Source organism: Candidatus Brocadiia bacterium, assembly GCA_041658285.1.
Classification (GTDB): Bacteria; Planctomycetota; MHYJ01; order JACQXL01; family JACQXL01; genus JBBAAP01.
Map to the genome: position 1 here is coordinate 403,699 of JBBAAP010000001.1, position 57,671 is coordinate 461,369.

Consider the following 57,671-nt stretch of genomic DNA (forward strand, 5'->3'; position numbering starts at 1 on the left):
TTCAGATAACCGGATAAATAACAGTGGCATCACTCCGATCAAGGCAATACCCAATCCAATCAAAAGCGTGTACTGGTACGACTGGATTGTTGGAATACCGTTGTTGGCAATAAATCCTTTAATCAGTCCGCCCAGCGTATTACCCAATATCGCGGCGACTGTGCCGATGACCGCAGATATACTAAAAACATATGTCCGCTCTGCAGTCGAAGAATTACATATAATGAACGGCCCAGTAACAATACCGTTTAAAGTGGAAAAAGCCACGGCCACAATGATACATCCGAATAAGGTATTCGGCTGGACGACCAATATCACGCCTATCTGGGCAAATCCGTAAAGAATCTGGGATAGAATCAGCAGTATTTTATGGTTATACCGCCCGGCCAAGTATCCGGCCGGTAAGGCCACTACAGCCGTGGTAATATGGCTCAACGCCAGAACATAACCGATGAACGCCTTATCACGTCCGGCTTCCTGAAGATAGAGGTTAAACAACAACCCAATGAAGGTCATCCCCAACCCGATGAAAAACTGGCTGAGAATCAACAACCGAACATTCCGGCTGAACATCCGAATACGCTCCAGATAATCACTGCCGAAACGATTAATGGTAAAAAATAATTGCTCCATATACGAAACCACAGATACATACCGATTAACTGCGTCTATCTGTGTTCAAACTATCCAACCGCCGCCTAAAACGATATCACCATCATAAAATACCGCTGCCTGGCCCGGGGTTATGGCCAGCTGAGGTTCCTTAAACTTTATCTCGACCTGATTAGGCGCTATAACTTTAATCCGCGCCTCGGCCTGCTTATGCAAGTATCTTATCTTGACCTCAGCTTCAAACGGCTTCTTGTTCTTTGGTTCAGACATAGACACCCAATTGAGCTGACTGGCTAAACATTTATCCGACATCGCATCCTCTTTGTCGCCCAAGACCACCCGATTATACCTGGCGTCAATTTTAGTCACATAAACCGGCTTGCCCAGCGCCACCTTCAACCCACGCCGCTGGCCTATCGTATATAATTGGTAACCCTGATGCCGACCCAGCACTTTACCGGACTTATCAACGATATTACCAGACCAAAGGCTATCGGGAATTCTCTGCCTGAGAAGTGTTTCATAACCCGATGTCGGCACAAAGCAAACATCCTGGCTTTCCGGCTTGTCCTTGACCGGCAAATCAAGCTTATGCGCTATTTTCCTAACCTCGGGCTTGGTCAACTCACCCAGCGGGAACATCACCCGTGACAACTGCACCTGGGTCAGCGCAAACAATACATACGATTGGTCCTTATTTATATCCACTCCCTTACGCAGAACAACTCTTTGCGTCCGCTGTGATGAAATTATTCGCGCATAGTGTCCGGTAGCGATATGCTCGGCTCCAAGTTTGTCGGCGTATTCCATCAGCTTACCGAACTTGAGTAATTGGTTGCACCGAATGCAGGGATTAGGCGTGCGGCCGCGGTCGTATTCATCCACGAAATACCTTATTAATTCCTCAAAATCCTGCTTGAAGTCCAGAATAGAAAACTTGATATCCAGCTTATCGGCCACTTTACGAGCGTCCTGGGCGTCAAAAATACTGCAACAAGCCTTACGCTTGGGCGCCATCTTCTCCAAACAAGTGCCCAGGCTCATGAATAAACCTGTTACATCGTAACCCTGTTCCTTAAGCAGATAAGCGGCCACGCTGGAATCAACTCCTCCACTCATAGCCACAACTACTTTTTTAGACATAATATCTCACCACAAAGTTCACAAAAAGCACAAAGGAAATATGGTATTTTCTTTCTTCGTGACCTTTGTGTCCTTTGTGGTTAAAGCGCTACTTCTTCTCCTCTTTCTTAGGCGGATTATTGATGCGCTCAATAGCCCAGGCTATCTTTCCTTTAACAAAAGGATGAGTCTCAGTTTCTTTCATTTTATACAATCTACTTAATAAGCCGCTTTGAATAGATTTCATTCCGCCATTGCGCATAGTATCAATCCTGGCATACATAAGTTCCCCCGCCGCTTCTACAGCAAACCCTCTCATTGCCCAATCTTTATTAGAAAGTTGATTAGTAAGTTCTTCATTAATAGCTACAATATCATTGATTCTCCCCAGCGCCTCTATGGCGTGGGCCGAGGCCGGGAATTTATTCTGCTTAACTACTTCCAGAAGCGGTTTGACCGACGGCTCGCCTATCTGTATCAGGGATAGCTCGGCCGGGTAACGCACCCAAAAATACGGGTCGTCCAGCAGTTTAACCAGTTCCGTCACGGCCCGGGCATCGCCGATTCTGCCCAGCGCCACAGCAAAGTTCTTCCGCATCCACTCGTTCTCGGAGAAATCCTTGAGCTTGACCACCTCTAACATAGCCGGCACGGCCTTGGGGTCTTTCAATGTTCCCAGCACCCGGCAGACGTTGTTGACGATATCCTTGTTCTGGAGCAACGGAATAATCGCCTCGGTGGCCCGCTGGTCGCCTATCTGCCCCAGTAATGCCATGGCCGTATTGCGCAATGGTTCGTTGGCCGACTTCAGGCAGTTCATCAGAACCGGTACGGCCGCCTTGCCCTGTCCGGTGATAAAATCAGACGCCCACTGGTATGCGTAACTATCGCTGGTTATCAGCTTAGGAATGGCGTAATAGAGTCCGGGCCGGCCCAGTTTCCGGAACCTGTCCCGCGCCACGCTGGATTTGTCCCAGTGCGCGCCCTGCTCCTTGACACATTCCTGCCAAAGCTTGTCCATCTCTTCAGGCGTCAGGGTATTAACCTTGACCTGCTCCTCCACGGCCTTGTAGCCGGGCAGTGATTTAATGTTGCTCAGCCGGTTATCATCCCGAAGCATAGCCGCATTGGCATATCCATTTTGGGCGGCCTGGCTCAGGCAACCCAAAGCCTTGGCCGGATCCATCGGAGCCCAGAATGTGGCTTGTTCATAAATAATTTCCGGCTCAGCCGGGTCTGTAGCGGACAAAACATCAAGTTGCTTTATAACCTCCTGATCACCGTCACCGTATTCGGCGCTCCGGGCCCGGATGGCTGTCAACTCTGCCGTATGTATGTTTGGTAAAACAGGCGGCACCTCTTCAGTGGCTGCTTTTTTATCTTCGGCTGGCTTGATAACCGGCGGAAACTCGCGCCTGGGCCAGTTGGCCAGCAGCGATTCCGGCATCTTTTCCCGCTCCTTCTCAAACACCGGACCGTCTATGCCGGCGCACCAGGAGGTGGCATTGTCAAAGCTCCGGCCGCTGTACCAGGCGCCCGGCGTCATTTGCTTAGGCATAACCGTATCGTATTCGCCCTTGCCCAGATTAAGCAGTATACCAATGCCGCCGCAGTCGCGGTCCGCATAGGAACTGGGTACGCTGTAGCCCTCGAACCGAGCTGAACCGGATTTCTTGAGCAGAAATCCGCAGCCGTTCTGGTTACCGGCCGCCAGGCGGTTCCAGTCCCGACTTGTGTTGAATAAATCCGTGCCGCCGCCGTCTATCAGCCAGGCCGGCGAAAAGTCCCAGCCCACAGCCGGACCTATCTTGTGTCCGTAATACTTGTCATCACCAGTGCGGTCTATCATGCAGGCCGCGGCCAGGTGTATGGCCGCGCCCATGGTGTAGCCGTCGTAGTCGCCGCCCAGGTATTCCTTCTTTTCGGCCGCCTTCTTGGCTTGTTCCTCAGTCAGCTTAGGCGGATTAACACCGGTCTTGTAGGTATCGTTGCCGGCGTCATCCACCAGAATCCCTAATCCGAACCAGTAACTGCCGCCCAGCCCGAACTGATTATCCAAAAAGTATGAATCGTCCCCGGCGTTATCCAGCAGGATCCCGATGCCGCCGGAACAGCCCGGTCTGATGCCGTATCCGAATCCCTGAGACATGGCGATGAACGAACCGCGCGGACGCTGGGGATAGTCCTCGTATCTGCCGCCGGCGTAATAGTTATCATTGCCGGAACGGTCCAGAACCAGCCCGATGCCGGCCGGGCCGCCGAATCCCTGGGCGCCGAAGGTGGCCGAGTATTTATCGTCGCCGGAGTCGTCTATCAGCGCGCCGATGCCGAACGACGCCGCGCCCTGGCAGGTATCCAAGCCTTTATATGTGTCATTGCCTTTGCCGGTCCTGAGCAGAACACCCACGCCTAAGTGGGCCGCGCCCTGGGACCAATCACCTGCTGTAAAAGTATTATTACCATCGCCATCAACCACCAGAATGCCTATGCCGGCCAGAGCGCTGCCCTGGCAGAAGGCAATCCGGTCATTACCCGGTTCCAATTTATCTGATTCATCCTTGGGTTGATTTTCCTTTCCGCCAGAGGCGGATCCGCCTTCGGCGGACATCCGGGCTATGAACCGGTTATTGCCGCCCAGATCTATGCAGACAGCAACGGGCGGTTGGGTCCGTCCGTCCGTGCCTCCAGCCCGACAGGTGTAAAGGTCGTCCCCGCCTAGGTCTATGATAAGCGAGAAATCCGCGTGGTATTCATTCGGGCCTGAACCACCCACAATCACCTCTCCTACTTCAGTATTGGCATAGAATAAGATATTGCCCTTGACCTTAGAGTCATCCAGACTAAACTCTTGGGGCGAAACACCCACTACGGGCTTAATAGATTTAAATTTAGGTATGGTAACATCAACTGCTCCGGCCATAAAAATAGATGCTCCCATAAGATATGTTTGGGAAATAGATTCGTATTCCTGATAGACATCAAAACTATCACCGTGTTCTTGCAAATTCTTCTTACCCTCATCTGACAAATTGGCAAATATCCTCTTAAACTCATCAGAAGTTTTAGACATATAACCTAATAAAGCTGATACCGGAGCTTTGATATCCGCAGGAAGATTCTTAACTTGTTCATATTTATTAGTACCCTTCATCACCATCAAAGAATATGCCTGCTCATCAGTAAGTCGTTGCGCAAATACAGGCACATCAAAATCCATATCAATCTCCTTGACCATACTCGTTACAAAAGTTTCTAACCGCTGATTTGGGCTTGATAACTTCCGTGCCAAATCATCGGTATAGAACGGAACGTCAAGCGGGTTAGCCATCAGGCGGTCTATGGCCTTGAGCCTGTAAGGCATTCCGGGGTCGGTATTCTTTTTATAGAGCAGGTCCTGAGGCGTCATCTTGATGCATCTCAGGGCGTCCCTGAGATACGTCAGCTCCACCGGCCCGAGTATCGGCTCAACCGGCGCTGATTGTTGAATCACTTCCTGCTTAACAGGTTCCCTGGCCTGTTTTTCCTTATCGCAACTGACAAGCATTCCTGCCGCTGTTATCAAACAGCCCGCCCATATAACCAACCTGTATTTCTTCATAAAATCCTCCTATATATAAAAAACACCCGATTCGCGATGCGCGTATCCCCTATCTCGTATCGCTTAGCCGGTAATACTATCATCACCGAACACCAAGTCAAGAGTAATGCATCAATCCATTCACTTTTCTTGATTCCTGAATAATTCAGTGTATAAGAACCTTATATGCCGTATCCGCATGTATTCATCAAACTGACCGACCCGGAGCGAAAAAGGATAAAAGAAGAATTACACCGCCTGGCCATAGCCAGCAAGTTAAGGGAACGACGACGGCTCCAGGTCATATACTTCTCCGACCAGAGCAATACGTATCAGGAAATCCAGGAATTGTTGAAAAAGGTCTCTTACCGTAGTATCAAAAACTGGGTTTCCATATATCGTAAGTCAGGCATAGATGGGTTAATCAAAGGTGCAAAATAGCCGCCGTATATGCCCATTTTACACCTCAGTCATACCCTATTTTGCCCCCTTCAGATGATGTCTTCCGCACAAAACTGCCCAGAACTAGGGTGGTACCCTACCCCTACACCCTCATTAACTGCGGAAGGGGGGAGTAGGTTCCGACCGACGGGGGGATGATGTCCGACACTCCACACCCAAGTTACCGACACTCTACACCCCAATTACCGACAATCTACACCCTGATTACCGACACTTTACCCCCCTGTTGCTAACAATCCACCCCCTAATTACCTACACTCTACCCCCTTGGTTCCAACCGTCTACCCCCTACTTGCCGACACTCTACCCTCTACCGACCAACAGTCCACCCCCTTGTTTCTGACAGTCCACCCCCTGATGTCAAAGACTCTACCCCCGGCAGAATAGGGAAAATGCGATTCGGCCTCTAAAAACCATAAATTTTATTCCCCAGGCGTGCCTTTTTATATCCCCATCTGAACGGACGGGCAGTAAACGGTAGGTTTTCCTCAGAAATGCCCCAAATAAAAAGGGGCGCTCCGGAAAGGGCGCCCCTTAATCAGTTCCTATGCGTTGTGTTTTACTTCTTGGCCATAGCCGGTGCCGGAGCTGGTGCCTGTGGCAGGCTTGGAATTATCCCGTCTATAGTGGTCAGGAGTTCCTTCAACTCGGCTACCGTGGTCTCGCCCATATGTGCGATGCGGAATGACCTATCCTTCAGTTTACCGTAGCCGGCCGATATCATAAAGCCCTTCTTGCCCAGCTCTTCGTTGAGTTTGGCAATATCCACGTTCTTGGTATTCTCGGCCGTGGTCATTGTCACGGATTCGTAACCGGGCTCGGTGAAGAGCTTGAACCCGCTCTTGATGACCCAGGCGCGGCAGGTATCAGCCAGCTGTTTGGTCCGGTCAAAATGGTTGTCCAGCCCTTCCTTGAGAATCTTATCCAGCTGGGCGTTCAACGCGAACATATGCGAGACGGACGGTGTGGTCGGGGTCTGGTTCTTGGAATCGAACTGATCAAATACCAGGAAGTCAAAGTAGTAACCGCGGTTCTTGACCTGCTTGGTGCGTTCCAGCGCCTTTTTGCTTATGGCGCAGACGGCGAATCCCGGCGGCAGGGCGAAACCCTTCTGGGTGCTGGCCAGGCAAACGTCGATACCGCAGGCATCGACCTCTATCTTGGCGCCGGCCATGGAGCTGACCGCATCGACGCAGAAAACCACTTCGGGATACTTCTTGACCACTGCGGCGATTTCCTTTAACGGGTTCATCACGCCGACCGAGGTCTCGTTGTGGGTAATAAATACAGTGTCATACTTGCCGGTGGCCAGTGCTTTATCCACCATATCAGGCTTGATAGCTTTGCCCAGGTCTACCGAGAACTTGTCGGCTTCTTTGCCGTTGGCCACGGAAATTTCAAACCAGCGCTCGCCGAACTCGCCGCAGACGAAATGAGCGGCCCGCTTGTTGACCAGATTCCGGGAGCAAGCTTCCATTATGCCGGTGCCGGACGAGGTCACCAGGTATATCGTGTTCTTGGTATAGAGCAGCTGCTGGAGCTTGCTCTTGATTTCCCCGTGCATGGTCGTGTATTCCTTGGTCCGATGCCCTATCATCGGCGTGCCCATGGCCTTGAGAATGTCCGGATAAACCTCTACCGGTCCGGGTATGAACAGTTTCTTGTGCATATGCACCTCCTATTTTAGTAAGCTGATTGAGCAGATAAAGCTGAGAATCAAATCAGCTTTCAGCTAGAGGCTGACCCGCCCAAGGCGGGAATCCGTTTAATCCACTTACTGCTATTTCGAGTAATTAATCTTACTTATCACTATCCCACTCATCAGCTTGGGATAGAAGTCTGTCGATTTCTGGGGCATCCGTTCGTTCTTGACCGAGACGTTTTCCAGCTCTGATATCTTGGTCGGGTTCAGGATAAAAGCCATCTGGAACTTTCCTTTGTTGGCCAGTTCCACGGCTTCATCGGCAGAGCGGACGTAGTTGACGAATTCGCCTTCGGCTACCCGTTCCTTAGTGATGCCCAGCATCTTCCAGAGCACCAACTGGTGCAGGACATTAACGTCCAGGTGCTTCAGAGCCGGCGAGGATTTCTCCTTAATCATCCGGTCCATAATCTTTTCGTCCTTAAGGGTAAGCATATAATGCTTCTTGACACCCTTGATGGCCAGGCCAAGCGCGTGGGCCGAGAACCCGGTGATGCGCAGGTCTTCCAGAAGCTCCTGTCGGGCGGGCTTCTCATCTTTACCGGACTTAAATGGGTACTCGTTAATCCAGAAGTATTTATCCAACTTCTTGATAAAACCGGCCGGTGAGAAGTTCTTCAGCCCGAATATCATCCGGTGCGTGGGCAGGATGAGCAAGCCTTCGTCCTTCATATTGACGAAGGTCATCATCCGGTTGTCGTAGGACTCGTTACCCCACATAAGTGCGGGACTGCCTGCGGGCTTGCCCGTGCATCTCAGGCCTTTGGCCTTCATCTCGGTACGGTAGTTGAGCGCAGTTTCATAGCGGTGATGGCCATCCGCGATAAAAATATCCTTGGCGGCCATGGCTTTGACTATCTGGTTGACCAGTTTCGGGTCGGTGATTTTCCAAATCTTATGATAGACGCCGTATTCGTCTTTGGCTACCACATCGGCCGCGCGCTTTAAGGCAACCTTGTCCATAACCTTGTTGATGGTCAGAGCCGGGTCGGAATAAAGCATGAATATCTGCCCGGTCGAGCCGTGTACCTGGCGCATGGTGTTCAAACGGTCCATCTTGGGCTTGAGAAGCGTTCTCTCGTGGGCATGCACGCCCTTGCCGAACTCAACCAGTTTGCCCAGTGCGATAAATCCCTTGCGAACTTTGGCCGAAGTGTTGGGCTGACCGTAAGGGATGAATTCCTGGTAATAGGCGTAAATAGCCGGTTTCTTGTCCTGAACCAGCACGCCCTTGCCCAACCAATCCCTGAAGAACTGACCGGCCCGGGTGTACTTATTATTGGCATCATTATCGCCGGCCATATCCTTACCCTTGGTTATCCTGATAAGATTGAACGGATTCTTTTTGTAATAACCGGCCTGCATCTTATCGTCAATCTTATCATAAGGCTGAGTCAGGACGTTGCCGTAATCCTTGACCTTGGCCTTATTGTAAATCACGCCCCGGAACGGAAAAACCTTTGCCATAGTTAACGCCTTTCTATTTACACAGCGCCTTTAGTTCCTTAACAGCCGTTTCTTTATCCTTGGCAATGCTGTAGAACGCCGAAAGTTTGAACATCTTAAAGGTCGCCTTGACATTGGGCTTGGGATAGATAAACACTATCGTCCCCTTGTTTGACTGAAGAATATCAATCACGCTGATAAAAACGCCGATGCCCGGACTGCCGATATAGCTGACGCCGGACAAATCAATTACGAACCTGTAAACATTATCCTTGATTAACTTATTCAGCGCTTCTGATAATTTATCATCCGTAGTGCTGTCCAGGGAACCGCGTAATGTCATCAGGGCGATGTCTTTGTCTACCTTTTCAATATCTATTTCAATATCAAACATACTATTTTTTAGCGTAGGCGATGAGCTTATCAGCCACGGCGTCGCCGACCCGGGCCTGGCCTTCTGATGACGAAGCGCCCAGGTGCGGGGTCAGAACTACCTTATCGCCCAGTCCGCGCAGCGGATTATCCGGAGCCGCCGGTTCTTTTTCGTACACGTCAATGGCCGCGCCGCCGACCTTACCGGACTTGATGGCTTCGGCCAGGTCATTTTCATTAATGATGCCACCCCGGGCGCAGTTAACGATGCGCACACCCTGTTTCATTTTGGCGAATGCGCCGGCGTTGAGCATGTTCTTGCTTTCCGGAGTCATTGGCAGATGCAGCGAAATATAATCGGAATTTTTAAGCACCTCGTCCAGAGATAACATCTTAACGCCCAGTTTAGTGATATAATCCGGCACTGGCTTGAGGTACGGATCGTAAGCAACAATATCCATTCCGAATGCAACCGCCCGCTTGGCCACTTCGTAGCCAATCCGGCCGATACCGATTAATCCAAGAGTCTTCTTGTAGAGCTCGACGCCTTCGAGCGTTTTCTTCTCCCACTTACCCTGCTTCATGGTGCTGTCGGCAATAGCGATCTTGCGAATCAACGATAACATCATGCCGATAGCCAGTTCGGCCACCGAGACTGAGCTTGCCTCGGGCGTATTTTCCACCTTGATGTTGGCTGCCTTGGCCGCTGCGGCATCGATGTTGTCCATCCCCACGCCACCCCGAACCACCAGCTTCAGGTTCTTGCCGCTGTCAATCACGTCCTTGGTCACTTTGGTGGCCGAGCGAACAACTAAAACGTTATAATTGCCGATAATCTTTACCAGTTCCTCCGGCGCAATACCGAACTTGGCATCAACGCTCAGACCGGCGCTCTTCATCTTATCGATTGCCGCCATGTCAATCTTGTCGGTTACTAATACGTTCATATTTTTTTCCTCCTCTTAGATTCCTGTTAGTGGCGCTACAAGCGACACGTTACAGAATCTTAGATCCTACACTTATTTTATTGGTGCGATAAATCGCACTGCTACTTACATAAAATAAGTGCAGGATTATTTTACTTCCTCTATCAATTCATTAATCGGCCGGCGGTTGACCACGTTGGGCGTTTTGGCCGGATAGCCCACCGGGACCATAACCACAGGCCGGAGTGTTTCAGGCAGTTTCAATACTTTGGACGCTTCGGCTTCATCAAAGGCTCCGACCCAAACCGTTCCTAACCCCTCCTCAGTAGCAACAAGCATCAGGTTCTGGACGCTGGCCGCCACATCCTGAGGCGCATAGAGCGTCATACCTCGCTGTTCATAACGCGAGCTGGCTCGGGTCAGGTCGGCGCAACCAACCACGACCAACGGGGCCTGGCCAAGAAACTTCTGGTCATAAGCCGCCCTGACCAGTTCAGCCTTGACCTTGTCATCATACACGAAGAAAAACTTGCGGCTCTGGAGATTACCGGCGCTGGGCGCCCAGATAATCGCCTCAACCAGCTTGTCAATAACTGCTTGCGGAATGGTTGTGTCTTTGAATGACCTGATGCTTCGGCGCTTCTTAATTATTTCCAACACCTTGCTCATAACTCATTTATAAACCGGCGTCCCCTGGCTGTGCGTCATCTTCTGGTAAGCCGTCATTAGTTTCAGGAAATGCTTGCCCGGCTTGCCGTCGCCCACCGAACGTTCATCTATTTCTATAACCGGGATCAGTTCTGCTCCGGTACCGGTCAGGAAACATTCGTCTGACGTATAAATATCATGCACCGTAAACGGGGTCTCAATGGTTTCATAACCCATCTTGGCGGCGATTTCCATAACCGTGGCACGGGTAATGCCTTCAAGTATGCCTAAGTAGGCCGGCGGCGTATAGAGCTTGCCGTTCTTGAGGATAAAGATGTTGTCAGCCGTCGCCTCGGAAACATAGCCTTCATCATTAAGCATGATGGCCTCGTCCGCGCCGTATTTAAAGGTCTCTATCTTGGCCATGATATTATTGAGGTAGTTAAGCGATTTAACCTGTGAATTGACCGTGTCCGGCCGGTTGCGCCGGATAGACGAGGTCATCACTTTCAGGCCTTGCTTGTATTTCTCCGGCGGGTAAAGCGCTATCTTGTCGGCCATAATCAAAATGGTCGGAACCGGGCATTTCCTCGGGTCCAGCCCGAAATCACCCTTACCACGGCTGACCACCAGCCGGATATAGATATCCTTCAACCCGGAACGGTGGCAGGTTTCCACCACCAACTGGCGCATCTTTTCCTGAGGTATGGGTATCTTCAGCAATATTGATCTAGCTGAGAGGTATAACCTTTTGATGTGCTCTTCCAGCTTGAACACCCGCCCGTTATAAACCCTGATGCCTTCAAATATGCCGTCGCCGTAAAGGAACCCGTGATCGTAGACAGAAACAGTCGCCTGGTCACGGTCCGTATAAAATTTCCCGTTAAGATATATGCTGACTCCGGCCATAACTACCCCTCCGTATCTAATTACTTCACTAAATTGCTGGATATCACCAGACGCTGGATTTCAGAAGTGCCTTCGTATATCTCGGTTATCCGCGCATCGCGGTAGAACCGCTCCATCGGGTAATCCTTGGTGTATCCGTAACCGCCGTGTATCTGGATGCCTTTATGGGTAACCATGGTGGCGGTTTCCGAGGCAAACAACTTGGCCATGGCGGCTTCGTTGGAATATCTTTGCTTGGCGTCCTTGAGCGTTGCGGCCCGGTGAGTCAGCAATCGGGCGGCGTCCAGGTTCGTGGCCATATCGGCCAGCATCCACTGGATGGCCTGGAATCCGGCCAGCGGCTGGTTAAACTGCTTGCGTTCTTTGGCGTATTTGATTGATGCCTCCAACGCGGCCCGGGCGATGCCCAGCGCCTGCGAGGCTATTCCGATGCGTCCGCCGTCCAGGGTCTGCAGCGCAATCCTGAACCCCTGCCCCAGCTGGCCCAGCAGGTTGGCTTCGGGTATCCGGCAGTCCTCAAAAACCAACTCGGTGGTGGATGAGGCGTTGATGCCCAGTTTTTCCTCCTGTTTGCCCACCTTGAATCCGGGCGTGCCTTTCTCGACTACGAACGCGCTGATGCCTTTGTGCCCCTGCGACCTATCGGTCATGGCGGTGATTACGGCTATATCAGCCTGGCCGCCGTTGGTGATGAAGTTCTTGGTACCGTTGATAACCCAGTTCTGGCCGTCCTTGACGGCATTGGTCTTGATGTTGGCCGCATCCGAACCGGCTGACGGCTCGGTCATGCCCAGGCATCCGATTTTCTGCCCGCTGGCCAGCGGTTTCAGGAAACGCATCTTCTGGTCTTCGGTGCCGTTATTGTATATCGGATCGCAGCAAAGAGATGTATGGGCCGAAACTATGACCGCCGTCGAGGCGCAGGCCACGGCCAGCTCTTCAATCACCAATGAATATGTAAGGTAATCCATCCCGGCGCCGCCGTATTGTTCCGGGAAAGGAATGCCCATAAAACCCAGTTCGGCAAGTCGCTTGATAAGTTCGGCGGGAAAACGATGCGTCCGGTCAAGTTCTGCGGCAATCGGCTTGACCTCATTTTCGGCAAATTCACGAGCAACCTTTTGTACCATCAGCTGCTCTTCTTTTAACCGCAAGTCCATGATAGAAGCCTCGTATTCGGTCTCTGTGTGCTAAACCACGATTCCGAGTCGGAACCGGAACAGCATTCATACCAAGACGTGATAAGGCTGTCAAGAAAATGAGATTATGAACGACTATTTATTATCCGGCTGTTTAGGCGCGGGATTTTGGGGCTGTTCGGGCGGCGCGCCGGCTACGGACCTAATTCGGTCCATCACCGCGGCGTTGAGGTAGAATATCACCGGCTCATTATCGAGCATGCTATAGTAGTTGCCGTTGTCGGCCTTTTTGCCTATCTTGAGCACGCTCTGGGCCGCTGATTTGTCGTCCTTTTCATATTCCATCGTTATAACCGCGCTGGGTTTATCCAACCCGAACGGTGATAAAGAATCCGAGTGGTCAGCCGCGAAGTCAGCCGCGGCTAAATAACAAATCTCGTTCCTCAGACCGTTGATAGCCTCGGGGTTTCCCACCTTGCCCACGCCCGACGCCGTCATCACCGACCATTCCTGGAGCTTTTCCTGGACGTAAACCAGCTTGGCCTTGCCGGATTCCTCTATGACCAGGTTTTTGACCCTGTCCGGCTGGATATTTATCAGGTTCCGCTTGCGCAGGTTGATAGACCCTCTCTTTAGATATTCATATATGGCCTTGTCCGCCCCGGCTATCCTGGATTCGCCGTCATGTTTCAGGTAAACGTATTTCGGGCTGGAGCCCAATCCCAACCGCACCGTCGACTCGCCTAAATCGTCTTTATAAGTCAATACCAGCCCGCGGAACTGTTCAGCCTGGGCAAATAACAACGCCGGCTCGGTTCCGGGCTGGTCGATAAACGTTTCAATATTGACTTCGTTGAGCTTCTCCACGAAATCCTTGACTGCGTCCGGATTGAACTCGGCCTTGGGCTGGATGAACTTCCATTGATCCTTGTCCTTTTCGGCGTCGAAGATGACATTAGCGCCTTGCTTCAGTACGAACTTGGATACCTTCTCGTTGTTCATCTCAAAGACCTTGTGGTTGCGCAGTTCGGTGGAATTAGCCATCAGCCGGTTGCCCAGGGTCGTTTCGATGGTAAACACCGTCGGCACGCTCTGGCGCATGCCGTAGAACTTAGTCGTATCGGTGGTATGCTTCTTGCCGATGAGCAGGACCTCGGAGTTTGCCGGCAACTTGTCGCTTTTGGAATTGGGGCTGGAAACCGTCATCATCAACTCCGGCGGCATCAGGCCGTACCTGGGAAAATCAGTAACGTTGTCTTCCTCGAACGAGGATATCCTGATGTCATTAATAGCATTAATGATGTCCTGAACCTTGGTCTTGTCGCAACGGTCCGCCACCGGCTTGACCAGATTCCAGCTGTCGCCTGACTTGGCTATTTCTATCTCGCCTCCGTCTGCGTACTTAAACTGAATCCTGTCAATCTGATAAGCGTCGGCGTCGAATATCTTCTTATAACGGAAATCGAATAATGACTTATTGAGCTTTTCGTAGAAGGACTTGGCTATCAGCATAATATCGCTCTGTTTTTTTCCGGAGGGCTCATCCAATAATACCAATTGTATGTAAGTCCCCAGGTCCATTGGCGCTTCTTTGCCAATGTTAAACTGGCAGCGTTTGTCCTTGATGGTGAATGTGGCCATCATCCGCGGCTTGTCCAGCCCGTATTCGGCGTAATTGGTCGAAGTGATGACCGCCTTCTTCTCCAACTCGGGAATATCCTTGGTAATGTCATCAATGATAGTATGGTCGGCCCGGGTGCTGACCGGCTGGCTCATCTGCCAGTAATCGACCTCTTTCTTGATGCAGATAATCGGTTCCTTGGAGCCGTCTTTGTTTATCTCTATCTTGGAAACATCCTTGGGATTGATGGTCAGAATCTTCTTTTCCATCCGGGTAAACTCGTCCGTGGTCGGCAGTTTCCGTTCAAAGAAGTAAAGATAAGCCCCCAGAATTACGGCCAGGATAAGCATTATGACGGTAGTCTTTTTGTTCATATTTTATTCTCCGATATCTTTATCTTGATGTTCTTCAGCTCCGCCTCATTACCCACATAAATATGCCCAGGGCGGCGCCGAGCAGGGGCAGTATCACCACGCTGAACCAGAACAGGAAACTAGCCCGTCCTGAGGTCATTTCTATCTTGGTGCTTTCTGCCTTTTTGGGCTCGATGGAAATCATCACTTCGTTGCCCAGCATCCAGCGGAGCGAATTCATGAAGATGTCTATCTTGCCCATATAAAGCGGGCTGTCGCCCGAGATGAACTTATTCTTAAGGTGATCCGAATCGCCAATGACCACCAGCCGGGTTTCCTTCTTGGCCGACTGTTCCACCGCCGCCTGGCCGGCCACTTCTCTGGTGATGGCCACGGCCACGCTGACCGGGCCTTTACGATCGATATCCTTGTCGAACTTGGGCGCTTTGCGCTTGGACAGGCCTTCCAAATCCATCTCTACCCAGGAGTTCGGTCCTGTCTTGACCAGTTCTATTCCGCCGGCCGCGCCGGATTCCAACTCCACCGGACGTGTCATGATAAATACGCCGGCATCCTGGTCACCCATCCGACTGGTGACCGTATGGTTTCCAAAGGTGTTGGCTATGATACAGGACGGTTCCTTCATTCCGCCGAACAATAGCACGCATTGATCGGTGTCGAATATTACGCCATCCCCCAACTTAACGCCCCATTCCTTGAGCACTCCATCAAGCCCGCTGTCCATCACCGGGTCGAGCAGGACAATAGCCCGGCCGCCCTTTTGAAGATAGCTGTTAAACATCTGCTGCTCGGCCGCCGTGAACCGTTCCTGCGGCGAAGCGATTACCAGCAAGTCGCAATCAGCCGGCACCTCGGTTTTATCCAGCAGTTTTAACGCCTTGGTATCTATATTTTCCCTCTTGATATGGGCGTTAATGGTTGCGAAGTTCTCCGGATAAGGGTTGTCGATGTCCGGTTCCTTGTGGCCGGTAGTGAAATAAACCGTCGGCCGGCGAGATTGGGTCACGCTCAATATCGCCGCGGTGATTGACTCTTCGCCCTTAAAGGTCTTTATCCGCCCAGGTTCGCCGTAAGGACTGGACTGTTCCCGCTCGTAGGTCTCTGTCACGTTTATGTTCTTCTGCCGGTCGCCGCACCGGAATATCATATCGTTAGGCGTCAGGGTCTCCATCTTGAGCTTCTGCTTCATTATCTCGACCATCTCAGGACTCTGGGCCGGCTTTAGCTCCTCGAGTATGAAGTTCTTGCCGCCGTAAATCTTGTATTCCTCGAAAAGGTCGGCTATCTTGGCCTGAATCTCGCCGGTGTCCCGGTCCGATACGAAGAAGAATGTATACAGCGTCACCGGCTCCTTGAGGTTCCGGAGAATGTTCTTGGTCTTGTCCGAAAGCGAATAATTCTGCTTGAAGGTCAAATCAAACCGGACATAATGGCGCGATGACCACCAGTTAACCCCAAATAATATCGCCGTGGCGATGATAACCATCACCACCACATTCAACGCCGTCCAGACCCGCTGTTTCCTGCCCCAGCCCTGGTCGCTACCGGACGTCGGTGTCATTCCTGTTGTTGTCGCTTGTTTCTCTTCCATTTTATTTACTTCCGTTTATCTCCACCGCCGCGCTTCCAGCATACGCACGGTCAGGAACATAAAAAATACTATCGAACTCAGGCAATAAACCAGGTCGCGACTGTCTATCAGCCCCTTCCTGAACGATTCATAATGGTCAAAAAACCCGATATACTGGAAAATCTCCTTCCAAGGAGATGAAACCGAACTACCTAGCCAACCGAAAACCCAGACCACCAGCAGTATCACGAAAGTTATCACCGCCGCGATAATCTGGTTGGAGGTGAACGACGACACGAACAACCCGATGGCCAGGAATATCCCGGTCAGGCAGAATAGCCCGGCGTAACCGGCAATCAGCGCTCCACCGTCCGGGTTACCCCATTTGTACAGCAGAACCACGTAGCCCATCGTAGGCAGGTTCAGAAATATGAAAAATAGCAGCGCCGACAGGTATTTGGAAACCACCACCTGGGTCTCGGTCACCGGCACGGTCATCAACATCTCCAGCGTACCCGAACGCTTTTCTTCGGCCAGCAAGCGCATGGTTATCATCGGCGAGAAAAACAGCGATATGAACCCAACCGTCTCCAGCACATAGCGCAGCGAATTGGCGTCGCTGATGTCGCGGGTTATCAGCCAGAAGAAATAACCCGAAAAGAACAGGAACGCGCAGATGACCACGTAGGCCAGCGGCGAGTAAAAATACAGGGCCAGTTCTTTCTTTACCAACGTTAGGATGTTGCGCATATCAATTCTGCTCCCGTGCCGTTATTCGAACAAACAGCTCTTCCAGTGTTTCCTGTTTCCGGCCCAGCTCGCGTATCACCCACTTATGCTCGGCCGCAGTTTTGTAAACCAGTTCCCGGATGTCCTGCCCGCCGGCGCTGATGGCCACCAGGTTCCAGCCGTCCACCTCGTTGGCCTCGACCGCGGTCACGCCCGGAATCTGCCTGAGCGCGCTTTCAACATCAAGCTTCGGCCCTTTTATCTCGGCCAACACCTTACCCCGGCCGGCCGCATCGCGCACCAGGTTGCTTAATGTATCCGAAGCCGCTATCTTGCCCTTATTTATTATTACCACCCGGTTGCATATCATCTCCACCTCGGGCAGTATGTGCGTTGAAATGATGATTGTCCGTTCCTGTCCCAGCTCCTTTATCAGGTCACGCACCTGGCGTATCTGGTTCGGGTCCAGCCCGATAGTCGGCTCGTCCAGAATTAATATCGGCGGATTGTGTATAATCGCGTCGGCCATGCCCACCCGCTGGCGGTAGCCCTTGGACAGGTGACCGATAATTTTTGTCTCCACGTCCTTTATCCGGCATTTATCCATAACCTGCTCAAGACGTTGGGTCCGCTCCCTGGCCGGCACGCCCTTTAGCCTGGCCCGGAACTCCAGATATTCGCCCACCCGCAGTTCCGGATAGAACGGCACGCTTTCTGGCAGGTAACCAATACAGGCACGGCTCTTGAGTGAATCACGCACCACATCGTGCCCGAAAATGGTCACCCGGCCCGATGTCGGCGGAATGAATGAAGTGATTACCCGCATGGTCGTGGTCTTGCCCGCGCCGTTCGGTCCCAGAAAACCCAGGATGTCGCCCTTCTCCACCGCTAACGAAATCCCGTCCACCGCGGCGAATCCGGCAAAATGCTTACTCAGGTTTTCTATTGATATCATACTTGCTTATTCGACTCCGAAACTAAAATATCAAGCCGGTTTTATAACAAATTTGACAACCCTGTCAAGTATTTGAACATTTTCACTCACATCGTTTATATCCAACGCGTGATTTTGTTCGGTTTTTTATTGACAGCCCTGCTCTTTCGGTTATGATGCAGGAATAAATCATCTAGGAGGTATTTATGGCCTTGACCGGACTGGATATCTACAAACTTCTGCCCCGGACCAATTGCAAAGAATGCGGCGTACCCACCTGCCTGGCATTTGCCATGGCGCTGGCCGGCAAGAAAACATCGCTGGACAAATGCCCGCACGTCTCGGAACAGGCCAAGGCCGCCCTGGACAGCGCCGCGGCTCCGCCTATCCAGCTGGTCACCATCGGCGCCGGCGACCGCAAGCTGGAAATAGGCAACGAAACCGTCCTCTTCCGGCACGAACAGACATTTTATCATCCGACCGGTATCGCCGTGGAAATCGCCGATAACCAGCCGGCCGCCGAAATAGCCAATCAGGCCAAACATATCCAGTCCATGGAGTTTGACCGGGTCGGTAAAAAAGTCCGCATCGACCTGATTGCCCTGCGCGATAAATCCAATAATCCCGACACCTTCGCCCAGGCCGCCAAAGCCGCTTCCGGAGCCTCAACCCTTCCCCTGGTCCTTATCAGCACTAATCCCCAGGTTATGGAAGCCGCCGCCAAGATTACCGCTTCAGGACGACCCCTGCTTTACGGCGCCAACTCCCAAAACTGGCAGGCCATGGCCGACCTCGCCAAGAAATATAATTGCCCGCTCGGGCTCAGCGCCAACGGGCTGGACGAACTGGCCGACCTGACCGCCAAAATCTCCGCCGCCGGAATCAAAGAGCTGGTCATCAATCCCGGCTCAACCGATATCAAACGCCTCCTCAGCGACCTGACCCAGATACGCCGGCTGGCCATCAAGAAAAGCCTGCGCGCGCTGGGCTACCCGGTCATCGTCGCCGCGCCCGACAACTCCGGCGCCCACGAGGAATCGCTCTTCGCCGCCACCTTCATCGCCAAATATGCCGGCATCGTCATCCTTAAAAACCAAAACCTCTGGCAGATGCTCCCGCTCGTCACCATCCGCCAGAATCTTTACACCGACCCGCAGAAGCCCATCCAGATAGAATCCAAGATTTATACCGTCGGGGCCGTCACCGACGCCTCGCCGATCATAGTCACCACCAATTTCTCCCTTACATATTATACCGTCGAGCCCGAAATCGAGGCCAGCAAAGTGCCCACTTACATATTAGTCGTCAATACCGAAGGTATGTCGGTGCTGACCGCCTATTCGGCCGATAAATTCAACGAGAAAATTATCGCCAAAGCCGTCAATGACAGCCAGGTGGCCCAAAGAGTCAAACACAAGAAACTCATCATCCCCGGCTACGTGTCGGTGCTCAGCGGTAAGCTCGAAGCCGAATCCGGATGGCAGGTCATGGTCGGCCCGCGCGAGGCGTCCGAAATACCGTCGTACCTCAAGAACGTTTGGAAATAAATTACGGCATAAGCCGGTTTATAAATATATGCTCCAGGTAATTATTTCTGACATCCATTCCAACGCCGAGGCCTTCGCCGCCGTGCTCAACCACATCAAAACCACTCACGGCAACCAGATCAACCAAATCGTCTCGCTAGGCGATATGGTCGGCTACGGACCCAACCCGGTCGAATGCATCATCATGGCCATGGACAATAAAATCGTCAACCTCTACGGCAACCACGAACTAGCCCTCTTCAAGGATAAACTCAACTTCAACCCCGTAGCCGCCCGGGCCATCACCTGGACCAGGGAAACCGTCAACCGGGCCGCCGACCACCCCAAGGTCAAGCGCTTCTTCGAAACACTCCAATACGAATACCGCTTCACCCTGCCCAACAGCGATTTTAATATCATCTGCGCCCACGGCTCGCCCCGCGGCGTGGTCGACGAATACGTCATCAAAAAAGACGACCTCTTCGGACTAACCGACAGCGCCAAGCAGGCCCTCCGCGAAAACTTCGAGACCGTCGACGACATCGGATTCCTCGGGCATACGCATATACCCTATGTCTGCACCAACGATTTCTACCTGATACATCCCGAATGGCAGCAATACGAAGCCTATCCGCTCCTGGCCGGCACCAAGACCATCGTCAACGCCGGCTCGGTCGGCCAGCCGCGCGACCACGACCCGCGCGCCTGCTACGTCACCTTCGACGGACAGAACGTCACCCATTACCGGGTCGATTATCCCATTGACCAGACCGTCATCAAAATCAAGGCCATCCCGGAGCTGGACAAAGCCCTGTGGATGCGCCTGCTCAAGGGCACCTAAAAATCAACAGCCCTGCAATAAACAGGCTGCCGGAAACGTTATATATAATACAAGGAGAAACAACCTATGAAACGATATTTTTACGTCATCATCGCTTTGTTTACGATTTCATTACTGACCCTGGCCGCGGCCAGGCAGAAAACGCCGGCCAAACAGCCGGCTCCGGCTAAACAACCAGCCGCTCCGGCACAACAGGCCCCGGCCAAGCAAGCCGCCCCGGCTAAGCAGGCCGCTCCGACTAAAACGCCGCCCAAAACTACCACTATCGACCCGCTCCTGACCAATAAAAAACTCCAGGACACACCATCCGAGGAGGTCGAACTCAACTGGCAGGCCACCGCACTGCCCACAGCACTCTACGCCGCCCGAACCCAGAAAAAAGCCATTTACGTATATTTCTACTTCGACAACAAAGAAGACTTCCCCACCAACTACGACGAAACCCTCAAGACCTATTCCGAAGACCGGGCCGTCTTCGCCAAGGTCTTCGTCAAGACCGACAGCAAAGGAAAAATCCTCGACCCCGACCTGGCTGACTTCTTCGCCAAGAACAAGCTGGCCAATGACACCACCCAGGCCATCATCGACTGCTACGGCAACTACCTGGCGCCAGTCCAATCGGTAGCCGCCAATAAAGTCACCGCCGCCATCGATTCCGGCGACAAGAAAATCGCCGACATCGAAAGCGACCTGGACAGCCGCTATGGAAAGGCCCAAAAACTGGAATCAACCAAAGACAAAAAACTAACCGACATCATCAAGGCCTACCAGCAAATAGCCACGGACAAATACCAGGGCTACCCGGCCGTAGAAAATGCCCAGAATAAAATCAAGGAAATAAACAAATCAGGGCTGGAAGAGCATAACCGGCTGGTCAAGGAATACCTCGGCCTGGCTGAAGACGACCGCGACGCCAAAGAACTCACCGCCAAGCTCGAAGAACTCCAGAAAACCTACAAAGGCCTGGCCTGCGAAACAATCATCAAAGAGAACCTGTCCACACTAAAGAAAGGCGGCTTACCGGTCCTGCCCAAAGAGCCCGAACCCGAACCGACCAAGGCCGCGGAGCAACCCGCCAAAGACGCTACCGAAAGCGGTACCGTCGGCCCGGACAAACCGGCTGAACCGGCCAAGCCCTCCGAACCCGAAAGCGGAACTAAATAAGAACCCTTTTCTTTGTACCTTAGTGCTTTCGTAGTTTCTTATCTCTGCGACTAAATAAATTGACATTATTCCAAATCAAGCTTTATTAGAGCCACTAGGAGCATAGCAACGTATTAGAGCCAGTAGGAGTATACGACGTACTGGGTCTTATCCCGACTACTCCGTCGGGGTTGGGTCTTATCCCCGAACAAAGCGAATGGGGTTATCTTCGAGTTCAGTAGTGTTTTCGTATTAAATATATGATGAGCAATATGTTCCCCAAAGAATTAAAGTGGGTGCTTTTGGGCTTAAGCATATTCATACTGGCCGTCATCCTGGCCAATTATTACTTTATCAACTCGTCTGAACAGCTCACTGGCAACCCTCCTTCACAACCACCCCTCGAAGATATCAAGGCTTATAAGGCATATTTTGATAGCGGATTAGAAAAATTAAAAAATGACAAGTTTACCAGCGCTATAACTGATTTTGATAAGGCAATAGAGCTAAATCCAAACTTTGCCGAGGCCTATTACAATCGTGCTAATGCCCATATTGGTAAAAAAGATACTGTTCAGGCTATGGCCGATTACAACAAGGCAATAGAAATGAACCCAAAGTACGCTGAGGCTTACTACAAACGCGGACTTGTTTACTATTATAGAAAAGAATTTTACCAAGCTATAGCTGATTTTACCAAGGCGACAGAATTAAACCCAAAAGATACCACCGCATACAGAGCCCGGGGCATGGCCAAAGAAACGCTGGGCGATTATCGGGGCGCTATAGAAGATTACACTGATGCAATAGAAATAGACCCAAAACATATCAATGCTTACTACTATCGAGGGGTTGCCTATTCAGATAAAAAATACTACGACCTGGCTATTGCTGATTTCACCAAGTTAATTGAACTGGACCCAAAAGACGCCAAGGCCTACTTCAACCGCGGCTTTACATACAGCCGTAAAGGAAACCTTGACCGAGCTATGGCCGATTACAACAAGGCAATAGAGCTGAATCCAAAAGATCCCGGGGCTTATAGTAACCGAGGCTTGCTATATAAAAAGAAAGGCGAGATTTTTCTGGCTATCGCTGATTGGACTAAAGCAATAGAAATAGATTCCAAATATATCAAAGCCTATTACGGCCGTGGAATTATATATAAAGATAAAGGTGACTTTGACCTGGCTATCGTTGATTTCACCAAGGCAATAGAACTGGATCAAAATGATGCGGATACGTATCATCTCCGCGGCAATGCTTATTCGGAAAAAAAATATTACGACCTGGCTATAGCTGATTACACCAAGGCAATAGAACTTGATCCCAGTAATTCCAGCGCTTACTACAACCGTGGCTTTGCATACGATAAGAAAGGTATCTTTGACTCAGCCATCACCGATTACACGAAGGTCATTGAACTAAAACCAAATTCTACCGAAGCTTACTACTCTCGTGGTAATACCTACGTCAATAAAAATAACCTTGACCGAGCTATTTCTGATTGGGCTAAGGCGATAGAACTTGACCCGAAGCATGCTCCTACTTGGTATAACAGAGCCTGTGCTTATGCCCGAATAGAGAAAAATAAAACAGAATCGCTAAAAAACCTGTCTGAAGCGATAAGATTGAATAACAAATATAAAGGAATTGCAAAAAAGGATAACGACTTCAAAGATCTTTGGGAAGACGAAGACTTCAAGAAGCTGGTTGAATAATTCCCGGGCGCCAGACGTAGCCCAACGCCCCCCCCACCTTTAGTACTACCTACTATATACTAGAGCGAAGCCTCCCGTAGCGCCAGCGTAGAGACATACTCAATATACCCTTAATCTAGCTATTAGTGGTGATTAATAAGCCAAAACCAACTGGTTTCGAGTCGAGACCAGCTGGTTTCAGGTCGCCACCAACTGGTTTCAAGTCGAAATCAACTGATATCAAGTCGAAATCAACTGAATTCGAGCCGAAATCAACTGAATTCAAGCCGAAATCAACTGAATTCAAGTCGAAATCAACTGAATTCGAGCCGGAATCAACTGATATCAGGTCGAAATCAACTGAATTCGAGCCGAAATCAACTGAATTCAAGCCGAAATCAACTGATATCAGGTCGAAAGCAACTGCTATCAAGCCGATAGCAACAGCTATCAAGCTGAAAGCAACTGCTATCAAGCCAAAAGCAACAGCTATCAAGACCGAATACCCTTGTATCCAAACTGAATACCACGGTATTCAAGACGAATACTACGGTATCCAAGCCGAATACCACAGTATTCAGGGCGAATAGCCTCTTAAAGCCAGTTAAACAAACCGGTATGTAGTGACGGTATGGTGTTACAAACCCTACTACTCAGCCATCCGGGAAACCCAATATTCCAAAAGTATTTTTATGTCGCCGGCGCAACAAATGCCCTTGGGGTTGGTGGTCTTGCATTTATTGCCGGCATTAGCGCCAGTGGCTTTCTTGATATCTTCCAGGGTTCTTGAACCTTTCCTTATGGCGTCGATGATTTCACCTTTGGTTACTTTATTGCACCAACATATTATTGTTTTATCCGGGGCTTTAATCGGGTCTTGCCTGCTTTTAGGGCCGGCCTTACTGCAACACCTCATTTTTTATTCTTTTCCTCCACGGCGCGCCGTCGGCAATCAACAATAACCTCTTTGGACACCAGCCGGAAGGCCAGCCAGACCAACAACGGCACGATAATCAGGTCGTCCAGATAGCCGAGCACCGGAATAAAATCAGGAATCAGATCAATCGGGCTGAGGGCATATCCCAGCGCCAATCCCAACAGCCATTTCGCCGCGCGGGGGGTTCGCTTGTCCTGCCAGACTAACCGGCAGACCTTGAGTTCCTGCCGTAATTTTCCCAGGATTTTCTTCACCGAGACTCCTTTATAAGACCAAAGCGTTTATTCTGCGCGGTCATTTTAATGAAGTTCAGCAAGCTCCGCCGAAACGCCTCTCGGCCCTGTCGCCGGCGGCTTTCTATGTAAGCGATGCGGATACGCCGGTATCCGGCCGGAAGCCCCCGGAAATTTCTCCAGGCCTGTTTATTCTTCCTGAGCGGCTTAAGAATATCTTCGGGAATAGTGAACCGTCTCGGTTTATCCTTAGCCGGGTCAAAGACATGAGCCAGCGCATCCAGCCCGGCCCGGGTCATCTTGTGCCGTGCAATCAGATGGCGCACCCGCTCCTTATTGGCTTGCGAAAGCCCGCTGGTCTTGCGCCTTGGAGAAAATCTCTGAACGAACCGTTCGCAGTCCAGGTGTTTGATGATGCTGTCAATCCAGCCGTAACAAAGCGCTTCCTCAACTGCGTCATTATACGGAATACGGGGCTTGCCGGTTTCCTTGCGGTAATAAACCAACCAAATATCTTTCTTGGTCCAATGGTTCTTGACCAGCCAGGCGCGCCAGGATTTACGGTCCTTGACATAAAGGGTTTGGCCTAATTCCATAAGATGATTTCCACATCCACGGCCCTCTTATTTCCAACCGTATTTCTGGAATATGGCGTGGGCCGGCTCAGTCTTGAGGAATTCCAGGAACTTCTGGGCCATCTCGCGGTTCTTGCTTATGGTCGTCAACGCGATGGGCGTGCCGCGATAAATCCGGCTGGCTTCCGGAAGCTTGACCACCTCGAACGTATCCTTAATCCGATAGGACCAGGATTCAAAGGCTATCCAGGCGTCCAACTCGGGCACGGTCCGCCACTGTTCTATAGCCGCACCGGTGGTCTTGACAGAAACCACGATGTTGCGCTGTATCTGAGGTATGACGCCGTTTAACCCGGCTATGTCTTCCCAGAGCGCCGTCTGGCCGGCACCGGTCACGTCCATAATCCGGATACCGTCCTTGGCCAGGTCGGTAACAGATGTTATTTTCTTGGAATTACCCTTGCGCACCAGAATGCCGCCCGGCTGGACATACAATGTCGTCCTGGTTTTTACATCCACCAGGCCGGGAAATTCCTGGACGAACTCGTAGAGCTGATGCTCGGCCGCGCCGAAGATGATGTCAGCGTCTTTTTTAGCCGATTCTATCCACTTATCATCGGAACCGCCGGAGACCTTTATCTTGATGTTATTGTCCTTGGCGAAGATATCGGCGCATTCCTGGACCGGCGCCTGCGGCCCGCCCGGCCCGTAGATATTGAGAACTACCTCCGAAGCGGCCGGACCGGAAAATAACCGGCCCACGCCAAAAACCGCCACTACCGCTATCGACACCGCTGCCATTACCATTTTTCCTTTGGTCATAAAATAATCCTTTCTAAGTACCAGTAGAAACTCTGTAACTTTATTCTCCCCTTGAGTATTCTTTATATCTTTCCGATAACCGCGGTCAAGTAATTGATGCGACGGAACAACTCAACTGCATTTACTTGACTACTAGACAATTCAGCGGTAAATTTTCATCTTATGAATATTCTGGAAACTGACGGCATCACCCGGCGTTTCGGAACGCTGACGGCGGTTGACTCTATGAACATCGCGGTCGACACCGGAGAGGTCTTCGGCCTGCTCGGCCCCAACGGAGCCGGAAAGACCACACTGATAAAGATGATGATTACCCTGCTGGCGCCCAGCGCCGGCCGGGCCAGCGTGGCCGGGTTCGACATCGCTAACCAAGCGGCCGATGTCCGGCGCAGTATCGGCTATGTACCCCAGATGATTTCCACCGACGGCGCACTGACCGGCTATGAGAACCTGATGTTCTTCGCCAAGCTATACGATATCCCCCGGGCTGAGATTAAAGCGCGGGTCAATGCCTCGCTGGAGTTTATGGGGCTATCCGACGTAGCCGACAAGCTGGTCCGTAAATATTCAGGCGGCATGATTCGCCGGCTGGAAATCGCGCAGTCGATGATTCACCGGCCGCCGGTGATGTTCCTGGACGAACCGACGGTCGGGCTGGACCCGCTAGCCCGCCACACGGTCTGGAAACATATCCGGGAACTGCGCGATAATTACGGCACGACCATATTTCTGACCACACACCTTATGGAAGAAGCCGACGAACTCTGCGACCGGGTAGCCATTATGCACCTGGGTAAGGTTATGGCCATCGGCGCGCCGGCCGAGCTTAAATCTACCATCGATAAAAAGAACGCCTCACTCAACGATGTGTTCATCCATTATACCAAAAGCGCTTTAACAAGCGAAGGGAGCTATCGTGATATCTCCAGAACCAGGCGGACAGCCAAGCGGCTGGGTTGAGCCTAAGGCACCGACCAGAATTAACTGGCTGGGTTCAATCACCGGATTCGTCAAAAAGACTCTGGTCATCGCCGAAATCGAGGTCTACAAACTCAGGCGCGACCCGAGCGAACTGCTCATGCGAGCGGTCCAGCCGGTGTTGTGGCTGGTGGTTTTCGGGAGCGTCTTCACCCGTATCCGGGCCATCCCCACCGGTCGGCTCAGTTACATAGAATTCCTGGCTCCGGGCATCCTGGCCCAAAGCGTGCTGTTCGTAGCCATCTTCTACGGCATTGCGGTCATCCTGGACCGCGACCTGGGGCTGGTGCACAAGTTCCTGGTCTCGCCCACGCCCCGCTCGGCGCTGGTGCTGGGCAAGGCGCTTTCGGCCGGCATCCGCGGACTATGCCAGGCAATCATCATCTACCTGCTGGCTCTGGTTCTCGGAGTCAAACTCAACTTCCATCCGCTGGCCTTGACCGGTGTAATGCTCACAGTAGTACTGGGCGCGGCTATATTCGCCACCTTCTCGCTCATCATCGCCTGCCTTGTCCGAACCCGGGAACGGTTTATGGGCATCGGCCAGCTGATGACCATGCCGCTGTTTTTTGCCAGCAATGCCATCTATCCGATATCGATAATGCCAGGCTGGCTGCAGGTGGTCGCCATTGCCAACCCGTTAACTTATGAAGTCGACGCGTTGAGGACGCTGATGCTAACCAATAGCCCCAGTAATTACGGCATCGGCGCGGACCTGGGCATCCTGTTTTTGGTAACGGTTCTGCTGGTGATTATAGGCGGGAACATATATCACCGGATACTGGTATAAGCGCGGCAAAAACCCACGGCCTTATTCCGTCTTGGTTCCGGGCATTCTGGTATACCAGGGCTCAGGAATTTCTATCTGTCTGATAAACACCCGTTCCGGAACGAATTCCAGCACGGACATGCGCTGGGCCATCTTCTCGAACATAGGCCCTGGATCCATACCCAACACCTTGGCGATGTCTTCTGGCTTTTCAGCGATGTTGATATGGCCTTCCAGGCAAAGGCTTATCCAAGCGGACTTGTTCCAGAACCACTGGTAATCAAGACTGGCCTTATTGTTCTTGCGCAGGCAGTCCATTTTCTGCCCCTGCTTGTTGGAATGCAGCATTACCCTGCCATCCTTATAGCTCATAACACTCATGGGAATGGAATAAGGATATTCGCTGTCAAGCATGTTAAGCCTGCAGCCGCCCACGCCTTTGAGAATGGACTCAACCACTTCGGGTTTGGCGTTGGTGAAAGAAACAGTCTGGGCCAGGGTGTTGGAATCCGCCGGCGTAGGCAACGGACGGGCCTGGGTGTCGGCGTTGCCTTTGTTATGCCTGATGCTCATCCAGGGCAGGCGCGGCGCGTAGTTGGGATTACTCGGGTCGTTCATCTTGCGGCCGCTGACGGTTTCGGGCACGACGCGGATGATTACGGCGTTAGCTAGGTCAGACTCGGCCGGATAATTGAACCCGGCTTTGCCCAGTGATTTTTCATAATCGGCCAGCCAGGCATCGACCTGAGCCCGGTCCCTGATGATTTCGGCATTGCCGAATACGTTGGCGCTCCACCAGTTCATCTGGTTATATTTATCAACCGCGAAACAGACCTTGGGGTTGGCTTCGATAGCCTTGATAAAATCGCCGTTGACTGAAGCACTCAAAGGGAAGTAAGCGCATTTATTGCGGAAAATATAATTGACCAGCAGCGATTTGGGACCGTTTCCATCGGCTATGATATAACCAGCCGCGACCGAACCAATCATGTCCTCAATTTCCGACTGCGAGCTGGCGCCGCGGTCGTAAAATTCGTAACCAGGAACTGCCGGCGGCTGAACGGCCGGAGCCTGAACCGCGGCTCCTCCGGAACAACCCAGAATTATTGCCGAGAAAACAACGACCAACGCGCCGCATAGAATCCTTTTCATACCCGGCTCCTTTCAACTCTTCCATTATAATTAAGTTTTAATATATTATCCGAAACAGAGTAATTTATTAATAAAGATTGTCAAGAAATCAGCGACCATAGCGGCGCCGCAACTTACTGGCACTAATTTCTTGACATTTACAACTAATATAATTAAGTTAGCGGTCTATGACTATACGAAAACTTATGGTCGGTAACTGGAAAATGCTGACGGCTCCGGCCGGAACGTCCCTGGCTGAAGCCAAATCCCTGGTTAGCGCTCTCCGGGAGGGGCTGGCTGACGTGTCAGAAACCAATATCGGCGTCTGCCCGCCTTATGTGCACCTGACCGCGGTGGGCGAGCTTATCAGCGGTTCTAACATCAAACTGGGCGCCCAGAACGTTTATTTCCAGGAAAAAGGCGCGTTTACCGGCGAGATTTCACCTTTGATGCTTAAGGACATCGGCTGTGAATACGTAATCATCGGCCATTCGGAACGCCGGACTGTTTTCAAGGAAGACGACGACACGGTTAACAAGAAAGTCAAAGCTGCGCTCAAGGCCGGCTTGACGCCGATTATGTGCGTGGGTGAAACGCTCCAGGAACGCCAGGATGAAATCACGGAAAAGGTTATCAGATTCCAGGTGGAAAGAGGGCTGGATGACCTGACGCCCGAAGACGTCAATCGGGTGGTCATCGCTTACGAACCGGTTTGGGCTATCGGCACGGGCAAAAACGCCACGCCGGAACAGGCGCAAGCGGTCCATTTATTCATCAGAAAACTGTTGGTCCATATCGCCAACGAAGAAGTGGCCCAGGCCAAACAGATAATATACGGCGGCAGCGTCAAGGCGGAAAACGCTAAAATACTTATGTCCCAGCCAGATATAAACGGCGCGTTGGTCGGCGGGGCCAGCCTGAACGCCGAATCGTTCATCAAAATAATTAAATATTAACCAGTAAAGCAGAGGAAAATTATTATGTTAACAGGATTATTGCTGGGTGTGTTCGTTCTGGTAAGCATTCTTTTAATCGTCATCATCCTGGTCCAGCCGCACTACAGCGAAAGCGGACTGGCCGGCGCGTTCGGGGGCGGCGGAAGCGATTCGTTCCTGGGCGTCAAGGCCATCTCGGTGGCCAGCAAAATCACCATCGGACTGGCCGTGGTTTTCCTGCTCTTATCCATTGTCCTCAATAAACTGCCCCCTCCCTCAAGCAGCGGACGGAGCATCATAAAACCTGACGCGCCCAAAGCAGCCCCGGCATCGGAATCGTCCTCAACCGCCCCGCAGGCACCCAGCACAGCCACCGGACCGGAACAGCCGGTTACGGCAACGCCCACGAATACAGCGCCGGCCCTGCCGCCGGTACCGCCTCAACCGCCCGTGACAAAACCACCGGAGCCCAAGGCGCCGGAACCGCCTAAACCTGATAGCAATATTCCGCCGCAACCTGAAAAACCGGAGCCACCCAAGCCTCCGGCTCCGTCAGGCCGGTAATATTTAGCAGCTAAACAGCGGCCGCCAAATCCGCGGCGACAACTACGGAGTAATTTTATGCCTAAAACAGGTCCTGACGAAAAGGTGTTCACCAAGCTCGAGGCTGTCCAGAAAGGACATTTCCTTTTAACATCAGGCAACCACAGCGATACTTACGTCCAATGCTCCCGGATTCTGGAACGACCCGACGTCAGCGCCAAGCTGTGCAAAAAGCTGGTCCAACCCTGGATGAATAAGGGCATCAGCCTGGTGGCCGGCCCGGCCCTGGGCGGGATTGTCCTGGCTTACGAAGCGGCCCGGCCGCTCAAGGCCAGAGCCATCTACCTGGAGCGGGTCGATAACCAGATGACGCTCCGGCGCGGGTTCGCGGTCAAACCGGGCGAAAAAGTGCTGGTCGGCGAGGATGTCATCACCACCGGCGGCTCGGTCAAGGAAGTGGTTGACGTGATTACCAAAAACGGCGGCAAGGTCGTGGGAATCATTTCCCTGGTCGACCGCCGGCCGGATAAAACTGCTGACGTGCTGGGTTATAAATATAACGCCGTTATCAGGGTCAGCCCGCCGATATATAAACCCGACCAGTGCCCTCTCTGCAAACAGGGCATACCGGCGGTAAAACCCGGGTCACGGGGACTTAAATAAATATGAAGAGCATGACCGGTTACGGCGAAGCGATGGCCCGGTTAAAAGACGGCGTCATCATCAGGGCGGAAATACGCTCGGTTAACCACAGGTTCTTCAACCTTAAAACAAATCTGCCGGCCAGCCTGAATATCTACGAAGCGGATATCGAAGAACTTATCAAAAAATACATCCGGCGCGGGTCGGTCAACCTGGTCATCAGGGAAGGCCGCCAGGAAAAGCCGGAGCTTAACATCCAGACCGGAGTGCTCAAGAACTACCACCGCCAGCTGAAACGGCTGCAGAAGGAATTAGGCCTGTCCGGCGGTATATCCATAGAAACGCTCATATCGCTGCCCGGCGCGCTGGAAGTGGCGGACAAGGATGTCTCCAATGCCAAGCGCCAGTGGCTGAACGCCGAACGGGTTGTCAAAGCCGCGCTTCAGGATATGGTGGCCATGCGCGAACGCGAAAGCCAGCGGCTGGCCAAGGGGCTTTTGGCCATAATCCGCAAGATGTCGGCGTTGGTCAATAAAATCCAGGCGCTGGCGCCGCAGGTCCGAACCCATTATGAAAAGTCGCTCAAGGAACGACTGTCCCACATATTATCATCCGTTGACCATAATAACAACATCAGCCAGGGGCTGGCCAACGAGGTGATGCTCTTCGCCCAGCGCTCGGATGTTACCGAGGAAATCGAACGGCTCAAGTCACATATTACCGAATTCGAACGGACCATGAAGCTTCCCAACGAGGCAGGCAAGAAACTGGATTTCATCGCCCAGGAAATGCTCCGGGAAGTGACCACCATCGGCGCCAAGGCCAATAACTCCAAAATCACTTATAACGTCATTACCCTAAAGGGTAACGTGGAAAAACTCAAGGAACAGGTGCAGAATATTGAATAACAGAGACCGTAAAATCTGCGTGATATCGGGACCGTCCGGCGTGGGCAAAACCACCCTGTGCGATTTGCTCCTGAAAAAGGAGCGCCGGCTGGCGGCCTGCGTTACGGCCACAACAAGATTAAAAAGAAGGGGCGAAACGGCCGATAAGGATTATCACTTTCTTACTAAAAAGGCTTTCCAGGCCGGATTAAAAAGAGGTGATTTTATTGAATTTGTCCGGCTTTTCGGGCATTATTACGGGACGCCTTACAGCTCGCTGGAAGACGTATTCAGGCGCGGCAAATACCCGCTCTTGAGAATAGAAGTCAAAGGCGCCCGGCGGCTGAAGAAGAACGGATTCAAGGGGGTTTATATATTCATCCTGCCGCCGGATATGCAGACGCTGCGCCAGCGGCTGCACAGACGCGACGACCGGACCGGCGATTTCCGGAAACGGTTAAGACGAGCCCGGACGGAACTCAAATGCAAGGACCTTTACGATTTCAAGGTGGTCAATGATGACCTGAACCAAGCGGTGGATAAGGTAAGAAACATCATCAGAAAAAAACTGTTTAAGGGGTAACGATTTAAATAGATTTCCAGTAATTTAAGACCGGAGGAAGGAAATGGACATGAAGAAAGTAGAACAGGCGCTTGCCAAAACCCAGGGCAGATTTGAACTGATTGCGATGATGCAGCAAAAGCTGCGCAATCTTCGCCAGGCCGGCATCAAGCAAACATCGGGCACGGGGATAGACCACCTGTCCGAACGGGTGCTGGATGATTACCTGTCGGAAGCCAAGCTGGCCGAAGAATTCGCCAAGGCGTAATTCCGCCTATAAACCGCGATTATGCTGAAAGAAAAAGAAATAATCCTTGGCGTAACCGGCAGCATTGCGGCCTACAAGGCGGCCGAGATTGCTTCCAAGCTGGTCCAATCCAAGGCTAACGTCACGGTGGTCATGACCGCATGCGCCACCAAATTCGTTACGCCCCTGACATTCCAGTCGATATCCCGGAACCGGACGCTGGTCGACATGTTCGATCTGGAATACGAATGCAGCCCCAAACATATTGCGCTGGCCGACAAAGCGGACCTGCTGTTAATCGCCCCGGCCACGGCCAATATCATCGGAAAAATAGCTTCGGGCATAGCTGACGATTTACTATCAACGCTGGCCATGTCGGTAAAATGCCCCATTATGATTGCGCCGGCCATGAACGTCAATATGTATAACAACAAGCTGGTCCAAAAGAACATCGCCTTCCTGAAAAAGGAAGGTTATAAATTCATCGACCCGGAAACCGGTTATCTCGCCTGCGGCGCAAACGGCCAGGGCCGGCTGGCCGCCATCGAGACCATAATCAAAAAGGTGACTTCAATCCTGGCATGATGAAAATACTTGTCACGGCAGGCCCGACCAGAGAATACTTCGACCGGGTGCGCTACATTTCCAATCCGTCAACCGGCCGAATGGGGTTCGAGATTGCCGCGGCGGCCAAAGCCCGGGGTCATGAAGTAACGCTGGTGACCGGGCCGACACACCTTGAATCACCCAAAGGGGTTTTGGTCCAAAGAGTTACCACGGCGCGGGAAATGCTCGCCCGGGTCAATAAATACTTCCCCAAATCCGATGCGGTTATTATGACCGCGGCGGTGAGCGATTACCGGCCGGCCCAATATCACAACGGCAAGATAAAGAAAACCGGCAAAGCAACCAGCGTCAGGCTGAAACCCACGCCGGATATACTAAGGACCATCAGCCGGCGCAAGGGCGATAAAATACTGGTCGGCTTCGCCCTGGAGGCCAGCCACCTAAGCAGGAATGCCATGCGCAAGCTTAAAGATAAAAACCTTGATTTCGTGGTGGCTAACGGGCCGGACAGCTTCGGCCCGGGCCGGGTCAGCGCCGAGATATGGTCGCCGCTGGGACTGGTCAAACGGTTCAGGAACGCAAACAAGAAGGAAATCGGACGCTTTATAATAAAACTCCTGGAGAATATCTGATATGTCAATCATAGAATCCATAGTCCTGGCCATCATTCAGGGCGTAACCGAATTCCTGCCCGTCTCAAGTTCAGGCCACCTGGTTATCGCCACCAAGCTTTTTGGCATGTCTAATCCCGACACCAACCTATCCCTGATAGTTTTCCTGCATGTCTTCTCGCTCTTAGCCATAATTATCAGTTTCTACAAGGAGATATTCGAACTGCTGACCCAGCCCAAAGTCATCCTGATGATTATCATCGCCACCATACCGGCCGGATTAATCGGTTATTTATTCGAAGACTACATACAAAAACTGTTTGAAGGCACTGTCTTGACCGGCGCCGCTTTAATGGTTACCGGCATTTACATCATCCTAACCGAATTACACTGGAAAAGAACTGAAGTCAACCTAGAGCAAGCGCCGCTGATATCGGCCCTGTGGGTCGGCATCGCCCAGGCGTTTGCCATTATCCCGGGCCTGTCCCGCTCGGGACTGACCATCTGCACCGGCCTGCTCAACGGGTACGAAAAACACGAAAGCATCAAGTTCTCGTTCTTCCTGGCTTTGCCGGTTCTGGCCGGCGCAACCGTGCTTAAACTCAGGGATTTTTCTCAACTCAAGGCCTCTTTTCAGCCGATAACAATATTAATAAGCGGGGTCATATGCTTATTGGTAAGTTTATTGGCGATACACCTCCTGATCAGGCTGATACGGCGCAGGAAACTGATTTATTTCGGATGGTATTGCCTTATTGCCGGGATTCTGACCGTAATATTTATCAGGTAATTCCAGGTTCCGACGCCGCGATTAGCTAATATTATGCCCGAAACAAGCGCGCAAAAACCGTCCAGGCATACCAAGGAAATCATCAGCATCGCGCTGATACTCTTTTCCCTGTTCGCACTTATCGCCCTTTTTACCTATAATGTTGGCGATTACCCCGACTATAAATTTCCGGCCAACGAAACCACCCATAATAAAGGCGGCTCTATCGGCGCATTCCTGAGCAACGAGCTGTTCTTTTTCTTTGGGCTGGCCTCTTATATCATTATTCTGATGCTCGGTTTCTGGGGCGTGATACTGCTTTTGAGGAAAAAGATCACTGCCCTGGCCGTAAAGATAATCGCCCTGGTTCTTTTCCTGACCGCCGCCATAACCATGGCCGGGTTGGTCACCCCGGCTGACTACAGCTCGCCCCGGATGCACACCTACGGCGGCGTAGCCGGAGACCAGATGGCCCAGATTACCGTGAATTATTTCGGTTCAATCGGAAGTTATATCTTAGCCCTGTTCATCCTTATCGGTTCGGTGCTCCTGGCCACGGATTGGCTGGCCTATGACATACTGATTCGGGGCGGTAAGCTGGGCCGAAAGATTTTCGGCGGAATGTTCAAGGGCATCAAGTCGCTGATGGATAATTTAAAGAAAGACCGCCAGCGCGATCAGATGCTCAAACAATACCAGCAGCAGGTAACCATGCCGCCGGTCAAGACGGTCCAGGCTACGCCTATAACCGCGCCGGCAGTTGAGAAACCGGTCATAGCTCCGATGCCCATTCCGAAGCCTGAACCTACCATCAGCAAAGCAGCCGTACCGGAACCCAAGGAAGACAAAGCCAAGCCGCCGGCTAAGGAGAAATCGGCCGCGCCGGCCGGCAAGAGCAACTACCGCCTGCCGTTCCTGGAGCTTCTGGAAGACGCCGTGCCGGTGCAGGCAACCGAAGAGGAAAAAGACATCAAAGAACGCATTGACATCATCGAAGGATCCCTTCGCAATTTCGGCATCGAGGCCCGGGTGGTCAATGTCGAGCGCGGGCCGGTGGTGACCAAATACGAGCTGGAACTGGCGCCGGGCGTCAGCGTCCATAAAATCGCCGGTATGACCGATGACCTGTCCATCGCCCTCAAGTCAACCAACGTCATGGTGGTCGCGCCCATTCCCGGCAAGTCCACGGTCGGCGTCGAGGTGCCCAACAGGTACCAGGGCGTGGTCCGGCTCAAGGAGCTGATTCAGTCCAGCCGGGAAAAGATAAACAGCTCACCCCTGCCGTTCTTCATGGGCAAGGATGCGGCCGGCACGGCCATCGTCAGGGATATCGATGAGATGCCCCATATGCTCATAGCCGGTACGACCGGCTCGGGCAAATCCGTCTGCGTGGCTTCATTGGTCCTGAGCCTGGTAATGCACCGCACCCCGGATGAACTCAAGCTCCTGATGATCGACCCCAAGATGGTCGAGCTGTCCGTCTTCAAGGAGCTGCCGCACCTTATCAGCCCGGTGGTCACCGATATGCGCCGCGCGCCGATTATCCTTAAATGGCTCTGCCGGACTATGGACGAACGCTACGAACTCTTCCTGCGCGTCGGAGTCAAAAAAATAGAGACTTACAACCAGCTGAGCGAATCCAAGATACGCGAGAAATTGACCGAGGACGGCGAAGAGCCGGGCGATGTGCCGCTGAAACTGCCTTACATCGTGGTCTTGATAGACGAGCTGGCCGACCTGATGATGGCCGCGTCCGATGACGTGGAAACGGCCATAACCCGGCTGGCCCAGAAATCACGGGCCGTCGGCATCCATCTGGTCCTGGCCACCCAGCGCCCGTCGGTCGACGTTATCACCGGACTGATAAAATCAAATATGCCGTCCCGGGTGGCCTTCAAGGTCGCCTCCAAGATAGATTCGCGCACCATCCTCGACCGCAACGGCGCCGAACGGCTGCTCGGCAAGGGCGATATGCTGGCGCTCTTCCCCTCCACCACTGATTTGACCCGAGGCCAGTGCACCTTCGTCAGCGACAAAGAAATCCACAGCGTGGTGGATTTCTGGAAGGATCAGGGCGAACCTGTTTATGATGCCGAGCTCCTGGAAATCGAAAGCAAGCAGGACTTCACCGACACCGAACAGGACGAGCTCTTCGACCAGGCGGCACAGGTCATCCTGGAAAGCAAGCGCGGTTCTGTCTCGCTCATCCAGCGCCGGCTCAATATCGGCTATTCCCGGGCCGCCCGGCTGATAGAGATGATGGCCAAGGTCGGCATCGTCGGCGATTATAAGAACAGCAAGGCCCGCGAAGTCATTATGACTCCCCAAGAATGGGAAAACAACAAGCAGAGACGGTCATAGCTAAATAGGTATCAAACCAAATTTAACCCACGCTTAAATCTACCACGAAAGCACGAAACTATAAAAACACGAAGTTTAGTACTCTGGCAGTTTGAGTGTAACGAATTACTACCAGGTATACTGGGCTGTAAGTCACTTCGCTTCAACAGCCCAAGTATGCTTTCTTCCTTTAGAGTTTTCGTGGTAAATAATTAATATCCTCCGTATTCTCTGTGCCTCTGTGGCTAACATTAGTGTCCATTCGAGTTCATTCGTGGCTTCCATTCACGCCCAATAATTTTATCCTATATTCTTTGCCTTCTCGGATTTTTCCGCTAAAATTCTATCATTATATTTCTGTTTTAATCTGTGTAATCCGTGGCTAAAAAAGGAGTTCTTATGTTAGACGCGTTATTCAAGCCTAAATCCATCGCCGTCATCGGCGCATCGAACCGGCCCCTGACCATCGGCTACCGCATCACCCAGAACCTCAAGGACGTCGGCTACAAGGGCCCGATATACCCGGTCAACCCCAAGGACCCGGCCATCAACGGGCTGACCGCCTACCCGTCCATCCTGCAGGTCCCGGGCGACGTTGACCTGGCCCACATCGTGGTCAAGAACACCATGGTCCCGGCCGTCATCGAGGACTGCGGCAAGAAAAGCGTCAAGGCCGTCATCATCAACACCGCCGGCTTCAAGGAAATCGGGCCGGACGGCATCGCCCTGGAAAAGCAGGCGGTCGAAATAGCCAAAAAATATAACGTCCGCATCTTCGGGCCCAACTGCCAGGGCGTCATGAACTCCGACCCGGCCAACCCGGTCTATGCCAACTTCACCTTCACCAAATTATTGCCCGGCTATATCTCCGTCCTGGCCCAGTCCGGCGGCGTGGGCGAGGTCATCAACCAGCGCCTCTACCAGCTCGGCATCGGCATCCGGATGTACGCCTCCAACGGCAACGCCGCCGATATATCCATCCCGGAAATCCTGGAATACTGGGGCAAGGACGAACAAACCCGGGTCATCATCGTCCATATCGAAAGCCTGCCCAATCCCAAGGAGTTCATCCGGGTGGCCAGGGAAGTCGGCAAGCGCAAGGCTATTTTGGGAATCAAGACCGGCCGGACCGAGATGGGCGCCCGGGCCGTGGCCTCGCACACCGGCTCGTTGATGAAGGCCGACACGGCCATCGAAGCCGTCTTCGACAAATGCGGTATCGTCTCGTTCCAGAACCAGGACGACATCTGCCAGGCGGCCATCGGATTCGCGCTCCAGCCACTGCCCAAAGGCCGTAACGTCGGCATCATCACCAACACCGGCGGCCCGGCCATCATCGCCACCGACGAATGCATCGACGGCGGTTTGAATATACCCGACCTGGACGAAGCTACCCGAAGCCATCTCAAGGCCAGCCTCTTCCCCGAAGCCAGCGTCAATAACCCGGTCGACGTCCTGGCCACGGCCGGGCCCAAGGAATGGGCAACGGCCATCGAGTCCCTGATGAAGGCGCCCAATATAGATTCCATCCTGGTCAACTTCGTCACGCCATTCTTCGTCGACTGCGAAGGCGTGGCTAAGGAAATGGCCCGCATCGCCAAGACGGCAGTCAAGCCCATACTCAACGTGGTTATGACCGACAAAACCCAATGGGCTAATACCATCAACATACTCAAAGAAGCCGGCATCCCGGCCTATGACCTGCCCGAGACGGCCTCCAAGGTGCTGGTGACAATGACCAAATACGCCGAACTCAGGCAGACCAGCCAATCCACACCGGAGCCGTTCAAGGACACCGACTCTAAGGCCGTCCAGCAAATAATAAAATCCGTGCAATCGCCGAAGGCGGGTGCACCCAAATCTGTGGAATCTGTGGCTGAATTCTTATCTTCCGGCGAGGCCCTGGGCATCATCCACACCTACAAAATCCCCGAAGCCAAATACGTCATCTGTGACAAGGCTGAAGACGCCATCAACTCGGCCGATTACGTCGGCTACCCGCTGGCGCTCAAGGTAGACTCAGCCGATGTGGTCCACAAGACCGAGCAGAAAGGCGTGGTCCTCAATATTACTTCCAAAGACCAACTGGCCGTCCATCTCAAGGACTTTGAGAAACGGTTCAAGGGCGGCCGGTACCTGATGCAGGAATACCTGACCGGCGGGCGCGAGGTCATCATCGGGGCCAAGCAGGTCGAAGGCCTGGGGCATCTGGTGATGTTCGGGCTGGGCGGCATATTCGTCGAGGTGCTCAAGGACGTGGCATTCAGGCTGGCGCCGCTGAGCAAGGACGAAGCGCTCCGGATGGTAAGGTCCATCAAAGGGTATAAGATACTCGAAGGCGCGCGCGGCCAGGCCGGCGTCAACATCGATAAGCTGGTCGAGATAATCCAGCGCACAAGCCAGCTGGTTACGGACAATCCGCAGATAAAGGAACTTGACCTCAACCCGGTAATGCTCTATCCCCAAGCCGACCGTTGCAAGGTAGTCGATGTGCGAGTCAGAGTATAATTAATCACAAAGATTAATTCCTATTGTCTCTGTGGTGAAATTTACTCCATGTAGCCGCGTAACCAGATATTTAGTGCCAGTAGATACACTAGTACTGGCAGAGCAAAGCCTCCTGCCCTTAGACCCTGAGGGGTCTTGAGAAGAACCCTCACGGGAAAGGACTTATCCCTGAGCAAAGCGAATGGGAGTTGCCAGCACTTATCCCGACTACCCACCTAACCGAGGTCGAAAAAATGCTCTATAAAACAGACCAAAAATGATACCATAGGTATATATACCCACCTCACAAGGTATATATAACCACCTCACAAGGTATATAGTATCCGGGGGTAGGGGGTATAGTATGGGGGGGATACCCCCCCCTGTCTGGAAGTGCGTTATATTCGTTTTAGGGACAGAAACCTATCAATTTTGGGCATCCCTGATGTGTGTCGCATCTACAGGGTATTCTGCGCACAGGTATTCTGGGTTATGGTATCACCATTTGGCAGGTCATAGACCACCGGCTGGCAGGCCGACCATAGGTCCTGTGGAAATTTTCACTTTACCCTAATTATTTAGGGGTATTTTGTTTGGGTTCTTTAGGCTCATCTTTTATTGGTGCATCAGTTTTGGAATCGTCTTTCACCTGTTCCATCGGTTCCAATTCACCGGTAGTTATCTGTTTGCACCAGATAAGAATAACTTTTCTATCTTTCTCTAAATACTTATAATCATTTTGGATATTTGTTGCGGTCTTTTTTGCCGATATCGATTTAGGCAAATTTTTATAATAACTTGCCCAAAATTCAAAGTCTCTGCCCTCAATACATTGACGATAATAAAAAAAACAATCGTATAGAATACTAATACTTTTATCATTGGTCAATAATCCCAAACTTACAACCTTATACAAAGCCGCCGATAAACTATAATCAGCTATGCCACACCCCGTCACTTTATCAAACATCTCAATAGCATTGTTATAATCACTTAATTTAAAATAAAACCACCCTTTTAAAAGGTATGCAAAAGCTAGGAATTTTTGGGTGTTATTTTTATCATTAATCACATATTCAAAATCCTTTTGAGCCTTGGCAATTTCATCGTGAAATTTGTCAAATATTTTTTTCTCTTCCGGTCCATCTTCAAAAATATCCTCTCGTGAGGAAAAAGATGCCGTATGCGGTCGGATAAAGACCCATTCCGGATATGACGTAATTCGGGCCAATATCTCATCCAAACGTTTCTGCGAAGCATCTCGATTTTTATTATCTATGTAATTAACAAATTCAATTAATTTGTCTTTTAATCCGTCCAAATAAGGTAAACAAACCAATTCATTTTCATATGGCGCATCAACCGACTTAATTAAAGCACAAAAATTAGGGTTTTTATGGACCCGAATTTCCGGAAAAGCGATTGCTATTTGGAGTTTTGCGCTATTTATCGATATATTTTCAAGTTTCAAGCGAACCAAAACAGCCCTTTCATATCCAGCCCCCAAAGAGTTATATATTCTTTCAACAGGAGGTCGGTCCCCATTTCTTACTATAATAACCTTGTCGTCCGGAAAAACATTGCCAATGATAATAAAAAATATCGCCCACATATAAATAACCTTATTTAAGCATAAATGATTCATATATACTTCTCCTTATAGTTTCATTTATTTCGTGTCGCCGAAATCTAACCCTAAAGTAGCATTCGGTCCACTTGTTGTCGCTTTATACTCTTCCATATTATTGGGGGTGGGGACACATCCCATGCCACCAAACCCTCTATTTGTCTGCTTTTGCTGACACAATTTTCTTAAAATCGACACCTAAAAGCTCTCCTATCTTGTTTACGAATCCTTCATCCCCCAACGGATGCCCGCCCCGGGTTGCATTCCTGATACTTTTCAGCTCTTTATCATCAGCCGGCTCTTTAACGAATTTCACATATTCAAGAAGGTCTGCTTCGTCAAATAACGGCTCGGTCAGAATATCGTTCTTGGCGCCGGTTATGTGCGCCCGGGCGCTGGAATACGGGTAATCTTCCGGGTGTTTAACCAATCCGGCCCGGACCGGATTCTGCTCGATATACCTGGCCACCGCCCATAAATACGGCTCTTCGTCTATAACGCTGGAATAATACCTGCTTTCCCAAAGGCGTCCAGTCTTTTTATATCTTTTGTTGGAGAATTGGGTATAGCACAAGCTAACACCCTGCATTATCTTGGATAACGATTCAGACTGAAGCGGCTTTATCAGTAGATGCACGTGGTTGGTCATCAGGCAATATGCCAGGATAGAGCCGAACCACTTTTGCGAGTATTCTTTAAGCAACTCGAGGTATTTCTTCCTGGTCTGCTTGGCGAAGAATATCTTTTGACGGCGGTTACTGCGCTGGATGATATGGTAAGGAAAACCTGTTGCAACAATCCTGGCGATTCTAGGCATAGTCGAAATATAGAAAATAGCGCCCTGCAAGTCAAGTATTTAGGGTGTTACATCGGTTGGGATGTGTCCCCAATATAAAGTTCCTTTAATTATTGACTGCAGTTATGATATGTGTTATCCCATACGTAATGAAACGAATCCTGTTGTTTGCCATAATTATCTGCGTCTGTCTGTGTCCTTCGGTGGTTTCATATGCCGATACCGATTGGCAGTCGCTCAAGACCGAGCGGTTTGAGGTTTTCTACAAAACCGGATACGAGGCCAAGGCTCGCGAGGTATTAACCGTCCTGACCGCCTACCGCGACAATATCAAGAAACTGACCGGTAATGAGATTCCCCGGCTGAGGGTGGTCATCGAGAACCTGGGCACGATGTCCAACGCCATGGCCGACCCGATGGCGCCCAATATCCATATCTACGCCTATCCGCCCGACCCGGTAATGGGCGGAATGCCGGGCGTAGGCTTCGGCGAGAACTGGCCCCGGATGGCCGGCATCCACGAGTCCATACACCTGGCCCAGTTGACCCAATCGAGCGGATTCCCGGGCATCCTGACCACCGCTTTCGGTAACGTCTTTTCGCCCAACCTGGTCGTGCCCGGCTGGATTACCGAGGGCGTGACCGTATCGGGCGAATCGCAGATATCGCCTTACGAGGGCCGGGTCAACGACGGCTTCTTCAAGGCCGTGATGGACGCCTATACCCAGACCCATCCGTTCCCGACCCTGCTGGAGATGACCTATACTCCGCTGAACCTGCCGTCGCTGGCCGGCGGTCATTACCTTTACGGCGGACTGTTCCTGGATTTCCTGCGCCAGAAATACGGCCAGGAAAAGCTCAACGCATTCTTCCAGAAGCAGGGCGAATCGTTCTTCGGCTGGCTCATCGGCTGGCTGGCCCCGTCGGCCGGCATAGACCACAGCGCCAAGGAGGTCTTCGGCAAGACCTTTCCGGAACTGTGGCAGGAATGGCAGAACAGCTATTCATACCGGCGCTTTGCCATTGACGGCTCTCCGGTAACCGACAACCGGCTGGCCCTCTATTCCGACCTGAGCGTGGAAAGTAATTTCATCTACTACATCGAGCGTACCTGGCGCAAGGCCGATACCTACCGGGTATATTCCTTCGAGCGCATCTGCCGCCGGGGTATGACCACAAAAGAGGAAGAGGAACTGGCCTCGACCACGTCGTCTTTCAATACCAAGCCGTGCATCGCCGGGAATAATCTATATTACACCGTGCTGGAAATGAAGCCGGGATTCGCCAACTCGACCAATCAGGGATTCGGGCTGGTGTCCAACCTCCATTGCAAGGATATGGCCACCCGAAAAGACCGGATTATTTTCAGCGATACCATACGGGCATTTACGGTTCTGCCGGCATCAGCGCCGATGACCGATGGCGCGACGACCGGAGTGCAGATTCTTTATACCAAGGACCGAGCCGAAGGTTTCGGCTCGGATATTTATGCCTATGACCAGCAGTCCGGCCAGCACAAGATGCTGTTCTCATCGGATTACCTGGTCGGCCAGCTAACCGCAGGCCAGAATATCATCGTCGCCTCGGCCCGGCTGGACTGGGAGAACTGGGGCATCTACCTGCTGGATATCAATAACTCTAAATTAGAAGAGCTGGTCAACACGCCCTATGCCGAGACCTCGCCGTCCATTATGAATAACCGGATATTTTTCACGGCCAACTACGACCGGACCTACCGGATTTACGCCTACGATCTGGGCTCTAAAAAAACCTACAAGGTGACCCAGGGCAGTTTCGCCCATTTCCCGGCCGGAGTAGCCGATGAAGTGTATTTCGTGGGCCTGAGCGGCGACAGCACCAACATCTACAGCAAGCCGGCCGTCTACGACGAGTTTAAACTGCCCCAGCCGGAGCAATCGAAACTTCCCGACCTGGATAAGATATCGGCCGAGCTCAATCCGGATAAAGGCGGTTATTTCAGCGTCCTCAAAACGGCCGTGCCGTATTTCCGTTTTCCGGTGCTCGACCCCAAAGGCCAGGGCGCGCTGCTGGTCGGCAACGATGTCACCTACGAGCATTTTTACGCCATGTCCTTCCGGAGCGGGCAGGACCCGCGCCTGCATCTCATATACGAGAACCGGATGTTCCAGCCGCTGACGCTGGGGCTAGAGGTATCACGCAAGTCCGGCACGCAGGATACGTCGCTCTACGGCAACTACCCGCTTTATCGCCGGCTTGAGCCGGGCCTGTCTTATGTAACGCCGTCGCTGGCACTGCGCCAAGACGAGACCAGCCTGCTGGACCATACCGAGCTGGTGCCCGGCATCGGCGCCGGCCTGAAATATCCCAAATGGCAGCTGCAGTCGCAGTTCAATTACATCGCCGAGCGCAAGAGCTGGTCCGAGGCCAGCCGCGACGGCGCCGAGATGACCGCCGTATTCGCCCGCTATTTCGACAGCCTGACCAAGGGCTCCGAAACAGGCAGCGAGTTCCGGATGATTACCTACCTGCTCAACGACCCGGACCGTGCCCGGCCGCAGGAACTGGAAATCCGCGGCTTCCGGGGCGATGACGCGCTCACCACCAACCGCGGCGGCACGCTTACCTTGGAATACGGCTATCCGGTTTACAAGAACAGCGGCGGCTCGTGGGGCGTCAATTTCTACTGGGGCGACATCTCCGTGGCATATTTCACCGATATGGCCTTCAGCAAAAATAGTGCGCCCGACTTCAGCGCCGGCGCCGAGGTGCGCATGGAAGCGGCCCTGGGCTACGGGCTCAGGTTCGTCCCGACCATCGGCCTGGCCGTCCCCAATGAAGGCAAAAATGAATTATATCTCGGCTTGATGATATCATCGGCGGGTATGAGCGGCTTAAAGAAGCCCTGAGCCTATTTCCGTAGCGGCGGCGGTTGTTGCTGATTCTTCTTTTCTTCCTCGATGGCCTTATACATATTTTCCATCATCTTATTGCAGTTGTCGAGCCGTCCGTTGATGTCTTCTTTCATTGATGGGTTTAACTCCAGCGCCTTGCGCCAGGCTATGACGGCGTCACGCACGTACTTGATGGCATCGGTGTATTCGCCCCGGTTCGCCAAGGATATGGCCACGTTGGTCCTGGCCATGCCCAGGTGCTGGTAGTAGGTCGAACTATCGGGAACCAGGTTAAGGGCTTTTTCGGTGTATTCCAGGGCGAATTGGAAATTGGCCAGGGTATCTTCGTTCCTGGACATTTTCCAGGTGCCGATACAGCCGAACAGGCTGGCGTAGCCGCTGAAAACTGTCGGGCTGTTGTTATTGAGCTTAAGCGTCTGCTGGAAGTCCTCGGCTGATTTCTTGTATTCCTCGGACGGGTCCATCTTGTTCTCGAACTTATGCAGTCCGATGGCCGACCACTGCCCGGCCCGGCGGAACCAGAACCGGTAATCGTTCGGGTCAATTTTGATGGCCTTGGTCATGGCGTCCACCCCGTACATATACTCTTCGATGGCGATTTTAGACTGGCATTTGACGTAATGGCCGAAGTTCATCGAAACCATTGCTTTCCATTCCAGCGCGTCCAGGTTGTTGGGATCAAGCGACAGAACTTTATCGATATCACTTATGGCCTTTTGGTAATAAGGCGTCGGGTCCAGCCCCTGGTTTTTCATATACCAGACGCCCCAGCAATAATCGCCGTAATAAAAGTTCATAACCACCCGCTCCATATAGGCCGGCAGGCTGTCCGGCGCTATCTTGACGGCCTTGTCGAAAAGCTGGTCGGCGTCCTTAAAACGGTTGGACGGGTCCAAGCCGCTTTTCATATTCTCCGAGCCGATTTCGGTGTAGAACTTGCCCAGCTGGACCAGCGCCTCGTAATTGTCCGGCTGGAGCTGGATGATGCGGTTGAGTTCGTCGGCCTGGTTGATGCTGGTGGTGCTCTTGTCTTGGGACACATTCAAGGTGGATATATAAGAAATAGATTTCAGCAGTTCGGCCCGCTTGGCGTAAAGGGTAACATTACCCCGGTCCGACTGGATGGCCGAGGTAAGCAGGTTGGACGCATCCTTAAGCTCACTCCGCATCTTGTAAATGTCGGCCAGGAAGATGACGGCATCGTCGAAGAGCTTGTCCTTGTCGATGACCACACGGAATTTAATGACGGCTTTATCCAGCTCGTTGCGGATGAAGGCGATGATGCCCTCGGTTGCGGTATAAGGCAATGAATAGGCCTCCAGGTTCTTGAGTGCCGACTCGAATGCCCGAAGCGATTCGGCCTTGAGCGCCCTTGAGGCCGTATTTTCCAGCTTGGTATCATCTGGTTCGGTCCAGGGCGCGGCCGCTTCGTTGCTGGGCGCGTTGAGACGGCGTTCACGCTCGTCCTTGCGCCATTTGTCGCGCAGATACACCAGCATCTGGCGGTAAAGCTGGTAACTGAGGATGCCGGTCTCGTACAGGGCCGGCCCGTGGTTGGGGTCGAGCTTCAGCGCCGTCCGCTGTTCCTTCAGAGCCTCGATATTATTGCCGATGATGCGGTAGAGCCGGCCGAATGAATAATGCACCTGGGCGTTGTTGGCCACGTCGGCTTCGGCCTTCTTGTAGACGGCCGAGGTGGCAATGCGCTTGGGTATCTTGGCCAGCATCTCCATGCTCTCGCCCGACTGGCGCCGCTCCAACGCCTCTTCGTGCGCGCTACTCAGGTCGGTCAGCAGTGCGTCGGCCAGCGTCCGGGCGTAATCGGTGGCCTGCCGGGCCTGTTGCTGGGCGTGCTCCTTCTCCTGCTGAACCCGGATGTTTTCGTAGGAATAAATCAGCCAGGTAACCAGCAGCGCCACGGCGATAATGCCGGCGCTGGCGATACCGAGGGAGGCGACCTTGTTCTTCTTGGCCACCATCCAAATCCGTGTCACCGTGCCCAGCCGCCGGGCCAATATCGGCTGGCCTTCCAAGAACCGGTTCAGGTCGTCGGCCAGAAGCTGGGCCGTCTCGTAACGCCGGTGCTGTTCCTTATTGAGGCACTTGAGGCAGATGGTCTCCAGGTCGTGCGGGATGTTCCGGACCAGCGTGCTCGGCCGGGCCGGTTCGTCGTTGATTATCTTATGGAAAATTTCGTAGGTTTCCTGCCCACCGAACGGAGTCTTGCCGGCGATGACGTGGTAAAGCGTCGCGCCCAGCGAAAAGATGTCCGAACTGCCGTTGATTTGTTCCTTTCGGCCCATGGCCTGCTCCGGCGACATATAATCCGGCGTGCCGATGGTCGTACCGGTCAGCGTCAGCTTCTTGTCCAATCCGGTAATCTGCTTGGCGATTCCGAAATCGGTCAGGTATGCCCGGCCCGATTTATCAATCAGTATGTTGGCCGGCTTGATGTCGCGGTGAACGATGTTCTGGCTGTGCGCGTAATCCAGCGCCAGAGCCATCTGCATGATAATCCTGGCCGCCTGCTTGTAATCAACTCCCGGCTTAATCATCGAGTCCAGGGAAGTGCCCTCGATGTAATCCATGGCGAAATAATGCTGCTTACCGACCGTGCCGGCATCGTAGACCTGGATGATATTGGAATGTTTCAGCCGGGCGATGGCCTGCGATTCCATCTGGAACCGTTCGAGCATCTCCTGGTCGTCAGAGGAAATGACCTTGAGCGCCACCTGGCGCTTCAGCACCGTGTCAACCGCCAGGTAGACTGTGCCCATGCCGCCCTGGCCCAGCTTCTTTTCAACCACGTATTTGCCGAAGGTTATCTCAGGCATATTTGGAAGCTACCTCGATTAAGAGTTGCAGGCGCTTTTCAGCTTCGTCAACCTCGGCCAGCGCGCCCAGACCGCAGGCCGGAGTCACCAACGATTGGGCCCGAATGAGCTCACGGCTGATTCCTTTTTTGGACAGCATTTTCAAGCCTGATTCCAGTTTCGATATGATTTCATCAGCCTTAATCGGATTATCCAGCTCGGTCGTAGGCACCATACCCCAGGCGATGGCGCCGCCACGGGTCAGGAACCGCTTCAAGTCGTCGCCGTAAAGCATCAGCTCGTTCATAAAACCCAACCCGTCAAAGTTGAGGATATCCACCGGCGTGGACATTATCACCGACCAGTCGGTATTGCCGCAGCAATGAATGCCCACCAGGCCGTCATCCTGATGGATGGCATCGGCCAGTTCGGTAATCCGTTCGATGACCGTTTCCTTGGACAACGGCACGTAGGCCGAACCGTAACCCATTAGGAACGGTTCGTCCAGGAAGATGATTGACTTAAGCCCCAGTTGTTTGAATTTATTCATCTGCCAGCGCGCCTTCATGACCAGACACTTGTTGAGCGCGTCGGCCAGCGTCGGATGGTGCATCAGGGCCGTACCGGCCTTGTCGGTCAGCATCGCCCCGAAAGTAATCGGCCCGGTAACCTGGCCTTTGATAAACTTCATCCGGCTCCGGTCCGACGCCTTTAACAATTCATACATGGTATGGAATCCGGCCGCCCGGTCAGGGCTGATGGCAAAATATTCGATGTCGTTGTCCAGAAAATGCTGGTAAAAATCCGCCAGCCCGTTTTCGATGTCAGCCGTCTCGACAAACATCTTCTTGCCCGGCTGGTCGATGACCACGTTGGGCAGACCTTCGGCGAACTGGGCGCCCATGTTCTCCAGATAGCTCCGGCGCGGCAATTGCGGCCAGAAAGGGATATCCTTGAGGTACTTGAGTATCAGCTCCGAGGCCTTGGCCGCGTCGCTGTGCGGCAGACTGCCGATACCGGTTGGTAGAAAATTAAATTTCACTTATTATCTGTATAAATCCGTGTTAATCTGTGGCTAAAAAAATTTGGGCCCGGCCCGACTCGAACGGGCAACCAACGGATTATGAGTCCGCTGCTCTGCCATTGAGCTACGGGCCCCGTTAGAAGCTATCTCGTAGCTTCTAACGGGGCGGGCCCTACTATCTCGCTTTAGCGGAATAACGGGGTAAATTCAATCTGCTTTCTTTAACCAAATAACAAAAAATAATCAAGGAAATGAGATATTAGTGCTGGTTTGAGTGCAATGAATTAGCGGCACTTATCCTGTACAAAACACAAGGGTTAGTGCCATTTAAGAGCAACGCTTTCCGCAGAAACAAAAGCACAAAAACAGGAATAACCTTGCTTATTCAGTTTCTTCGCCGACCACATTATCTAATCCCAGTGATTTTATCTTATTAGCCAGCGTGTTGCGGTGAATACCCAGGAGTTCGGCCGCCTCCTGGCGGCAGTTCTTGGTCTTTATCAATATATTCTTGATATATTCCTGCTCAAACCGGTCCAGGGCCTTTTCCAGATTGAGATGTTTGTCATCCATCAATTCCAGAACCGATTTGGCATTAAGCACTTCCAGAGGTAGTTCGTCAACCGAGATTTCGGGATTCTGGCTGATGACCAGCAGGCGCTGGATGACGTTTTCCAGTTCGCGGATATTGCCCGGCCAGTAATAATCCTTGAGGTATTCCATGACTTCCAGACTGATTTTATCTATCCGGCGATGGAACTGCTTATTGTAAATATCCAGGAAGTGCTGGACTAATAGAGGGATATCTTCGCGCCTTTGGCGCAGAGGAGGAACGACCACGGGCACGACGTTTACCCGGTAATAAAGGTCTTCTCGGAACTGACCTTTTTTTATCATCTCCTTGAGGTCGACGTTGGTGGCAGCGATAATCCGGACATCGACCGGCAGGGGCCGCATGGCGCCGACCCGCTCAATGACCCGTTCCTGGAGTACCCGGAGCAGTTTGCCCTGGAGCTCGATCGGCAACGCACTTAATTCATCCAGAAAGATGGTTCCGCGATGGGCGATTTCGAATTTACCCAACCGGCGGGACGCGGCGCTGGTGAATGAGCCTTTTTCGTGGCCGAACAGTTCACTTTCAATCAAGTCTTTGGGTATAGCCACGCAGTTGACGGCCACAAAGGGTCCTTCCCGTCGGTCGCTGGCGTTATGGATGGCGTTGGCCACCAGTTCCTTGCCCGTGCCGCTTTCGCCGATAATCAGCGCCGTGGCGTCGTTGTTGGCCAGTTTGTCGATGAGGCTTAAAACATCACGCATCGCCTGGCTCTGGCCGATGAGCACCTTGGGCCGGTCGGCTTCCTGCATCCGCCGGTAACGGACCTCGTTGAGCAGCTGCATCCGCTCGATAGCATTTTTGACCACGATGAACATCTGGTCTACATCAAACGGTTTTATCAGGTAGTCGAAGGCGCCGAGCTTCATGGCCTCGACGCCGCTGGCCGCCGAATTGTCGGCCGTGAGCATGACCACTTCAATGGCCGGGTTGAATTCTTTCACCTTTTTCAAAACTTCAGTGCCCCTTATGTCAGGCAAGCCGATGTCCAAAATCACCAGTTGGATATTAAACTTATTCAGAGCCTCCATGGTTTCTTTGCCGTTGGCGGCTGAAACAAACTGATACGAACCATCGAAAACTATTTTTAGGCTGCTGATAACGCTGGCGTCATCATCCACGGCCAGGATACAGGGTAAATGACTGGTCATTTTTTAACTCCTTAGCGGTAACTTAATAATAAAAGTAGCCCCCTGATTTTCCTTACTGGTGACTTCAATGATGCCCTGATGCTGTTCGATAATTTCCTTGCAGATGGCCAATCCCAGCCCCAGACCGGAAGCCTTAGATGTATGAAATGGCTCGAAGACATTAGCCAGCTGGGTTTGATTCATTCCGCAGCCGCTATCAGCGAAACTCATTTTCACCATCTCCGACCAGCCCGACTGGACGGACGGACACATTTTAATATCGATATTGAAATTGCCGCCTTTGGGCATGGCGTCCAGCGCATTCTGTATCAGGTTAATGACCACCTGCTTGATTTTGTCAACATCAAGCATGGTCGCAACATTATCCGGTTCACAATAGATATTCACGACCACATTCTGCTGGGATATTTTTTCGCTGAATAGATCAAGACAGCTCTGGACCAATGGCCGGAGGCCGTAGCTGGCCAGGTTGAGCTTGTGTTCTCCCGAAAAGTTGGTCATGGTCGTAAGCATTTTTTCCAGCCGGGCCATTTCCTGGGGCACGGTCTGCTGAAACTGTTCAATGAACTTCTCGTCCTGATAACGCCTGGGCAATAGTTGGATGAACGTCTTCAGGGCCACCAGCGGATGACGCAGCTCATGGGCAATCTTGGACGTGGCGATGCCGATATTGGAAAGCTTTTCCACCCGCCGGGCCTTCTTGAGTTTCTGGATCATCAGGTTAAATGAGTTGAGCAGCTGGCCAACCTCGTCGTGGCGCGGTGATTCTATGAACTGGTCAAGGTCTCCGGCGGCAACACTGCCGGTAACGACAATCAATTTCTTTATCGGACGAACAATCCAGTTGGCAATCACCAAGCTGAGTAAGGCCGCGCAGAGTATGGCGCCGACAATTATAATAATCGCATTTTGCTGCATAGCTATTGAAAAGGCATAGGCCTCATTGACCGGCTGGCGGATAATCAGTCCCCAGCCAAAGGGATTGACCGAAGCGTAAGCGCTCAGCCATCGTTTGACGGTATCTTTATAGTTCGGCTGCCTGTGAAGTTGCAACCGACTATACCCGGCAGTACTTTCACAAACTGCCGGAGTATCCGAGCTTTCCTCAAGACTGCCGCTTGCTCCTTGGAGTACCGACTGGACCGCCTTGGAATTCTTAAGGTTTTCTCCTTGATAAACGCGTTTTTCCTCATTATGCACCAGAGTATAGCCCTGATCGTCAACCAGGAAAGCCTGGCCGCCGCCCAGTTTTATCTCATCTATTATTTTCCAGATACCACTTAGTTTGACCTCGGCCATAAGCATGCCGGATAAATTATTCAGCCTCTTTAGCGGAACGCCTAAAGTAATGTAGGGAAAATGTTCAGGCGAGAAATAGACCTTTGACACGGCCGTTTTGGACCCAGCCATGATATCCCGATAAACGGCGCTGGCTAAATAGTTATTGGCGGTTTTATCCAGATCCGAAGAAACGGTTTCCATGCCAGCGCCATCGACAATGACCACCCGCTCAAACCAGGCCGGATAATCGGTAATCATCCGGTAAAGCATGACCCGCTGGGTATCCTTATCACTCATAGCGACGGATTCCATAATCTCCGCAGTATTTACCAGGATAGCTTGCGGTTTCTCGACGTAGTCACTCAAGTGCCGGGCCGTCCGTCGGGTCAGCGCTTCGTAATCCCTTAATACCGAATTGGTGACTGCCTGCCGGCTGGAATTGATCAATAAATATCCCAATAGAATCAAGGCAATGGTTAAAATGAAGGCAAAGACTAATCCGATTTGCTGCCAGATTTTCCCGGGTACCAATGACAGTAATAATCGCTTGAATGCCACTTAAAAAGCCCTTTCGCCGTCGCCTGCACGGCAATATTAATTAAGTGGCATTAGCCTACAATTCAGTTTTGTTCCTGTCAATGATAACAAAACTTATAGCCGGCTGTTATCAGGCAAAAGTGCCGTCAAACTGCCAGAGTACAACGCATAACTACCGCCTACAAGGCGCCGCGTTCGTAATCCATTTTGAGCAGTTGCGGGAATATCCGCTTGTAGTAATCTATTTCGCAGGCCGGTTTGGAATAGTCGGAATGCTTCAATTGGGCCATCAACCGGCACCCGCCGCCGCACATGGGCATATAAACGCACTCGGAACAGCTCTTCCAGGGCTTGAGCTCGTTGAATTCCTCCAGCCGTTGGTTGGGTTTGGCCTGACGAACGTTGCCTATGGAGAACTGCGGACGGCCCACGAAACCCTCGCACTTATAGATATCGCCGTGCGGGTCTATGACCACGGTTGAATCGTCCTGGGTCATCGGGCAGGTGGTCACCACCGCCGCCGAGTCAACCTTGTATCCGCGGGCGATAGTCTCCTTTTGCAGTTTCAACGCTTCTTCGGACAAATCACTGGACAACGAATGACAGCCGACCATCTCAACCGACAAATTGGCATCGTTATTATCGCCCATACGGGCCACCACCGGCGCGAACAACACCCGCTGTATCTTCCCGGCCCAGCCTTTGGCGTCCATAAAATCCAGCAGCTTCCGGAAACTGTCCAGGTTATCACGGTCGAAGTTGCCGCCGATTTCCACGCCAACCTTGTCGATAATCGAATCAATCTTGGCCACGATGGAATCAAACGAGCCGCGCCCGTTGATGAACGGCCGACGCCGATCGTGATGTTCCCGGTCGCCGTCCAGCGTCACCCGCAGGCTGGTCAAACCGTAGCCGGTCAAGCGTTCTATCAGGTCCTTATCAATCAGCGAACCGTTGGTTATCATCCCGAAACTGAACCTCAGGCACTGCTCCCTGGCCCAGGCATTAAGCACACCGGCGATGTGGAGAATCGCCTTTGGGTTCATCAGCGGCTCGCCGCCGTAAAACATCAGGCGCACGTCCCGGACGCGTTTCTCGATTGCCTTGTTCTTAATCCAGTCAATCACGCCCTGCATGGTCTCGCCATCCAACGATTTGGCCTGCTTTACCCGCTCTTCAAAGCAGTAAAAACAGGCAAAGTTACATTTGTAGGTGGTCAGTATCGTAGCGGACAGCGGCTTGGTCCGGGTCTTCATCTCGCTGAACCATTCCTCCAGCAGGCGCGTCTCATCGACCCGGTAATCGAGGATAATCCCCGATTCCTTGAGCAGGTTGACGCATTCACCCTCTTCGTCGGATAAACCGGAAACCAATATCCGGCGGGTATTGGTCGAAACAGTCCGGTCGATAAAATCCTTGACCTGGCGGTTGATGGCCATGACCGCCTGGGTTCGGGTATTATAAACCAGGTATTCACCCGGCTCCGGGTAGTTCTCGTAAAATAACGTGAATCTGGATAATTTATACATATAAATCCATTCCATCTCTTACGGACTGTTAGACTTTAGTCGTTACAGTCCGTTAGACCCCGCCGCCATGCCAAAGGCAGGCCCGCCTCAGGCAGAAATGGCGGGGCTATTTCTTGTATGAACGCCCAAATAGCTTATATGGACGTCCAGATAACTTACCCTAAGGGGGTCTTTGGATTATAGACCAAAGACCCCCATTATAACTATTTATTATCTCAATCCGCCAAAAGTACAAGGAGCGCAACAAACCGTCTTGGTTGTTTTTTCCTGACCCTTTCTAATAACGACTATCTTCATCCTGGCTCACCCCCTTTCCTAAGTTATAGGAATTTATGCGGCCTTGTCCTCCCGCTCAGGCGGGACGGGACTGGCTGCGGCCTTGTGGTGATCAGCCAAAAGGCCTCTCTGGTGAACCGTGCACGGATATCTGATTAACTAATTATTCTCTGGTTCGATTGACCAATCCTTCATATAGTAAAATGGCATCTCCGGTGAATTAAAAAGAGCATCCGTATTCTGGATATGCGCGCTAACCGCGGATAATATCGGCGGATGATATAAAAATGTCGCGGGTTGCTCTGCGTAGATTATCTTGTGGATATCCCGGTATATCCTCTTCTGCTCGTTGATATCAGGGGTATTGATGCCCAAATCGAACAACCGGTCCACCTCAGGGTTATCGTATCGCCAGGCCCGGTGTTCTTTATTCATCTTGCGGGAATGCCACAGGTTTGCCGCGTCTAAAGGCTCAACAACCAAACCAAATGTCCATAAGAATACGCCGGCATCGTTAATCAATCCTCTTTGGGCTTCTTCATCCTTTGTGCGGGAATCCATGGTTATTATATCAAGCCTGATACCTATCCTGTACAGATACTGATACACCAGCCTTGCTATCAACTGGGTATCTTTTAAGATTGTATCACAAATCATGGTAAACCTGAACTCCTGGCCATCCTTCTCCATCACCCCTTTGGCATTAAGCCTCCAGCCGGCCTCATTTAACAACTCTATGGCCCGGCCGGGATTATATTCAAACGGCCTGACCTCGGGGGCATTGGCCCAGGAACCGGGCATAAACGGTCCTGCGGACTTGATTCCATAACCACCCTCCACCTTTTGGATAACCTCGTCTATGTCTATGCTATGGGTGATTGCCTGCCGCACCCGCTTGTCCTTAAAAACAGGATGTCCGGGATTATATTCCAATACGTAATTAAAATTATTCGGCGTTATGTATGTCCGAAACTCCTTGTCGCGCTTGGCCACCTCGAAATTATCCCTGGAAAGATAAAGAATCAGGTCAATCTCGTTGCGCATAAACGCGTTCCAGCACTGGCCGGTGGTCTCATAACCGCTGGCAATAATCCGGTCTAAATACGGCCGGCCTTCGTAATAATCAGGGTTGGCCTCCAATATGACCTTGCCCCTATTAGTCCCGAAAGCATTCGGGACGGGCTGGCCGTCACTGGTCCGTTCCACAAACCTGAACGGCCCGGTACCGATTGGCTTGTTATTAAACTTGGATGTCTTAAGCCGGGCGCCGGTATCTGATTTCAGCAGGTGTTCGGGGATTATGGTGGTGGTCCGCAGGTAGTAATCGGTCGCCACCGGCTCTTTCAGGTCTATCCTCAAGGTATACCTGTCCAGTGCCCGGCAATCCTTGATGGCCGTATAATTACGCCGCCAGGGAGAATCAGTTTCGGGGTCAGTCAGCAAATTGAATGTAAACACCGCATCCTGGGCGGTCAGTTCCACTCCGTCGTGGAACCGCACCCCCTTGCGCAGGTGGAACGTATAGGCCAGCTTGTCGGCTGAAACCTCCCAGGACTCGGCCAGGTCGGGTTCATACATCATATCTTTATTGACTCTTTCCATACTGTTGAATATCAAACTCAGCAAAGGCGCCGAGATTGTCCCTTCCGTAAGTATCGGGTTGATGATGGAGGGTTTGCCGGCGTGGCCGCCGATTCTGAGCGTCCCGCCATATTTACCGTCACGGGTCGGCTGCTTTCGGCAGTCAACCCCGCCCAGCACCACCAGGCCCAACATTACAAAGAGCAACCCTTTCAACAACAGGTTCCGTTTCATTTTATTAATCATATTATGTGCAATTCTTATGCCAAACCAACTGAAATCCCGTAAACAACCGCTGATAAACCCGCCGTCCAAACCGGGCCATCGCCCTGAAAGCGTGATAATAACAAGGGAAATGGCCGGGAAAGAAACTGTCAGGCGAGGCAATATTTCTCATCTGCTACCTTGTTTCTGGACGGTTACCTTGACCGCGCCAGAGTGATTATGCACAATTTCTTGTGCACGATGCACAAATTCCTGTGCATGATGCACAATTTCCTGTGCACGATGCACAATTTTCTGTGCACAATGCACATTTTCCTGTGCATGAAGAGAAGATATCGCGGGAGTAACCATCAAGAGCTGCCTTTTCCCTATACTCCAGCAGTTGGAGCAAAGCGACTTATCCCTAGACCCTGAGGGGTCTTGGGACAAGAACCCTCACGGGCTGCCGGGTATAGTCGGCTGTTCTCCCGAGGCGCATCCGCCTCTGGCGGACAACTTCTCCCGCTGCGGCGGGATAACGTGGCAGTACGTCGTTGCACTCCTACTGCCACTAACAGACAGCCGCACTAGAATCCGTAATTCAATCCGGCTTCCAACTGCCGGCCGGGCATCGGCAGGAATTCGTCGTTCCAGTATTTGCGGTTGAAGATGTTAAGCAAATAGGCGTAGGCCGATAACTTCGGCCCCTTGGCTTCATTCGCCTTATCCAGGCTGTAATTGACGCGCATATCCCAGATGAACTTGCGGTCGCTGGGGTTCAAAAGCGCTCGCTCGTTCCAAAAACGGTAGTTGCCTTTGAGCCCGGCGTTGAGGTTATCATTGTATTTATAATTGACGCCCATATTATAAGTCACCTTGGCCACGCCGTTGCCCTGAATAATCTGGCCGGTGTCGCGATCCTGAACCCGGTTAAACGACCAGCCCGCCTGCGCCTGCAGCCCTTTGGTAAAATCATACCTCGTCTCCGCCTCGACACCCTGTCGTCGCACCCGGCTGATATTATCCATCATCATGGCCACCGGGTCATAAGCCAGGTAATCGCTCACCTCGGCCCGGTAAAGCGCCAGCTTGAACCATAAATTATTCAACGGCCTGGTCTCGGCGCTGAACTCATACACCGCCGGCGCGCGCTCGGCCTTGATATCCGGATTGGGCAGAACAAAAGGATTATTGGCAATGTATTTGTATATCAACGGCGGCGCGTTGAACGCCCGGGCCACCGACAATCGCAAATCGGTCTGCTTGAACGGCGTATGCCAGATAACCCCGGCGGACGGGCTCAACTGGTCGCCATAGGCTTCGTTGTCGTCATACCTCAGGCCCAGGTTAACATCAACCCGGTCCAGCGGACTGAGGCTATAATTAACGTAATATCCCTGCCGCTGGATTTGCTCTTTTCCAACCATCATGTCGGATTCCAGTTTATCCCGGCCCAGGTCCGCGCCGACCAGCACGGTCTGGCCTTTGGCCGGATTCAACCGGTACTGCAGGTCCAGCCCGGAAAATACGTCGCGGGTGGCGTTTTTGCTGAGCTGGGTATCGCCCGGCACGGCATAATCTATAATCCGGCCGGCGTGGTCCGAGAACTTCAGCGCCGCGCTGAACTCGCTGTTCGGGTCCGGCGCCAGGCCGAAGCGAACCGAGCCGTATTTAAGTATGTGCCGCAGCTTTTCGCCGTAGCCCATCAGGTCGAATTCATAGCCGCCCACATCGGAATTATAATACTGGAAATTAGCCTCAAGGTTGGAAACGTTCGAGGTCTCGTAAGACAGCTTGAACCCACCCTTCTGGCTGAGCACGGCGCTGTTGGTCCGGAACTCGTTATTGCTATCCAGATACCCGGCCCAGACCAGGTAACCCAATTTATCCATCCGGCCGGACACCTGGGCGTCCTGTTTCCAGAACCCGTAATCGCCCCAGCCGCCGCCGGAGGTAA

At 52.1% G+C, this 57,671-nt stretch carries 49 protein-coding genes and 1 tRNA gene (2 of these 50 only partly in view); 20 read left to right on the top strand and 30 right to left on the bottom strand.

What is annotated here, in order from left to right; genetic code table 11:
• The 3 genes from WC980_01720 to WC980_01730 form a co-directional block, all read right to left on the bottom strand.
• Window positions 1-633 carry the 5' portion of an MFS transporter gene (locus WC980_01720; protein MFA5793778.1) on the bottom strand. It extends 606 nt beyond the left edge of the window, so the window shows 633 of its 1,239 coding nt (coding positions 1-633); it begins with the start codon at window positions 631-633; its stop codon lies beyond the left edge, outside the window.
• A 45-nt stretch (window positions 634-678) separates the two neighbouring features.
• Window positions 679-1,755, bottom strand: coding sequence for a tRNA 2-thiouridine(34) synthase MnmA (gene mnmA / locus WC980_01725; protein ID MFA5793779.1), 1,077 nt, complete (start codon window positions 1,753-1,755; stop codon window positions 679-681).
• Between the two features lie 88 nt (window positions 1,756-1,843).
• Window positions 1,844-5,332, bottom strand: coding sequence for a HEAT repeat domain-containing protein (locus tag WC980_01730; GenBank protein ID MFA5793780.1), 3,489 nt, complete (start codon window positions 5,330-5,332; stop codon window positions 1,844-1,846).
• 165 nt (window positions 5,333-5,497) lie between these two features.
• Between WC980_01730 and WC980_01735 the strand changes: the two genes are divergently transcribed.
• A complete protein-coding gene (locus WC980_01735) occupies window positions 5,498-5,752 on the top strand; it encodes a helix-turn-helix domain-containing protein (GenBank protein MFA5793781.1) in 255 nt (84 codons plus the stop codon).
• 580 nt (window positions 5,753-6,332) lie between these two features.
• Here WC980_01735 and WC980_01740 read toward each other — a convergent pair.
• From WC980_01740 to WC980_01790, 11 genes are all read right to left on the bottom strand, one after another.
• Complete coding sequence (locus WC980_01740; GenBank protein ID MFA5793782.1) at window positions 6,333-7,442, bottom strand: alanine--glyoxylate aminotransferase family protein; 1,110 nt, start codon at window positions 7,440-7,442, stop codon at window positions 6,333-6,335.
• A gap of 111 nt (window positions 7,443-7,553) precedes the next feature.
• Window positions 7,554-8,942 carry a DUF1015 domain-containing protein gene (locus WC980_01745; GenBank protein ID MFA5793783.1) on the bottom strand — a complete coding sequence of 463 codons (1,389 nt, stop codon included), beginning with the start codon at window positions 8,940-8,942 and terminating at the stop codon, window positions 7,554-7,556.
• 13 nt (window positions 8,943-8,955) lie between these two features.
• Window positions 8,956-9,315: an STAS domain-containing protein gene (locus tag WC980_01750; protein MFA5793784.1), complete on the bottom strand. Its 360-nt coding sequence runs from the start codon at window positions 9,313-9,315 to the stop codon at window positions 8,956-8,958.
• A gap of 1 nt (window position 9,316) precedes the next feature.
• The gene (locus WC980_01755) at window positions 9,317-10,240 is read right to left on the bottom strand and encodes a hydroxyacid dehydrogenase (GenBank protein MFA5793785.1); all 924 of its coding nucleotides are present in this window, start codon (window positions 10,238-10,240) and stop codon (window positions 9,317-9,319) included.
• Window positions 10,241-10,366: 126 nt separating this feature from the next.
• Entirely contained in the window at window positions 10,367-10,888 is a 522-nt protein-coding gene (locus WC980_01760) for a nitroreductase family protein (protein ID MFA5793786.1), read from the bottom strand.
• 3 nt (window positions 10,889-10,891) lie between these two features.
• Complete coding sequence (gene ilvE, locus WC980_01765; protein MFA5793787.1) at window positions 10,892-11,776, bottom strand: branched-chain-amino-acid transaminase; 885 nt, start codon at window positions 11,774-11,776, stop codon at window positions 10,892-10,894.
• A 20-nt stretch (window positions 11,777-11,796) separates the two neighbouring features.
• Complete coding sequence (locus WC980_01770) at window positions 11,797-12,936, bottom strand: acyl-CoA dehydrogenase (GenBank protein ID MFA5793788.1); 1,140 nt, start codon at window positions 12,934-12,936, stop codon at window positions 11,797-11,799.
• A 114-nt stretch (window positions 12,937-13,050) separates the two neighbouring features.
• Window positions 13,051-14,910, bottom strand: coding sequence for a DUF4340 domain-containing protein (locus WC980_01775; protein MFA5793789.1), 1,860 nt, complete (start codon window positions 14,908-14,910; stop codon window positions 13,051-13,053).
• A gap of 34 nt (window positions 14,911-14,944) precedes the next feature.
• Window positions 14,945-16,501: a GldG family protein gene (locus WC980_01780; protein MFA5793790.1), complete on the bottom strand. Its 1,557-nt coding sequence runs from the start codon at window positions 16,499-16,501 to the stop codon at window positions 14,945-14,947.
• Window positions 16,502-16,516: 15 nt separating this feature from the next.
• Window positions 16,517-17,230: an ABC transporter permease gene (locus WC980_01785; protein MFA5793791.1), complete on the bottom strand. Its 714-nt coding sequence runs from the start codon at window positions 17,228-17,230 to the stop codon at window positions 16,517-16,519.
• Window position 17,231: 1 nt separating this feature from the next.
• Window positions 17,232-18,164 (bottom strand): ATP-binding cassette domain-containing protein, encoded by a 933-nt coding sequence (locus tag WC980_01790; protein ID MFA5793792.1) that lies wholly within the window; start codon window positions 18,162-18,164, stop codon window positions 17,232-17,234.
• 185 nt (window positions 18,165-18,349) lie between these two features.
• Between WC980_01790 and acsC the strand changes: the two genes are divergently transcribed.
• The 4 genes from acsC to WC980_01810 all read left to right on the top strand — a co-directional run bounded on the left by acsC (window position 18,350) and on the right by WC980_01810 (window position 23,374).
• On the top strand, window positions 18,350-19,690 hold the full coding sequence (gene acsC / locus WC980_01795; protein ID MFA5793793.1) for an acetyl-CoA decarbonylase/synthase complex subunit gamma: 1,341 nt from the start codon (window positions 18,350-18,352) through the stop codon (window positions 19,688-19,690).
• A 28-nt stretch (window positions 19,691-19,718) separates the two neighbouring features.
• On the top strand, window positions 19,719-20,510 hold the full coding sequence (locus WC980_01800; protein MFA5793794.1) for a metallophosphoesterase family protein: 792 nt from the start codon (window positions 19,719-19,721) through the stop codon (window positions 20,508-20,510).
• Window positions 20,511-20,576: 66 nt separating this feature from the next.
• Entirely contained in the window at window positions 20,577-21,674 is a 1,098-nt protein-coding gene (locus tag WC980_01805; protein MFA5793795.1) for a hypothetical protein, read from the top strand.
• Between the two features lie 239 nt (window positions 21,675-21,913).
• Window positions 21,914-23,374: a tetratricopeptide repeat protein gene (locus WC980_01810; GenBank protein ID MFA5793796.1), complete on the top strand. Its 1,461-nt coding sequence runs from the start codon at window positions 21,914-21,916 to the stop codon at window positions 23,372-23,374.
• A 115-nt stretch (window positions 23,375-23,489) separates the two neighbouring features.
• Here WC980_01810 and WC980_01815 read toward each other — a convergent pair whose 3' ends face one another.
• From WC980_01815 to WC980_01835, 5 genes are all read right to left on the bottom strand, one after another.
• Window positions 23,490-23,849 carry a hypothetical protein gene (locus WC980_01815; GenBank protein MFA5793797.1) on the bottom strand — a complete coding sequence of 120 codons (360 nt, stop codon included), beginning with the start codon at window positions 23,847-23,849 and terminating at the stop codon, window positions 23,490-23,492.
• Between the two features lie 153 nt (window positions 23,850-24,002).
• Window positions 24,003-24,269 (bottom strand): (2Fe-2S)-binding protein, encoded by a 267-nt coding sequence (locus WC980_01820; protein MFA5793798.1) that lies wholly within the window; start codon window positions 24,267-24,269, stop codon window positions 24,003-24,005.
• Window positions 24,266-24,544, bottom strand: coding sequence for a YkvA family protein (locus WC980_01825; protein ID MFA5793799.1), 279 nt, complete (start codon window positions 24,542-24,544; stop codon window positions 24,266-24,268). Before WC980_01825 ends, WC980_01820 begins: the two co-directional genes overlap by 4 nt.
• On the bottom strand, window positions 24,541-25,119 hold the full coding sequence (locus WC980_01830; protein MFA5793800.1) for a YdeI/OmpD-associated family protein: 579 nt from the start codon (window positions 25,117-25,119) through the stop codon (window positions 24,541-24,543). Before WC980_01830 ends, WC980_01825 begins: the two co-directional genes overlap by 4 nt.
• 27 nt (window positions 25,120-25,146) lie before the next feature.
• The gene (locus WC980_01835; GenBank protein ID MFA5793801.1) at window positions 25,147-25,920 is read right to left on the bottom strand and encodes a substrate-binding domain-containing protein; all 774 of its coding nucleotides are present in this window, start codon (window positions 25,918-25,920) and stop codon (window positions 25,147-25,149) included.
• Between the two features lie 162 nt (window positions 25,921-26,082).
• Here WC980_01835 and WC980_01840 point away from each other — a divergent pair, with 162 nt between their 5' ends.
• Together WC980_01840 and WC980_01845 are read left to right on the top strand one after the other, a co-directional pair.
• On the top strand, window positions 26,083-26,880 hold the full coding sequence (locus WC980_01840; GenBank protein MFA5793802.1) for an ATP-binding cassette domain-containing protein: 798 nt from the start codon (window positions 26,083-26,085) through the stop codon (window positions 26,878-26,880).
• A 37-nt stretch (window positions 26,881-26,917) separates the two neighbouring features.
• On the top strand, window positions 26,918-27,688 hold the full coding sequence (locus WC980_01845) for an ABC transporter permease (GenBank protein ID MFA5793803.1): 771 nt from the start codon (window positions 26,918-26,920) through the stop codon (window positions 27,686-27,688).
• A 21-nt stretch (window positions 27,689-27,709) separates the two neighbouring features.
• Here the strand turns inward: WC980_01845 and WC980_01850 are convergent, their stop codons facing one another.
• The gene (locus WC980_01850; GenBank protein MFA5793804.1) at window positions 27,710-28,819 is read right to left on the bottom strand and encodes a pyridoxamine 5'-phosphate oxidase family protein; all 1,110 of its coding nucleotides are present in this window, start codon (window positions 28,817-28,819) and stop codon (window positions 27,710-27,712) included.
• A gap of 167 nt (window positions 28,820-28,986) precedes the next feature.
• Between WC980_01850 and tpiA the strand changes: the two genes are divergently transcribed.
• The 11 genes from tpiA (at window position 28,987) to WC980_01905 (ending at window position 39,409) form a co-directional block, all read left to right on the top strand.
• The gene (gene tpiA, locus WC980_01855; GenBank protein ID MFA5793805.1) at window positions 28,987-29,754 is read left to right on the top strand and encodes a triose-phosphate isomerase; all 768 of its coding nucleotides are present in this window, start codon (window positions 28,987-28,989) and stop codon (window positions 29,752-29,754) included.
• Between the two features lie 24 nt (window positions 29,755-29,778).
• Window positions 29,779-30,297, top strand: a complete 519-nt coding sequence (secG, locus tag WC980_01860; GenBank protein MFA5793806.1) for a preprotein translocase subunit SecG — start codon at window positions 29,779-29,781, stop codon at window positions 30,295-30,297.
• Window positions 30,298-30,354: 57 nt separating this feature from the next.
• Window positions 30,355-30,939, top strand: coding sequence for an orotate phosphoribosyltransferase (gene pyrE, locus WC980_01865; GenBank protein ID MFA5793807.1), 585 nt, complete (start codon window positions 30,355-30,357; stop codon window positions 30,937-30,939).
• Between the two features lie 2 nt (window positions 30,940-30,941).
• Window positions 30,942-31,826, top strand: a complete 885-nt coding sequence (locus WC980_01870; protein MFA5793808.1) for a YicC/YloC family endoribonuclease — start codon at window positions 30,942-30,944, stop codon at window positions 31,824-31,826.
• The gene (gene gmk / locus WC980_01875) at window positions 31,819-32,388 is read left to right on the top strand and encodes a guanylate kinase (GenBank protein ID MFA5793809.1); all 570 of its coding nucleotides are present in this window, start codon (window positions 31,819-31,821) and stop codon (window positions 32,386-32,388) included. Before WC980_01870 ends, gmk begins: the two co-directional genes overlap by 8 nt.
• A 49-nt stretch (window positions 32,389-32,437) precedes the next feature.
• A complete protein-coding gene (locus tag WC980_01880) occupies window positions 32,438-32,635 on the top strand; it encodes a hypothetical protein (protein MFA5793810.1) in 198 nt (65 codons plus the stop codon).
• Between the two features lie 21 nt (window positions 32,636-32,656).
• Complete coding sequence (coaBC, locus tag WC980_01885; protein MFA5793811.1) at window positions 32,657-33,199, top strand: bifunctional phosphopantothenoylcysteine decarboxylase/phosphopantothenate--cysteine ligase CoaBC; 543 nt, start codon at window positions 32,657-32,659, stop codon at window positions 33,197-33,199.
• On the top strand, window positions 33,196-33,813 hold the full coding sequence (locus WC980_01890; protein ID MFA5793812.1) for a phosphopantothenoylcysteine decarboxylase: 618 nt from the start codon (window positions 33,196-33,198) through the stop codon (window positions 33,811-33,813). The genes coaBC and WC980_01890 overlap by 4 nt, the downstream gene beginning before the upstream one ends.
• 1 nt (window position 33,814) lies before the next feature.
• The gene (locus WC980_01895; protein ID MFA5793813.1) at window positions 33,815-34,582 is read left to right on the top strand and encodes an undecaprenyl-diphosphate phosphatase; all 768 of its coding nucleotides are present in this window, start codon (window positions 33,815-33,817) and stop codon (window positions 34,580-34,582) included.
• Window positions 34,583-34,615: 33 nt separating this feature from the next.
• Window positions 34,616-36,922, top strand: coding sequence for a DNA translocase FtsK 4TM domain-containing protein (locus WC980_01900; protein ID MFA5793814.1), 2,307 nt, complete (start codon window positions 34,616-34,618; stop codon window positions 36,920-36,922).
• A 378-nt stretch (window positions 36,923-37,300) separates the two neighbouring features.
• A complete protein-coding gene (locus WC980_01905; protein MFA5793815.1) occupies window positions 37,301-39,409 on the top strand; it encodes an acetate--CoA ligase family protein in 2,109 nt (702 codons plus the stop codon).
• 553 nt (window positions 39,410-39,962) lie between these two features.
• On the opposite strand, the gene WC980_01910 is transcribed toward WC980_01905, so the two are convergent.
• Entirely contained in the window at window positions 39,963-41,033 is a 1,071-nt protein-coding gene (locus WC980_01910) for a hypothetical protein (GenBank protein ID MFA5793816.1), read from the bottom strand.
• A 136-nt stretch (window positions 41,034-41,169) separates the two neighbouring features.
• The gene (locus tag WC980_01915) at window positions 41,170-41,832 is read right to left on the bottom strand and encodes a transposase (GenBank protein ID MFA5793817.1); all 663 of its coding nucleotides are present in this window, start codon (window positions 41,830-41,832) and stop codon (window positions 41,170-41,172) included.
• A gap of 128 nt (window positions 41,833-41,960) precedes the next feature.
• Here WC980_01915 and WC980_01920 point away from each other — a divergent pair, with 128 nt between their 5' ends.
• A complete protein-coding gene (locus WC980_01920) occupies window positions 41,961-44,699 on the top strand; it encodes a hypothetical protein (GenBank protein ID MFA5793818.1) in 2,739 nt (912 codons plus the stop codon).
• Between the two features lie 2 nt (window positions 44,700-44,701).
• Here the strand turns inward: WC980_01920 and WC980_01925 are convergent, their stop codons facing one another.
• The 7 genes from WC980_01925 to WC980_01955 all read right to left on the bottom strand — a co-directional run bounded on the left by WC980_01925 (window position 44,702) and on the right by WC980_01955 (window position 55,744).
• Window positions 44,702-47,539 (bottom strand): protein kinase, encoded by a 2,838-nt coding sequence (locus WC980_01925; protein ID MFA5793819.1) that lies wholly within the window; start codon window positions 47,537-47,539, stop codon window positions 44,702-44,704.
• On the bottom strand, window positions 47,532-48,560 hold the full coding sequence (locus WC980_01930; protein MFA5793820.1) for a methionine synthase: 1,029 nt from the start codon (window positions 48,558-48,560) through the stop codon (window positions 47,532-47,534). Before WC980_01930 ends, WC980_01925 begins: the two co-directional genes overlap by 8 nt.
• 44 nt (window positions 48,561-48,604) lie before the next feature.
• Window positions 48,605-48,676 (bottom strand) — tRNA-Ile (locus WC980_01935).
• 247 nt (window positions 48,677-48,923) lie between these two features.
• Window positions 48,924-50,306, bottom strand: a complete 1,383-nt coding sequence (locus WC980_01940; protein MFA5793821.1) for a sigma-54 dependent transcriptional regulator — start codon at window positions 50,304-50,306, stop codon at window positions 48,924-48,926.
• Window positions 50,307-50,309: 3 nt separating this feature from the next.
• Window positions 50,310-52,145 carry a sensor histidine kinase gene (locus tag WC980_01945; protein ID MFA5793822.1) on the bottom strand — a complete coding sequence of 612 codons (1,836 nt, stop codon included), beginning with the start codon at window positions 52,143-52,145 and terminating at the stop codon, window positions 50,310-50,312.
• A gap of 158 nt (window positions 52,146-52,303) precedes the next feature.
• Window positions 52,304-53,653 (bottom strand): SPASM domain-containing protein, encoded by a 1,350-nt coding sequence (locus tag WC980_01950; GenBank protein ID MFA5793823.1) that lies wholly within the window; start codon window positions 53,651-53,653, stop codon window positions 52,304-52,306.
• A 435-nt stretch (window positions 53,654-54,088) separates the two neighbouring features.
• The gene (locus WC980_01955) at window positions 54,089-55,744 is read right to left on the bottom strand and encodes an ABC transporter substrate-binding protein (protein ID MFA5793824.1); all 1,656 of its coding nucleotides are present in this window, start codon (window positions 55,742-55,744) and stop codon (window positions 54,089-54,091) included.
• 28 nt (window positions 55,745-55,772) lie between these two features.
• On the opposite strand from WC980_01955, the gene WC980_01960 reads away from it, so the two are divergent.
• Entirely contained in the window at window positions 55,773-55,952 is a 180-nt protein-coding gene (locus tag WC980_01960; protein ID MFA5793825.1) for a hypothetical protein, read from the top strand.
• 349 nt (window positions 55,953-56,301) lie between these two features.
• Here the strand turns inward: WC980_01960 and WC980_01965 are convergent, their stop codons facing one another.
• Window positions 56,302-57,671, bottom strand: partial view of a TonB-dependent receptor gene (locus tag WC980_01965; GenBank protein MFA5793826.1) — the 3' portion only. The gene runs 493 nt beyond the window's last position; only the last 1,370 of its 1,863 coding nucleotides appear in the window; the start codon falls outside the window, past its right edge; the stop codon is at window positions 56,302-56,304.

What these genes read in the sequence shown, in the direction of transcription:
- WC980_01730 (MFA5793780.1), bottom strand. Translation starts at nt 5,332, where the DNA reads ATGAAGAAATACAGGTTGGTTATATGGGCGGGCTGTTTGATAACAGCG.
- WC980_01755 (MFA5793785.1), bottom strand. Translation starts at nt 10,240, where the DNA reads ATGAACGTATTAGTAACCGACAAGATTGACATGGCGGCAATCGATAAG.
- WC980_01745 (MFA5793783.1), bottom strand. Translation starts at nt 8,942, where the DNA reads ATGGCAAAGGTTTTTCCGTTCCGGGGCGTGATTTACAATAAGGCCAAG.
- WC980_01870 (MFA5793808.1), top strand. Translation starts at nt 30,942, where the DNA reads ATGAAGAGCATGACCGGTTACGGCGAAGCGATGGCCCGGTTAAAAGAC.
- WC980_01890 (MFA5793812.1), top strand. Translation starts at nt 33,196, where the DNA reads ATGATGAAAATACTTGTCACGGCAGGCCCGACCAGAGAATACTTCGAC.
- WC980_01915 (MFA5793817.1), bottom strand. Translation starts at nt 41,832, where the DNA reads ATGCCTAGAATCGCCAGGATTGTTGCAACAGGTTTTCCTTACCATATC.
- WC980_01925 (MFA5793819.1), bottom strand. Translation starts at nt 47,539, where the DNA reads ATGCCTGAGATAACCTTCGGCAAATACGTGGTTGAAAAGAAGCTGGGC.
- WC980_01800 (MFA5793794.1), top strand. Translation starts at nt 19,719, where the DNA reads ATGCTCCAGGTAATTATTTCTGACATCCATTCCAACGCCGAGGCCTTC.
- tpiA (MFA5793805.1), top strand. Translation starts at nt 28,987, where the DNA reads ATGACTATACGAAAACTTATGGTCGGTAACTGGAAAATGCTGACGGCT.
- WC980_01785 (MFA5793791.1), bottom strand. Translation starts at nt 17,230, where the DNA reads ATGCGCAACATCCTAACGTTGGTAAAGAAAGAACTGGCCCTGTATTTT.
- WC980_01820 (MFA5793798.1), bottom strand. Translation starts at nt 24,269, where the DNA reads ATGAGGTGTTGCAGTAAGGCCGGCCCTAAAAGCAGGCAAGACCCGATT.
- WC980_01740 (MFA5793782.1), bottom strand. Translation starts at nt 7,442, where the DNA reads ATGCACAAGAAACTGTTCATACCCGGACCGGTAGAGGTTTATCCGGAC.
- WC980_01840 (MFA5793802.1), top strand. Translation starts at nt 26,083, where the DNA reads ATGAATATTCTGGAAACTGACGGCATCACCCGGCGTTTCGGAACGCTG.
- WC980_01775 (MFA5793789.1), bottom strand. Translation starts at nt 14,910, where the DNA reads ATGAACAAAAAGACTACCGTCATAATGCTTATCCTGGCCGTAATTCTG.
- WC980_01835 (MFA5793801.1), bottom strand. Translation starts at nt 25,920, where the DNA reads ATGACCAAAGGAAAAATGGTAATGGCAGCGGTGTCGATAGCGGTAGTG.
- WC980_01880 (MFA5793810.1), top strand. Translation starts at nt 32,438, where the DNA reads ATGAAGAAAGTAGAACAGGCGCTTGCCAAAACCCAGGGCAGATTTGAA.
- WC980_01900 (MFA5793814.1), top strand. Translation starts at nt 34,616, where the DNA reads ATGCCCGAAACAAGCGCGCAAAAACCGTCCAGGCATACCAAGGAAATC.
- WC980_01955 (MFA5793824.1), bottom strand. Translation starts at nt 55,744, where the DNA reads ATGAAACGGAACCTGTTGTTGAAAGGGTTGCTCTTTGTAATGTTGGGC.
- WC980_01760 (MFA5793786.1), bottom strand. Translation starts at nt 10,888, where the DNA reads ATGAGCAAGGTGTTGGAAATAATTAAGAAGCGCCGAAGCATCAGGTCA.
- WC980_01810 (MFA5793796.1), top strand. Translation starts at nt 21,914, where the DNA reads ATGATGAGCAATATGTTCCCCAAAGAATTAAAGTGGGTGCTTTTGGGC.
- pyrE (MFA5793807.1), top strand. Translation starts at nt 30,355, where the DNA reads ATGCCTAAAACAGGTCCTGACGAAAAGGTGTTCACCAAGCTCGAGGCT.
- secG (MFA5793806.1), top strand. Translation starts at nt 29,779, where the DNA reads ATGTTAACAGGATTATTGCTGGGTGTGTTCGTTCTGGTAAGCATTCTT.
- WC980_01950 (MFA5793823.1), bottom strand. Translation starts at nt 53,653, where the DNA reads ATGTATAAATTATCCAGATTCACGTTATTTTACGAGAACTACCCGGAG.
- WC980_01780 (MFA5793790.1), bottom strand. Translation starts at nt 16,501, where the DNA reads ATGGAAGAGAAACAAGCGACAACAACAGGAATGACACCGACGTCCGGT.
- WC980_01830 (MFA5793800.1), bottom strand. Translation starts at nt 25,119, where the DNA reads ATGGAATTAGGCCAAACCCTTTATGTCAAGGACCGTAAATCCTGGCGC.
- WC980_01735 (MFA5793781.1), top strand. Translation starts at nt 5,498, where the DNA reads ATGCCGTATCCGCATGTATTCATCAAACTGACCGACCCGGAGCGAAAA.
- WC980_01905 (MFA5793815.1), top strand. Translation starts at nt 37,301, where the DNA reads ATGTTAGACGCGTTATTCAAGCCTAAATCCATCGCCGTCATCGGCGCA.
- WC980_01920 (MFA5793818.1), top strand. Translation starts at nt 41,961, where the DNA reads ATGAAACGAATCCTGTTGTTTGCCATAATTATCTGCGTCTGTCTGTGT.
- WC980_01750 (MFA5793784.1), bottom strand. Translation starts at nt 9,315, where the DNA reads ATGTTTGATATTGAAATAGATATTGAAAAGGTAGACAAAGACATCGCC.
- mnmA (MFA5793779.1), bottom strand. Translation starts at nt 1,755, where the DNA reads ATGTCTAAAAAAGTAGTTGTGGCTATGAGTGGAGGAGTTGATTCCAGC.
- WC980_01850 (MFA5793804.1), bottom strand. Translation starts at nt 28,819, where the DNA reads ATGAAAAGGATTCTATGCGGCGCGTTGGTCGTTGTTTTCTCGGCAATA.
- WC980_01790 (MFA5793792.1), bottom strand. Translation starts at nt 18,164, where the DNA reads ATGATATCAATAGAAAACCTGAGTAAGCATTTTGCCGGATTCGCCGCG.
- WC980_01805 (MFA5793795.1), top strand. Translation starts at nt 20,577, where the DNA reads ATGAAACGATATTTTTACGTCATCATCGCTTTGTTTACGATTTCATTA.
- WC980_01940 (MFA5793821.1), bottom strand. Translation starts at nt 50,306, where the DNA reads ATGACCAGTCATTTACCCTGTATCCTGGCCGTGGATGATGACGCCAGC.
- WC980_01960 (MFA5793825.1), top strand. Translation starts at nt 55,773, where the DNA reads ATGCCAAACCAACTGAAATCCCGTAAACAACCGCTGATAAACCCGCCG.
- WC980_01910 (MFA5793816.1), bottom strand. Translation starts at nt 41,033, where the DNA reads ATGAATCATTTATGCTTAAATAAGGTTATTTATATGTGGGCGATATTT.
- WC980_01895 (MFA5793813.1), top strand. Translation starts at nt 33,815, where the DNA reads ATGTCAATCATAGAATCCATAGTCCTGGCCATCATTCAGGGCGTAACC.
- coaBC (MFA5793811.1), top strand. Translation starts at nt 32,657, where the DNA reads ATGCTGAAAGAAAAAGAAATAATCCTTGGCGTAACCGGCAGCATTGCG.
- WC980_01770 (MFA5793788.1), bottom strand. Translation starts at nt 12,936, where the DNA reads ATGGACTTGCGGTTAAAAGAAGAGCAGCTGATGGTACAAAAGGTTGCT.
- acsC (MFA5793793.1), top strand. Translation starts at nt 18,350, where the DNA reads ATGGCCTTGACCGGACTGGATATCTACAAACTTCTGCCCCGGACCAAT.
- ilvE (MFA5793787.1), bottom strand. Translation starts at nt 11,776, where the DNA reads ATGGCCGGAGTCAGCATATATCTTAACGGGAAATTTTATACGGACCGT.